45 protein-coding genes and 1 riboswitch (1 of these 46 only partly in view) are annotated in these 57,671 nt (G+C 52.5%); of the genes, 16 read left to right on the top strand and 29 right to left on the bottom strand.

The window, feature by feature from the left end; translation table 11 throughout:
- The 10 genes from MWU62_RS14250 to MWU62_RS14295 all read right to left on the bottom strand — a co-directional run.
- Positions 1–154, bottom strand: the start of a protein-coding gene (locus MWU62_RS14250) for an FAD-dependent oxidoreductase (protein WP_247115534.1). It extends 1,265 nt beyond the left edge of the window; the window shows 154 of its 1,419 coding nt (coding positions 1–154); the start codon lies at positions 152–154; its stop codon lies off the left edge, out of view.
- 90 nt (positions 155–244) lie between these two features.
- Positions 245–4,693, bottom strand: coding sequence for a glutamate synthase large subunit (gltB, locus tag MWU62_RS14255; protein ID WP_247115535.1), 4,449 nt, complete (start codon positions 4,691–4,693; stop codon positions 245–247).
- Between the two features lie 210 nt (positions 4,694–4,903).
- Complete coding sequence (locus MWU62_RS14260) at positions 4,904–6,394, bottom strand: SPOR domain-containing protein (protein WP_247115536.1); 1,491 nt, start codon at positions 6,392–6,394, stop codon at positions 4,904–4,906.
- A gap of 35 nt (positions 6,395–6,429) precedes the next feature.
- A complete protein-coding gene (gene aroB, locus MWU62_RS14265; RefSeq protein WP_247115537.1) occupies positions 6,430–7,527 on the bottom strand; it encodes a 3-dehydroquinate synthase in 1,098 nt (365 codons plus the stop codon).
- Positions 7,520–8,086: a shikimate kinase AroK gene (aroK, locus tag MWU62_RS14270; RefSeq protein ID WP_247115538.1), complete on the bottom strand. Its 567-nt coding sequence runs from the start codon at positions 8,084–8,086 to the stop codon at positions 7,520–7,522. Before aroK ends, aroB begins: the two co-directional genes overlap by 8 nt.
- A gap of 138 nt (positions 8,087–8,224) precedes the next feature.
- Positions 8,225–10,288 carry a type IV pilus secretin PilQ family protein gene (locus tag MWU62_RS14275; RefSeq protein ID WP_247115605.1) on the bottom strand — a complete coding sequence of 688 codons (2,064 nt, stop codon included), beginning with the start codon at positions 10,286–10,288 and terminating at the stop codon, positions 8,225–8,227.
- 65 nt (positions 10,289–10,353) lie between these two features.
- Positions 10,354–10,902 carry a pilus assembly protein PilP gene (locus MWU62_RS14280; RefSeq protein WP_247115539.1) on the bottom strand — a complete coding sequence of 183 codons (549 nt, stop codon included), beginning with the start codon at positions 10,900–10,902 and terminating at the stop codon, positions 10,354–10,356.
- Positions 10,903–10,904: 2 nt separating this feature from the next.
- Positions 10,905–11,516, bottom strand: a complete 612-nt coding sequence (gene pilO / locus MWU62_RS14285) for a type 4a pilus biogenesis protein PilO (RefSeq protein WP_247115540.1) — start codon at positions 11,514–11,516, stop codon at positions 10,905–10,907.
- On the bottom strand, positions 11,513–12,079 hold the full coding sequence (locus tag MWU62_RS14290) for a PilN domain-containing protein (RefSeq protein WP_247115541.1): 567 nt from the start codon (positions 12,077–12,079) through the stop codon (positions 11,513–11,515). Before MWU62_RS14290 ends, pilO begins: the two co-directional genes overlap by 4 nt.
- Entirely contained in the window at positions 12,079–13,143 is a 1,065-nt protein-coding gene (locus tag MWU62_RS14295) for a pilus assembly protein PilM (protein ID WP_247115542.1), read from the bottom strand. Before MWU62_RS14295 ends, MWU62_RS14290 begins: the two co-directional genes overlap by 1 nt.
- A 194-nt stretch (positions 13,144–13,337) precedes the next feature.
- On the opposite strand from MWU62_RS14295, the gene MWU62_RS14300 reads away from it, so the two are divergent.
- Positions 13,338–15,866, top strand: a complete 2,529-nt coding sequence (locus MWU62_RS14300) for a penicillin-binding protein 1A (RefSeq protein WP_348645651.1) — start codon at positions 13,338–13,340, stop codon at positions 15,864–15,866.
- A gap of 81 nt (positions 15,867–15,947) precedes the next feature.
- Here the strand turns inward: MWU62_RS14300 and MWU62_RS14305 are convergent, their stop codons facing one another.
- Positions 15,948–17,213 (bottom strand): malic enzyme-like NAD(P)-binding protein, encoded by a 1,266-nt coding sequence (locus MWU62_RS14305; protein ID WP_247115544.1) that lies wholly within the window; start codon positions 17,211–17,213, stop codon positions 15,948–15,950.
- Between the two features lie 229 nt (positions 17,214–17,442).
- Positions 17,443–17,667, bottom strand: a complete 225-nt coding sequence (gene rpmE / locus MWU62_RS14310) for a 50S ribosomal protein L31 (protein ID WP_200366696.1) — start codon at positions 17,665–17,667, stop codon at positions 17,443–17,445.
- 216 nt (positions 17,668–17,883) lie between these two features.
- On the opposite strand from rpmE, the gene MWU62_RS14315 reads away from it, so the two are divergent.
- The 6 genes from MWU62_RS14315 to hslU all read left to right on the top strand — a co-directional run bounded on the left by MWU62_RS14315 (position 17,884) and on the right by hslU (position 26,760).
- On the top strand, positions 17,884–20,058 hold the full coding sequence (locus tag MWU62_RS14315) for a primosomal protein N' (protein ID WP_247115545.1): 2,175 nt from the start codon (positions 17,884–17,886) through the stop codon (positions 20,056–20,058).
- 216 nt (positions 20,059–20,274) lie between these two features.
- Complete coding sequence (locus MWU62_RS14320) at positions 20,275–22,173, top strand: Ig-like domain-containing protein (protein WP_247115546.1); 1,899 nt, start codon at positions 20,275–20,277, stop codon at positions 22,171–22,173.
- 161 nt (positions 22,174–22,334) lie between these two features.
- Positions 22,335–24,020 (top strand): arginine--tRNA ligase, encoded by a 1,686-nt coding sequence (gene argS, locus MWU62_RS14325; RefSeq protein ID WP_247115547.1) that lies wholly within the window; start codon positions 22,335–22,337, stop codon positions 24,018–24,020.
- 9 nt (positions 24,021–24,029) lie between these two features.
- Positions 24,030–24,662: an SPOR domain-containing protein gene (locus MWU62_RS14330; RefSeq protein WP_247115548.1), complete on the top strand. Its 633-nt coding sequence runs from the start codon at positions 24,030–24,032 to the stop codon at positions 24,660–24,662.
- A 209-nt stretch (positions 24,663–24,871) separates the two neighbouring features.
- A complete protein-coding gene (gene hslV, locus MWU62_RS14335) occupies positions 24,872–25,426 on the top strand; it encodes an ATP-dependent protease subunit HslV (protein WP_247115549.1) in 555 nt (184 codons plus the stop codon).
- A 2-nt stretch (positions 25,427–25,428) separates the two neighbouring features.
- Entirely contained in the window at positions 25,429–26,760 is a 1,332-nt protein-coding gene (gene hslU, locus MWU62_RS14340) for an ATP-dependent protease ATPase subunit HslU (protein ID WP_247115550.1), read from the top strand.
- Positions 26,761–26,821: 61 nt separating this feature from the next.
- Here hslU and MWU62_RS14345 read toward each other — a convergent pair whose 3' ends face one another.
- The 3 genes from MWU62_RS14345 to MWU62_RS14355 form a co-directional block, all read right to left on the bottom strand.
- On the bottom strand, positions 26,822–28,066 hold the full coding sequence (locus tag MWU62_RS14345; RefSeq protein WP_247115551.1) for a patatin-like phospholipase family protein: 1,245 nt from the start codon (positions 28,064–28,066) through the stop codon (positions 26,822–26,824).
- 142 nt (positions 28,067–28,208) lie between these two features.
- A complete protein-coding gene (gene ptsP / locus MWU62_RS14350; RefSeq protein WP_247115552.1) occupies positions 28,209–30,503 on the bottom strand; it encodes a phosphoenolpyruvate--protein phosphotransferase in 2,295 nt (764 codons plus the stop codon).
- A gap of 15 nt (positions 30,504–30,518) precedes the next feature.
- On the bottom strand, positions 30,519–31,049 hold the full coding sequence (locus MWU62_RS14355) for an RNA pyrophosphohydrolase (RefSeq protein ID WP_247115553.1): 531 nt from the start codon (positions 31,047–31,049) through the stop codon (positions 30,519–30,521).
- Between the two features lie 171 nt (positions 31,050–31,220).
- On the opposite strand from MWU62_RS14355, the gene MWU62_RS14360 reads away from it, so the two are divergent.
- Positions 31,221–31,877 carry an HAD family hydrolase gene (locus MWU62_RS14360; RefSeq protein ID WP_247115554.1) on the top strand — a complete coding sequence of 219 codons (657 nt, stop codon included), beginning with the start codon at positions 31,221–31,223 and terminating at the stop codon, positions 31,875–31,877.
- A 58-nt stretch (positions 31,878–31,935) separates the two neighbouring features.
- Here MWU62_RS14360 and MWU62_RS14365 read toward each other — a convergent pair whose 3' ends face one another.
- The 3 genes from MWU62_RS14365 to MWU62_RS14375 form a co-directional block, all read right to left on the bottom strand.
- Positions 31,936–33,132 carry a class I SAM-dependent rRNA methyltransferase gene (locus MWU62_RS14365; protein ID WP_247115555.1) on the bottom strand — a complete coding sequence of 399 codons (1,197 nt, stop codon included), beginning with the start codon at positions 33,130–33,132 and terminating at the stop codon, positions 31,936–31,938.
- Positions 33,133–33,441: 309 nt separating this feature from the next.
- Entirely contained in the window at positions 33,442–33,834 is a 393-nt protein-coding gene (gene gcvH, locus MWU62_RS14370; protein WP_247115556.1) for a glycine cleavage system protein GcvH, read from the bottom strand.
- Between the two features lie 44 nt (positions 33,835–33,878).
- The gene (locus MWU62_RS14375) at positions 33,879–34,769 is read right to left on the bottom strand and encodes a LysR family transcriptional regulator (RefSeq protein ID WP_247115557.1); all 891 of its coding nucleotides are present in this window, start codon (positions 34,767–34,769) and stop codon (positions 33,879–33,881) included.
- Between the two features lie 122 nt (positions 34,770–34,891).
- Between MWU62_RS14375 and metE the strand changes: the two genes are divergently transcribed.
- Complete coding sequence (gene metE / locus MWU62_RS14380; RefSeq protein WP_247115558.1) at positions 34,892–37,213, top strand: 5-methyltetrahydropteroyltriglutamate--homocysteine S-methyltransferase; 2,322 nt, start codon at positions 34,892–34,894, stop codon at positions 37,211–37,213.
- On the opposite strand, the gene cpdA is transcribed toward metE, so the two are convergent.
- From cpdA to thiC, 4 genes are all read right to left on the bottom strand, one after another.
- Positions 37,207–38,013 (bottom strand): 3',5'-cyclic-AMP phosphodiesterase, encoded by an 807-nt coding sequence (cpdA, locus tag MWU62_RS14385; RefSeq protein ID WP_247115559.1) that lies wholly within the window; start codon positions 38,011–38,013, stop codon positions 37,207–37,209. The genes metE and cpdA overlap by 7 nt on opposite strands.
- 233 nt (positions 38,014–38,246) lie before the next feature.
- The gene (locus MWU62_RS14390; RefSeq protein ID WP_247115560.1) at positions 38,247–38,780 is read right to left on the bottom strand and encodes a DUF1249 domain-containing protein; all 534 of its coding nucleotides are present in this window, start codon (positions 38,778–38,780) and stop codon (positions 38,247–38,249) included.
- A 2-nt stretch (positions 38,781–38,782) separates the two neighbouring features.
- Positions 38,783–39,397 carry an NUDIX domain-containing protein gene (locus MWU62_RS14395; protein ID WP_247115561.1) on the bottom strand — a complete coding sequence of 205 codons (615 nt, stop codon included), beginning with the start codon at positions 39,395–39,397 and terminating at the stop codon, positions 38,783–38,785.
- Positions 39,398–39,735: 338 nt separating this feature from the next.
- Positions 39,736–41,613, bottom strand: a complete 1,878-nt coding sequence (gene thiC, locus MWU62_RS14400) for a phosphomethylpyrimidine synthase ThiC (protein WP_247115606.1) — start codon at positions 41,611–41,613, stop codon at positions 39,736–39,738.
- A 90-nt stretch (positions 41,614–41,703) separates the two neighbouring features.
- Positions 41,704–41,820, bottom strand: a riboswitch (TPP riboswitch).
- A 205-nt stretch (positions 41,821–42,025) separates the two neighbouring features.
- Between thiC and MWU62_RS14405 the strand changes: the two genes are divergently transcribed.
- On the top strand, positions 42,026–43,402 hold the full coding sequence (locus tag MWU62_RS14405) for a TolC family outer membrane protein (protein WP_247115562.1): 1,377 nt from the start codon (positions 42,026–42,028) through the stop codon (positions 43,400–43,402).
- Positions 43,403–43,471: 69 nt separating this feature from the next.
- Here the strand turns inward: MWU62_RS14405 and waaA are convergent, their stop codons facing one another.
- Positions 43,472–44,725 (bottom strand): lipid IV(A) 3-deoxy-D-manno-octulosonic acid transferase, encoded by a 1,254-nt coding sequence (gene waaA / locus MWU62_RS14410; RefSeq protein ID WP_247115563.1) that lies wholly within the window; start codon positions 44,723–44,725, stop codon positions 43,472–43,474.
- Positions 44,726–44,848: 123 nt separating this feature from the next.
- Here waaA and lpxL point away from each other — a divergent pair, with 123 nt between their 5' ends.
- Genes lpxL through MWU62_RS14425 form a run of 3 tightly spaced genes read left to right on the top strand, consistent with a single transcriptional unit; the run spans position 44,849 to position 47,857 of the window.
- Entirely contained in the window at positions 44,849–45,796 is a 948-nt protein-coding gene (gene lpxL / locus MWU62_RS14415) for an LpxL/LpxP family Kdo(2)-lipid IV(A) lauroyl/palmitoleoyl acyltransferase (RefSeq protein ID WP_247115564.1), read from the top strand.
- Complete coding sequence (locus MWU62_RS14420) at positions 45,783–46,760, top strand: ELM1/GtrOC1 family putative glycosyltransferase (RefSeq protein ID WP_247115565.1); 978 nt, start codon at positions 45,783–45,785, stop codon at positions 46,758–46,760. Before lpxL ends, MWU62_RS14420 begins: the two co-directional genes overlap by 14 nt.
- Positions 46,757–47,857, top strand: a complete 1,101-nt coding sequence (locus tag MWU62_RS14425; protein ID WP_247115566.1) for a glycosyltransferase family 4 protein — start codon at positions 46,757–46,759, stop codon at positions 47,855–47,857. Before MWU62_RS14420 ends, MWU62_RS14425 begins: the two co-directional genes overlap by 4 nt.
- Before the next feature lie 23 nt (positions 47,858–47,880).
- Here the strand turns inward: MWU62_RS14425 and MWU62_RS14430 are convergent, their stop codons facing one another.
- Both MWU62_RS14430 and MWU62_RS14435 read right to left on the bottom strand, forming a co-directional pair.
- Positions 47,881–48,906 (bottom strand): ELM1/GtrOC1 family putative glycosyltransferase, encoded by a 1,026-nt coding sequence (locus tag MWU62_RS14430; protein WP_247115567.1) that lies wholly within the window; start codon positions 48,904–48,906, stop codon positions 47,881–47,883.
- Positions 48,903–49,925 (bottom strand): glycosyltransferase, encoded by a 1,023-nt coding sequence (locus MWU62_RS14435; RefSeq protein ID WP_247115568.1) that lies wholly within the window; start codon positions 49,923–49,925, stop codon positions 48,903–48,905. The genes MWU62_RS14430 and MWU62_RS14435 overlap by 4 nt, the downstream gene beginning before the upstream one ends.
- Positions 49,926–50,052: 127 nt before the next feature.
- On the opposite strand from MWU62_RS14435, the gene MWU62_RS14440 reads away from it, so the two are divergent.
- The 3 genes from MWU62_RS14440 to MWU62_RS14450 all read left to right on the top strand — a co-directional run bounded on the left by MWU62_RS14440 (position 50,053) and on the right by MWU62_RS14450 (position 53,343).
- Positions 50,053–51,468, top strand: a complete 1,416-nt coding sequence (locus tag MWU62_RS14440; protein WP_247115569.1) for a mannose-1-phosphate guanylyltransferase/mannose-6-phosphate isomerase — start codon at positions 50,053–50,055, stop codon at positions 51,466–51,468.
- A 48-nt stretch (positions 51,469–51,516) separates the two neighbouring features.
- Entirely contained in the window at positions 51,517–52,416 is a 900-nt protein-coding gene (locus MWU62_RS14445) for a glycosyltransferase family A protein (protein WP_247115570.1), read from the top strand.
- Positions 52,417–52,512: 96 nt separating this feature from the next.
- Positions 52,513–53,343, top strand: a complete 831-nt coding sequence (locus MWU62_RS14450) for a glycosyltransferase family 2 protein (protein WP_247115571.1) — start codon at positions 52,513–52,515, stop codon at positions 53,341–53,343.
- Here MWU62_RS14450 and MWU62_RS14455 read toward each other — a convergent pair.
- The 4 genes from MWU62_RS14455 to MWU62_RS14470 form a co-directional block, all read right to left on the bottom strand.
- A complete protein-coding gene (locus tag MWU62_RS14455; protein ID WP_247115572.1) occupies positions 53,340–54,326 on the bottom strand; it encodes a hypothetical protein in 987 nt (328 codons plus the stop codon). The two genes, MWU62_RS14450 and MWU62_RS14455, sit on opposite strands and share 4 nt — an antisense overlap.
- A 285-nt stretch (positions 54,327–54,611) precedes the next feature.
- A complete protein-coding gene (locus MWU62_RS14460; protein ID WP_247115573.1) occupies positions 54,612–55,523 on the bottom strand; it encodes a hypothetical protein in 912 nt (303 codons plus the stop codon).
- Between the two features lie 7 nt (positions 55,524–55,530).
- Complete coding sequence (locus tag MWU62_RS14465; RefSeq protein WP_247115574.1) at positions 55,531–56,703, bottom strand: O-antigen ligase family protein; 1,173 nt, start codon at positions 56,701–56,703, stop codon at positions 55,531–55,533.
- Positions 56,704–56,805: 102 nt separating this feature from the next.
- Positions 56,806–57,495 (bottom strand): glycosyltransferase, encoded by a 690-nt coding sequence (locus MWU62_RS14470; RefSeq protein ID WP_247115575.1) that lies wholly within the window; start codon positions 57,493–57,495, stop codon positions 56,806–56,808.
- Positions 57,496–57,671 lie beyond the last annotated feature (176 nt).

Below are 57,671 nucleotides of genomic sequence, written 5' to 3' on the forward strand. Positions count from 1 at the left end.
CCAGACAGCGATGGGACTGGGATGCCGCATGATCTGCCGCAAGCGGGTGGTAGATTTCACCGAATTCTTTTTTGCGCTTCTTCGCAGGCACCTTCTTTGGGTCTACCCGCCCTACTTCCACAAATTGGAAATCGTTGTTAAGTCGTTCTTTCATGTTGGCGCTCTCATCAGCTCAATATCGACAAGGGCTGCTGATCTGAGCAGCCCTAAACCCTTACAAGGAAACAGACTCAATGCACTGACCTTACTCAGGACGCGCACGGGTACTTGCCAGAAGGCTGCGCAAATTCGCAGCTTTGGGTTTCACCAGCCAAAAGCGGCCGATGTAGTCGTCGAAATCTTCAAGAATGTGCTCAGCCCAGGCGCTGCCGGTTTCCGAGATATGCTCGCGAATCACGCTGCGCAGATGGTTGCGGTAAGCCTCCATGTCCTCGCGGGAAATACGCTGTATCTCCACCAGTTCGTGGTTGTATTTATCGACAAACGTGTTGTCCATGTCGAGTACATACGCGAACCCGCCAGTCATACCTGCACCAAAATTGGCACCAGTAGAGCCTAGTACCGTCACCAGCCCGCCAGTCATATATTCACAGCAGTGATCGCCTGCGCCTTCAACCACGGCATGGGCGCCAGAGTTACGAACAGCGAAACGCTCTCCGGCTGTGCCACCGGCAAACAGCTTACCGCCCGTAGCTCCGTACAAGCAGGTGTTACCAACAATGGCTGTGTTCTGGGATTCGAAAGCACTACCACGGGGCGGTTTAACCACCAGCTTGCCGCCGGTCATGCCTTTGCCAACATAGTCGTTGGCGTCACCTTCAAGAATGAGGTTAAGCCCGCCAACGTTCCAGACACCAAAGCTCTGACCAGCAGTACCCACGAGATCCAGCGTTATGGGTGCATCGGCCATGCCTTGGTTTCCATGCTTCGCTGCAATTTCACCTGAAATACGGGCACCAATTGAGCGATCACAGTTGGTGACGCGGTAACTCCACGCGCCTCCGGTTTTGTCTTCAATCGCAGGCGCTATGGCCTTAAGCATTTCTTCCGCCAGTAAGCCTTGGTCGAAAGGCAGGTTGCGCTCAACTTGACACGTTTGGGGTTTTTCCTCGGGAATATGGTCGTTGGACACTAGCCGTGTTAGATCCAACTTTTTCTGCCGCTCGGTGTCGCCCGGCAGACGCACAAGAAGGTCAACACGCCCGACCAATTCTTCTAACGTGCGCACTCCCAACTTGGCCATCCACTCGCGGGTTTCTTCCGCCACAAAACGGAAGAAGTTCATAGCCATTTCTACCGTGCCTTTGAAGTGTTCCTCACGGAGATGCTCATTCTGAGTTGCAACGCCGGTTGCGCAATTGTTCAGGTGGCAGATACGAAGATACTTGCAACCCAGCGCCACCATGGGGGTGGTTCCGAACCCGAAACTTTCAGCACCAAGAATGGCCGCTTTCACGACATCCAAACCAGTTTTAATACCACCATCCGTTTGCAAACGGATTTTCCCACGCAAGTCGTTCGCTCTCAGCGCTTGCTGGGTTTCTGTTAATCCCAGTTCCCAAGGCGAGCCAGCGTAGCGTATCGAGGCTAGGGGGCTTGCCGCCGTACCTCCGTCGTAGCCGGAGACAGTAATCAGATCGGCATAAGCCTTGGCTACACCTGCCGCAATGGTGCCGACGCCGGGTTCGGAGACCAGTTTGACCGAAACCAGCGCCTGCGGATTCACCTGCTTGAGATCAAAGATCAGCTGCGCCAAATCTTCTATCGAGTAGATATCGTGGTGCGGTGGCGGCGATATCAAGGTAACGCCCGGCACCGAGTAGCGCAGACGCGCGATCAGCTGATTCACCTTGCCACCGGGCAACTGCCCGCCTTCACCAGGCTTGGCTCCTTGTGCCACCTTAATCTGCATAACATCGGCGCTACGCAGGTACTCTGCGGTTACACCAAAGCGGCCGGAAGCGACCTGTTTAATTTTGGATCGTTTTTCCGTGCCATAGCGAACGGGGTCCTCACCACCCTCACCAGAATTGGAGCGCCCGCCAAGAGTATTCATGGCCACCGCCAGCGCCTCGTGGGCTTCCGGCGATAGAGCGCCTAGAGACATAGCCGCAGAGTCAAACCGAGGAAAGATACTCTCAACCGGTTCAACGTCGGAAAGCCCAATAGCTTCAATATCCTCACGGAACCCAAGCAAATCCCGGATAGTCGCAACAGGCCGTTCATTAACCAGCGCCGCGTATTCTTTGTAGTGCCCGTAATCCCCAGTGCTGACTGCATCCTGCAGTTTACCGACCACGTCCGGGTTAAACGCGTGATATTCCTGACCATGGATGTACTTCAGGAGGCCACCCGGGGTAATGGGCTTACGCGGCTTCCACGCCGTAGCCGCAAGTTGTTCTTGATCCTGCTGAAAATCAATAAAGCCCGCGCCTTGAACTCGATTTGGCACGCCTTTAAAGCAGAGGTCGACAACTTCATCAGCCATACCTATGGCTTCGAAAAGCTGGGCTCCTCGATATGAAGCGATGGTAGAAATGCCCATCTTGGACATGATCTTTAACAGGCCTTTGTTTATGCCCTTACGATAGTTGTTCTTCGCTTCGATTGGATCCATCAGCAGTTCGCCGGTTCGGATCAGATCGTTCATCACCTGATACGCCAGATACGGATAAACCGCCGTTGCGCCAAAGCCAAACAGCACAGCAAAGTGGTGAGGGTCACGGGCCCAACCGGTTTCCACAATAATGTTGGAGTCGCAACGCAAACCCTGAGTCACCAGATGATGATGAACCGCCCCAGTTGCCATTAGCGAGCTAACAGGCAGCTCACCCTGCTGTAGGTTCTTGTCCGAAAGAATCAGTAAAACCTTGCCGTCACGGACGGCTTGGGCTGCCTCCTCACACACTCGCCGAATAGCTTGTTCAAGCCCGAACTCTGGCGAATAGCCTAAGGAGATGATCACCTCGGCAAATCCCGGTCGCTTGGTGCCCTCTAACCGGAGAAACTTTGCGGGCGACAGTACGGGCGTTGTCAGAATAATCCGATCAGCATGCTCGGCGGTTTCATCAAATACATTCCGCTCCGCACCCAAGCAGGTTTCCAGCGACATCACTATGGCTTCGCGCAGCGGGTCAATTGGCGGGTTGGTTACCTGAGCAAACTTTTGCCGGAAATAATCAGCCACATGGCGAACCTTGCTCGATAAGACGGCCATTGGCGTGTCGTCGCCCATGGACCCAACCGCTTCCTGAGCATTTTCAGCAAGAGGGCGCAGGATCTGGTCGCGCTCCTCATAGGACACCATAAACATCTTCTGGTGTACCAGCAGTTCATCGGCATCCATCAGCCGGAATTCAGGCGTCTCTTGATTGAAGGTGGTTTCCACTCTCAGCGCATTTTCACGCAGCCACTGCCGATAAGGCTTTGCAGTCTTGAGACGTTGATCAATATCACGGGTGTGCAACACCTCACCCGTTTCTGTATCAATAGCGAGCATTTGCCCGGGACCCACGCGGCCTTTAGCGACCACATCCGCTGGCTGGTAACCGTAGGTACCAATCTCCGACGCCAAGGTGATGAAATCATCCTTGGTAATCACCCAACGCGCTGGCCGCAAGCCGTTGCGATCAAGCATGCAGACAGCGTAACGGCCATCCGACATAACGAGGCCAGCTGGACCATCCCAGGGTTCCATATGCATGGAGTTGTATTCGTAAAACGCCCGGAGCTCAGAATCCATTGTGTCGACGTTTTGCCAAGCTGGCGGAATCATCATGCGCGTCGCACGGAATAGATCCACGCCACCTGCCAGAAGGATTTCAAGCATATTGTCCATGCTTGATGAGTCAGATCCGGCCAGATTCACGAGCGGCTGCAGAGTTTGCAAATCCGGCAAGTTTGGGGAGCTAAATTTTGCGGCTCGAGCAATGGCCCAATTGCGATTGCCATCAATGGTATTGATTTCGCCGTTATGAGCCAGATAGCGAAATGGTTGAGCAAGAGGCCAGCGAGGCATGGTGTTGGTGGAGAATCGCTGATGAAACACGCAAATCGCGGTAGCAAAATCAGGATCGCCCAAATCCTGATAAAAGTTAGCCAGATCCGCTGGCATCATGAGGCCTTTGTACGCGAGTGTGCGATGGGAAAGGCTGCAGATATAGAACTCTGAATCGTCCGCCATATCCCGCTCGGCATGGCGACGCCCAATAAATAGGCTGATAGCAAACTCTTGCTCAGACTTACCGGCCGGCGTTAAAAACACCTGCTCGATACGAGGCATGCAATCCAAAGCCATTGGTCCAAGGCAACTATCGTCAACTGGCACTTCACGCCAGCCCATAACTTCAAGCCCCTGTTCTACCAACCGCTTTTCAACTGCCGCCCGGCCTTTGGCAGCTTTAGCCGAATCCGGGTTCAGGAACACCTGACCCACGGCAAACAAGCTCTCTGGCTCCTTACCGAACGCGGATTTGGCCGCTTTTTTTAGGAACGCAATAGGGCTTTGGATAAGTAGACCGCAACCATCACCGGTCTTGCCATCTGCCGCGATGCCACCTCGGTGGGTCATGCAGGTGAGTGATTCTATAGCTGTTTGCAACAGCTTGTGGCTAACCTCGCCTTTCATGTGGGCAATCAACCCAAAACCGCAGTTATCCTTGAATTCGTCGGGGTGATACAGACCTTCTCTCATAAGCGCCCTCTTGCATAGAAATGCATCTTAATCAGCGACTTGCGCACCAAAACAGTGCAAGAAATCAACCGACGTTAAAAAAATTGGGCGGTTACACTACACACGTAAAAGTACGTACGCAACAAAAATCGACATCACTTATTTGAACGGCGCCGTAGCAACAGATCATTTCCCTCAAGGAAACAGGAAGTTGGAGTAGATTTTACTGAGCTAAAAACCTTCGGTCGAACGCACCCAGGGAGTGCGCGAAATCAGTGCATCGGGCAATTGCGACACAGCCTTCTGAGCTTCTTCCTTGGTGGCATAGTTACCATAAAGCACCACAAACCAGGGCTCCTTCTTGCGTTCGGTCTTGATATATACCATTTCATCGAGAGACGCATAGCGGGAGATAACATTAAGCGCCGTTTGCTCCAAGTTTCCAGCAACAAGCTGAATAGTCCAGCCTTTGCTACGGCTGCGCAGCTGCTCAACCGCCACATACCGGGTAGCATTTTTTGGAACAAAGTCAGGCTCAGGCTCAGGCTCAGGCTCAGGCTCAGGCTCAGGCTCAGGCTCAGGCTCAGGCTCAGGCTCAGGCTCAGGCTCAGGCTCAGGCTCAGGCTCAGGCTCAGGCTCAGGCTCAGGCTCAGGCTCAGGCTCAGGCTCAGGCTCAGGCTCAGGCTCAGGAATAGGGTCCGCCGGAGTTGCTTGCTCTGTCAATGGCGGAAGCGTCTCAGCGGGCACTTCATCTTCTGGTGTTTCAGGGCCAATGGTAATGCTCTTGCGCACTCTATCCGGCTCCGGAATCGTTTCACTTTCCAGCGCAACCGATTCATCGTATTGCTGGGAAACGAACCACCAAGAACCACCCAAAAGCAGCAGTGCCAGTGCTGGCAAGCGGAGCTGTTTTAAGTCGACACGCCGGGATGGACGTTGTTTTGAGGCTTCAGAAACAATATCCAGCCAGATACCGGGCGTCACCCTTTTCAGACGGGAAAAGCTGCCCTGACTGAGGTCGTATATTGTCGAAAGGCGAGCGGCACTCAGAAGTTCGTTCACCTTGCCCCCCGCCTTATGAACACGAGGCTCAAGGTAAGAAAAAACCTCTTCCTTGGTTAGCGGTCGTAAGTGAATCTGATGAACGGAAACAGTAGACTCATCAAGCCCAAGAAGTGTTACGAGGCGGTCCTCCCCGACAAACACCGGAACTGCCGCCTTGGCACGGTCAGCGGCTAAAAAGCCTTGAAGGATCAGCCGAAGAAGCTCAGGAGGCACCCGGTCAGCATCATCAATCAGCAGCACCATGCGCTGACCTTTAGCAACCCGGCTTTCAGACCAACGGAAAAATCGATACACAGCGTCGCGCGGATTGCCATCAGAGTTGGAGCCGGAACGGGTAACTTGCCGAAGGTCCCTTGCCAGCGCATTGGAGCTGGTCATGGCCGCAGCCGAAAGCCGATGGAAGCCCAGCCGCGATGACTCGCTACGCATCAACTCTGTTAGCAATCGACTCTTGCCAGACCCCGCCCCACCTGTGAGCAACAGCGCCATATCGCCAAACCCACATAGATGACGAAGCGCCTCTAACGCGTGATGGCGCATACCATCCGGAAAGAATGGCGTCTCCATTTCCAGCGGGTTATCTCTCAGACCGTATCGCTGCTGTAACCGCGGGAACAATCCTCCCCCGTCCAGGCTGTTGAAGCTATCGTCAGTCACAAAAGATCCTTGCCGTTCAATGTTGCACGCCCTGCTCAGATTTTCTGGTGGCAAAATGCACTGAGCGTTGCCGAGAGATTTTCCGCAGAGGCCCGGGATGTTACTTCTGCCTCACCCACGGCCCGAAGTAACACAAGCCTCAGCATGCCGTCCACATTCTTCTTGTCGACAGCCATCAGACTCATAAAATCCGCAGGTGTCATGTTCGCCGGAGGCCTCTCAGGCAGGTTCGCCTTACGAATAATGTGCAGGATACGGTCGTAATCGGCCGAACTTATCCAGCCTTCCCGGGCGGACAAATCGGCTGCCATTATCATCCCTGTGCCAACCGCTTCTCCATGCAGCCAGTTGCCATAACCGGCAAAGGTTTCAATAGCGTGGCCAAAGGTATGGCCTAGATTCAGCGTAGCCCTAAGCCCGTTTTCCTTTTCATCTTGAGCTACAACATCGGCCTTGCAGGCGCACGAACGGAATATAGCTTCAGCCAACGCATTGCTATCAAAATCCACAAGTTGATGCATCGCCTGTTCCAGCCAATCAAGAAAAGCTGTATCGCGAATCAAGCCGTACTTGATGACCTCTGCTAGCCCTGCAGATACCTCTCTCGGTGGCAAGCTGTTTAGCGTATTCGTATCGATCAAAACGGCTTCTGGCTGATGGAAAGCGCCAACCATGTTTTTGCCGAGCGGGTGGTTAATGCCGGTTTTTCCACCCACAGACGAGTCAACCTGTGACAACAGCGTCGTCGGAATTTGTATGAACGGCACGCCACGCTGGTAAGACGCCGCGGCAAACCCCGTCATATCGCCAACAACACCCCCGCCCAAAGCAACGAGAGTGGTTTTTCGGGTATGTTGTTTCTCCAGCAAAGCATCGAAAATCAGATTCAGTGTTTGCCAATCCTTGTGCTTTTCGCCGTCGGGGAGTACGACTACATCAACAGTCTTGGCTGGAAAACAGGCTTTTGTTTGCTCCAGATATAATGGCGCAACCACATCGTTGGTCACAATCATTACCTGTGAGCCGCGAACGTAGTTTGAGAGTTCATATTCACCGAGCACACCCTCGCCGATCACAATGGGGTAACTGCGCTCGCCCAACTCAACCTGGAGTGTGTGAAGCAGTTTATACATGGTTGCGCCCTTCCTTTCGTACTTGTCTTTGTTGTCTCGGTGTTTTGGGGTTTATGCGATTAACCAGCTGGCGCACTACAAGTCGTGGGCTCTTGCGGTCTGTATGCATGATAATATCCGCAAGCTCGGTATACAGCGGGTCTCGTACCGCAAACAATCGCCGTAAAACGCCCTCAGGGTCATCGTTCTGGAGCAAAGGGCGATTCCGGTCTTTCCGGGTACGCTCTACCTGCTGCTCTATGGATGTTCGCAGGTAAACGACCACTGAGTGTTTTTTTAAAAGTGCGTGGTTTTCAGTACGCATGACCGCGCCGCCGCCCGTTGCTAAAACAGTCTCAGGCTCAGTAGACAGCTCATCCAACATTGCTGTTTCGCGCTGCCGAAAGCCTTTTTCGCCCTCTACATCGAATATCCAGGGAATGTTTGCCCCACAACGCTCTTCAATGATTCGATCAGAATCCAGAAACCTATACCCCAACTCCCGGGCAAGCATCCGACCAATCGTACTTTTACCTGCGCCCATGGGGCCAACCAGCACTACGCGTTTGGGCAAAGACATAACTTCCGCTCAATAGTGTTCAGGCGGGTGAGAATATCACAGGGCCGAAGATTGCATAAGCTTCGGCGTTAACACAACAAACGGTACAGACACAAAAAAGCCGCCGGTTTATCGCGGCGGCTTTTTTCCTGACCCCTGTTACTGGATCAAGTCGTTCTTGATGATCTTCGGTGTGATGAAGATTAGCAGCTCACTGCGAAGTTCCGTTGTCTGAGTACGCTTGAACAAGCGCCCAAGATAAGGAATATCGCCAAGGAACGGGGTCTTAGTAGTCTGCGTTGTATTGGTAGACTCAAAAATGCCGCCCAACACAACCGTTTCGCCATTCGCCACCAGTACCTGTGTCGTTACAGAGTTAGTATTGATTGCTGGCCCAGCATTCGTTTCTTCACCTCGAGAGTCCTGATTGACCACCAGATCCATAATAATCTTGTCATCGGGCGTTATCTGCGGCGTCACTTCAAGAGATAGCACAGCTTCCTTAAAAGATGTACTCGTTGCGCCGCTGCTGGAGGCTTCCTGATACGGAATTTCCTGACCCGATTTGATTGAAGCAGTCTGACGATCAGCTGTCACCACACGGGGCTGAGACACAATCTCGGCCTTGCCATCACTCTCAAGCGCAGATAGCTCAAGATCTACCAAGAAGTCATCGCTACCAAAACCAATGGCAAATGAGGACGCGCCTTCACCACTAACACCAAGATCCACTGCGAGTGCTCCCGGGAAAGAAATGCCCGCAGATCCGCCAGCAGCAGCCTCTCTCGCTTCCCCTACAGTTCCAAGGGAGCCACCTACGGAAACAATGTTATTTCCACTCACGTTGTATGCCGCACCACCCCAACGAACACCAAGGCTTTCAGATACGTTGTTCTGAGCACGCACGATACGAGCTTCGATTGAAACCTGCCGTACAGGAACATCCCAGGTGGATACGAGGCGGCGAATTTCTTCCAGTTTGCCCGTTGTCTCGCGCACACTGATCGTGTTGGTACGCAAATCGGAGGAAACAAAACCACGATCGGAAATCAGCTCTTTGTCGGCCTCAATCAGCGCCACGATATCAGCAGCCTTGGCATAGTTAACTTGCACTATGTCTAGGCGAACCGGAGCCAACTCAGCGATTTGCTTAGTGGTTTCAAGCTCAAGTTTCTCGCGCGCTGCGATTTCATCTGCTGGGGCGACCAACAACACGTTACCAATCTGGCGCTTGTCCAAACCTTTTGTTTTTAGGATAAGCTCAAGTGCTTGATCCCAAGGAACGTTCTGCAGGCGCAAAGTGATGCTTCCACCTACCGTATCACTGGCAACCAGGTTCAAGCCCGTAAAATCCGCAATCAACTGTAGTACAGAGCGTACTTCAATATCCTGAAAGTTGAGGGAAAGCTTTTCTCCGGAGTATGGGAACTTCTCCTCGCGGCGGGATTCTGCCTCCTCTTCACTGAGCTTTTCTACGCTAACAGTGAACTGGCTACCAGACTGGTACGCAATGTAGTCGTAATTCCCTTCAGGCCGAATCTCAACCACAGCATTGCCATCTTGCACGAACGTATCAATGCGGCTGACAGGTGTTGCAAAATCGGTCACATCCAAACGACGACGCAGGTCTGCCGGCACTGCAATACCATTCATTGTAAGACGAATTTTGCCGCCCAATTCTGACAAGTCTACCGGTGTCCGCGGGCTTCCAAGATCTACAATGACTCGACCTTCTCCCTTATTGCCCCGGCGGAAGTCTACGCCAGCCAGCGTGTCTGGTGCAGAAGCTGGCTTCGAAACAGTCGTAGTTCCGGAAGAACTAGCAGCAACCGAGCCGGAGCCTGTTCCGCCGCCGATTGTCATCACTAAGGAGTTGTTGTTTCGAACGGTCTTGTAAGGAGCGAGCTCAACCAGATTGAAAATCAAGCGAGTCCGATCCTTGGTTTCAACTACCGTCATGCTCTGTGCATTGCCTGAGCCAAGCGGAACGCTCCGGGTGTTCAACCCGCTGGTGGTATCAGCCAAATCCACCGCTATCCGCGCTGGACGTTCAATGGTGTAACCCGACGGTTCAGGCGGCTGACCATCAAATTTAAGTGTCACTTCCAGACGCTCTCCCGGTAGCGACGAAAACGACACGTCTTCCAGCGTGACCGCACTGGCCAGGCCGGATAACAACCCAAAAGCAATTACGCTGACGTATAGATTGAGTTTTCTGAACATCGCTAGCCTCGACCCCGAACTTTTTTGTACATGCATTTTTCTTTCAAGTTTCATCCAACCGCTCCTTAACCTGCATCTTCGTCCAGTGTTAGAGAGCGAGGACGCTCTACCCAGCCACCCCGGCCATTGGGAACGATTTCGATAAGTTCTATACGGGTTTCACTAACGCCTATAACACGGCCGTAGTTCTGCCCAATGAAATTCCCGGTACGGACCCTGTGTATGCCACCCGCGTTATCTCGAATCAGTGCAAACAGGTTTCCTTTTTCACCTTGAAGCGTGCCTACCATGCTCAGGTCCTTGAGATCAAAGTTTTCGAGCACTTCTTTAGGCCGGTCCAGGTTGGGCTCAACGTCGCTGATTGGTTTTTCGTCAATCATCGTAAGCTGAACATCCATCGGCGGTTCAAACGGAGCCCGCCTATCAGCTGCAGAGTAACTAAACGCCTCGTACGCGTTGAATTCCGGCAATGGCTCTACGTGCCCCCGAGGTTTGGCTCGGGTGTCTGCCATAAACTTGTCCAGATCGGAAAAACCGCTGCCCTGGGAGCAGGCTGTCAACAGTGTTACCAGACACACACCCAGCCAGGCTTTTCCCGCATGCTTTGCTGCCATGCTCATTCTCCAGCCCGGTAGCGGTAGGTACGAGCGACAACCTGCATATCAAGTCGCTCGTTGTCTCCGCCAGTTGGTTTAATAGTTAAGTCATGCAGGGTCACAATCCTCGGCAAGCTCGCTACGCTGCTAACAAACGATGCAAGCTCATGGTATGAGCCTGTAACCCGGATATTGATTGGCAACTCGGAATAGAAGTCGCGCTTCTGCTCTGGCTGAAGCTTTACTTCCTGAAGAGCAAGACCGCTACCTAAAGCGGTGTTGGTAATATCCTCCAGAAGGCCGGGCACTTCGGTTTCACTTGGCAACTGTCGCACAAGCGCTCCAAAGGTTTCTTCCATTTCAATCATCTGAGCCTTGAAAACCTCCAGATTGGCCACCTGATACGCTTTCTCTTCATACTTTTTGCGTAAATCCTGCTCCGTTTTTTCAACCCTATCGAGCTGCACGTATTGATCCTTTATAAAGAACCAGTACCCGCCACCCATTATCAGGCCAAAAACAATCAGAACAACAATCGCCTTGATAGGTGCAGGCCAAATGCCAGCGTTATTGATATCAAGATCATTGATATCAAACTCATTAAGGCTTTTTAGGGAGTCCGAAAGGCTCATTGTTTATCCTCCCCTTCAGGCTCAGGTGTTTGCTGCTTCACGGTCATAGTGAACTCGCTGTAGCCCGCACGCTGGCCATCCGCCGAAGACACGTTGGACAGGTTCGGGCTCGTGAACCAGTCGGATTCATCAAACTGACGCATCAGAGTTGAAACGCGACTGTTGGATTCTGCCATACCCACAATGCTTACCTGATCTCCCGATCTCTTCAGGTCCGTGTAGTAGAGGCCATCAGGTAAGGTGCGAACCAACTCATCAAAGGCACGGACGATAACCGGACGCTTACCCTGCAAATCCTGAATAACTTTCATGCGGGCCAGCAACTCATCACGCTTGCGCTTGAGGCTTTCAATTTCGCGAATCTGCTCATCTAGCTTCTTGGTGGCGGATTCGATATAGGCATTCCGAGACTGCTGGTACGCAATACTGCTATCAAGATCCGAACTCCACAAGAATGTGAGACCGGCAGCGATAATAGCGGCCCCCAATACCATTACAACAAACTGCTTTTGTTTCTCTGCCCGGAGCTCTTCGCGCCAAGGCCTGAGGTTAATTCTTGCCATTAGTCGAAGCTCCTCATTGCCAGGCCACAGGCAATCATCAGCGAAGGAGCGTCATTGCTCAGCGCCGATGCATTAACCCGCGAGCCAACCGCCATTTCTGCAAAGGGATTCGCGACCAGTGTTGGCGTGCCTGTTTTCTCTTCCACCATCTCTGTCAGCCCTTGGATCGAAGCCGTGCCGCCGGCAAGCACCACATAATCCACCGCATTGTACTGGCTAGCTCCGAAGAAGAACTGAAGGGCGCGCGCTACCTGCTGAACGACCGCCTCCCTGAAGGGTGTAAGCACTTCGGAATCGTAGTCGTCCGGAAGGCCGCCCTGCTTCTTGGCAAGCCCGGCTTCTTCAACCGAAAGCCCGTAGCGGCGCTGAATTTCTTCGGTAAGCTGTTTGCCGCCGAAAATCTGCTCACGCGTATAAACGGTCTTGCCGTCAGCCAAAACGCTCAACGTGGTCATGGTGGCACCAATGTCCACAATGGCAACGACCAAGTCTTCGCCCTGATGCTCAAGCTGGGATTCAATCAAGGCGTAGGCACGCTCAAGCGCGTAAGCCTCGACATCCACAATCTTCGTGTTGAGCGAAGCTATCTCAAGCGCATCTTCACGGATGTCCACATTTTCTTTACGGCAAGCCGCCAAAAGAACATCCACTTGATCCGGATTCGTTTCCGAGGGACCTTGTACCTCGAAATCAATCGCCACTTCGTCGAGCGGATATGGAATGTACTGATCTGCCTCCAGAGCGATCTGGTCTTCCATCTCGAATTCGTTAAGACCCCCATCCATCTGGATGAGCTTCGTTATAACCGCTGAGCCCGAGACCGCCACCGCCACTTGCTTAACGCTGGTCCGGGATTTGGAAGCGACGCGCTTGAGAACCTCACCGACAGCCTCGACATCCGTGATATTTTTTTCCACGACTGCGTTAGCCGGCAATGGCTCAACAGCATAGCTCTCGACCTTGTAACGGTCGCCCTGCTTCGACAGCTCAAGGAGTTTGACGGAGCTGGAGCTCACGTCGACACCTAATACTGCACTGGATTTCTTTCCGAACAATCCGAACACGCGCTCACCCTATACCTGGTTAGATGCACCCGGTTACATGTGTTATGTGTTTTTTATTTAAGAGAATTTCTTCATTATTCCGTTTACAATACTCGCTCTCATTCAACTGGGAACAATTGCAACGGTGAAGCGACTCATCCTTCCTAAAGCAATTTCTCAAATGATAGACCTATATCCAACAGTTGTCAGAAAAAATGTCCCATTTGTTGCGTACATCTCGCCTTTTTGCCTGGTTATTTCTCACCGGAATGAGTATCGCCGTTATCCTAGGCTCAGGCTTCTATCTTTACCTTCGCCCCGGCCTCCCCCCAGTCGAGCAACTTTTGGAGATAAAACTCCAGACGCCGCTGCGGGTGTACAGCAAAGACAACAGATTAATAGCAGAATTCGGTGAAAAGAGAAGGGCACCGATCACAATCGAACAGATCCCAACAGTTCAGTTACAAGCCTTTTTAGCGGCGGAAGACTCGCGATTTTACGAGCACTTCGGGGTCGACATCAAAGGCCTGGTGCGGGCTGCAATCGAACTGGTCTCAACCGGTTCGATCCAATCTGGCGGCAGCACCATCACTATGCAGGTTGCAAAAAATTACTTTTTGTCACGTGATCGGACCTTTATTCGCAAGTTCAACGAGATACTTCTTGCAGTTCAGATAGAGCGTGAGCTGGAGAAAAACCGAATTCTTGAGCTGTACCTAAACAAGATCTATTTGGGCAATCGAGCTTACGGCATTGCTGCTGCAGCTCGGGTTTATTACAACAAACCGGTTAGCGAACTCTCCCTCGCTCAAATGGCCATGCTGGCAGGCCTACCCAAAGCTCCGTCTGCCTACAACCCACTCGCCAACCCTCAGCGCGCAATGCAACGCAGGGACTGGATTCTGGGCCGAATGAAGGAGCTCCAATACATTACTCCGGACGCCTACGAACTTGCCATTAAGGCACCACTTACCGCCACGTACAATGCGACGGAAGCGGAGGTAGATGCCGACTACGTTGCGGAGATGGCTAGAGCGGAAATGGTCAGACGCTTCGGAGAAGAAGCTTATACCGATGGCTACACTGTTACCCTGACGGTAGACAGCAAAGAACAGCAAACAGCAACTGACGCACTCAGGGACGGCTTGGAAGCTTACGATCGCAGACATGGGTTCAGGGGGGCTATAGGCAAAATTGACGATGAAATTCTGGCTGATAGTGATCTGTCCGAGGTAATGCTGAACTATCCACGAATAGAGTCCTTGATGCCTGCGGTTATTACGGCAGTTAATGATAAAGATAATGAAGCGCGCGCCTATGTCCGCCGCTTTGGGGCGGCCGTAATGCCATTTGAGTCAATGCAATGGGCAAGGCGTTATAAAACGGAAAATTTGACAGGCTCGAAGCCTGAAAAACCTTCAGACGTTGTCAACGTTGGCGATGTCGTTTACGTTCGGGTCGAGCAACTACCAAAAGCCCCTGCTCTACCCGAGGACGACGAACCTTCAGAGACCCTAGCCACCGACATTGACCAGCCGGTAAAAGTGTCACTCATGCAAGCCCCCAAAGCCGAGGGCGCCCTGATTTCTCTAGAGGCAAAGACCGGCGCCATTCAAGCTCTTGCAGGCGGTTACAGCTTTGGGCAGAGCAAATACAACCGAGCCATACAAGCAAAACGGCAACCGGGCTCTACCTTTAAGCCGTTTCTGTATTTAACTGCACTGGAAAGCGGCATGACACCGGCAACCATATACAACGACGCCCCGATCGTTTTTGACGATTCAGAGCTCGAAACCGCCTGGCGCCCACAAAACTCCTCAGGCCAATTTTACGGCCCCACGCCGCTTCGCGAGGCACTGTATCGCTCGCGCAACCTTGTCTCCATCCGGCTCTTAAGGGATCTCGGCATCCCCAACACTCTGAACTACCTTAAACAACTCAAGGTTCCGACAGAGAATATGCCCAAAGATCTCTCCCTGTCTCTGGGCAGCGGACAACTCTCACCCATGGAACTGGCTAGAGGGCTAGCTGTCATTGCAAACGGCGGATACGACGTAGAACCCTATCTGATCGAAAGCATTACAGATGTAAATGACGAGGAAGTATATCGGGCCCCAACTATTATTCTTTGTGATCGCGACTGCGATACCAACGGAACCGAAACCGAGACTAAAACCGTCAACGAAGATGCGATTGCAGACAATGACACACCCGCACTAACGGCAGAGAACGCCCCCGAAACGCGGGTTATGCGGCGACTGGCGGACGAGCGTTCGGTTTATATCCTGCACTCGATGCTTCGGGACGTTGTGAAACGGGGCACCGGCCGCCGCGCTCTGGCACTGGGGCGGGATGATATCGCAGGCAAGACAGGCACAACGAACGAGCAGAGAGACACTTGGTTTGCCGGTTTCAACCACAACATTGCTACTACGGTATGGGTAGGCTTTGATCAACCTGCCCCACTGGGCCGTAGAGAGTTCGGCGCAAGCACAGCACTACCTATCTGGATAGACTATATGAAATTAGCTTTAGAGGGTGCGCCATCGGCTTTCATGCCACGCCCGAACGGTATCGTTAATATTCGAATCAACCCGGAAACCGGAAGGCGCGCAAGACCGGGTGAGGACGGCAGCTTCGAGATATTCAAAGAGGAAGATGCACCCGCACCTTTGGCAGAAGAGGATGAGAGATCAAACGGCACTCACGGTAACGGAGATGACCTCTCACGCCAAATATTCTGAACACCAAACACGAAAACAAGCACCCACAAAAAAACCGGCAGGATCACCGCCGGTTTTTTTGTGAGCTCATAACGCCATCAATTAGATGATGTCATCCATGCTCTTCAGCGGGTAGTGCTCCGGGTAGCCTTTACCGGCAACACCGGAATCCACCGCAGCACGGGCCACTGCCGCTGGAACAACTTCCAGCAAGCGAACATCCATGGGCTTGGGAATGATGTACTCTTTACCAAATTCAAAGCTGTCGGCACCGTAAGCTTCGCAGATTTCCTGCGGCACAGGCTCTTTAGCCAACTCGCGAATTGCATTTACTGCAGCCACCTTCATCTCTTCGTTAATGCAGGTCGCGCGAACGTCGAGCGCACCACGGAAGATGAATGGGAAGCCAAGAACGTTGTTAACCTGATTCGGGTAATCTGAGCGGCCAGTAGCCATGATCAAATCATCACGAACCGAGCTCGCAACAGCCGGGTCAATTTCCGGATCCGGGTTGGAGCATGCAAACACAACCGGGTTTGGTGCCATCTTCTTTAGCTGATCAGCGCTCAGCAGATCCGGACCAGACAGACCGAGGAATACATCAGCACCATCAATTGCTTCATCCAAAGTACGCTTGTCAGTATCGTTGGCAAACATCGCTTTGTACTGGTTAAGATCATCGCGACCGGAGTGGATCACACCCTTACGGTCAAGCATGAAGATGTTTTCAGAGCTGATACCGCAACTGATCAACAGCTTCATACATGCGATTGCAGCGGCGCCCGCTCCCAGGCAAACCACTTTTGCGTCTTCAATCTTTTTGCCCTGAAGTTCAAGAGCATTGATCATACCAGCGGCTGTAACAATCGCTGTGCCGTGCTGGTCATCATGGAAGATGGGCACATTACACTTCTCGATCAGTGCGCGTTCGATTTCGAAACACTCTGGCGCCTTGATATCTTCAAGGTTGATGCCGCCAAAGGTGTCAGCAATACGCTCAACAGTTTCAATGAACGCCTGCGGGCTTTCGGAATTGACCTCGATATCAAACACGTCAATTCCAGCAAAGCGCTTGAACAGTACGCCCTTGCCTTCCATTACCGGCTTGCTTGCCAGCGGACCTAGATTACCCAGACCAAGGATCGCAGTACCGTCGGAGATAACCGCCACAAGGTTGCCCTTGGCAGTGTACTTGTATGCGTTCTCCGGGTCCTTCGCGATCTCACGAACCGGCTCGGCAACACCCGGGCTATATGCCAAAGCGAGGTCGCGGGCGGTCGCTGTCGGCTTGGAGATTTCTACACTAATCTTTCCAGGCCGCGGCTTGGCGTGATATTCAAGGGCTGCTTCTTTCAGATCTTGAGACATTGCCACTGTTCCGTTTGTCACGTTTAAAGGTAATAAGCCTTCAGGCGGCGAATGCCTGCCTGAAGGAGCGCGACATTATGGCGCGCTCGACCTCAAACGACAAGGGCAAGCCGAACAAATTATGACCAGTCAATACGGCGAATTGCGTATAATCAAATTTAAGGGCTTATTTTCGTCAGCACAAACGAAAAAAGCGCCCTCAGGCGCTTTTTTCAACTTTCCAGCAAGATCAGTCTTTCTTGCCACCAGCAATACGACCGCCAAACCGCTTCTGGAACTTATCGATACGGCCGCCGGTATCCATAACTTTCTGCTTGCCAGTGTAAAACGGGTGGCACTGGGAGCAAACATCTAGCTGCAGATCGTGACCGATAGTAGAACGGGTTTTGATCACATTACCGCAGGAGCAGGTTGCAGTGATATCTTCGTACTTAGGGTGAATACCTTCTTTCATGGCGAACCTCTGTGGGTCATGCCGCTACCTGATCGCGGAGCTCTTATTTGAGCTTTGGCGTCGGGCACCGCATGTTTGAATCAATGGAGAAGACGGGGCACAATCCATGCCCTGCCGCAAACAGACCGCGAATCTTACTTGCAATTATCTTGGCAGGCAAGCTTTGCAGGTGCATGAATCCTGACCCATACGCATAAACCATTAAAGGATCACCCGGTGCCATCAACCGCCCGCATTGCGCTGAACCGGCCACTAAGAAGGCTCTTTGACTATATTGTGCCAGAAGGCATCACTCTGACACCCGGCCAGCGCGTAAAGATTCCTTTTGGGCGCCAACAAGCAGTGGGTTTGGTGGTGGAAACAGATGCTACACCACCAGAAGGAATTACTCTCAAACCCGTGCAAAGCGTTTTAGAGGAATGGCCAGCTCTGCCGAGCGAAACCTTCCAACTCTTGAGCTGGGCGAGTGACTATTACCAACACCCGCTCGGAGAGTGTTTGTTCACAGCACTGCCACCGGCGTTACGTCGGGGCAGGCCAGCTCTCGAGAAAAGCGAGGATCGATGGCAAGCCTGCGGCAACGGCGCGATACTGCCCGCAACCGCTTATAAGCAAAAAAGCCTGTGGGACTGGGTTAGCCAACATGATCAGGGAGTAAAGGGCAGCGAGATCGTCAAAGCTGGCTTTACCCGCACACAATTAAAGGCTTTGAACGATAAAGACCTGCTTAAACCTGTAACAACCTCAGGTATAAGTTCCCAAAGCCAGCTCTATAAAGAAGAGGTAACGGCACCAACCTTATCTCCGGCGCAAACGGAAGCGGCCTGCCAACTTCCATCGCCAGATGACGGCTTCAACGCATCCCTCTTATATGGAATAACCGGTAGCGGAAAAACAGAGATTTACCTGCACTATCTAAAACAGAACCTAACCGCAGATGGACAAGCGCTGGTGTTGGTTCCCGAAATCAATCTAACTCCGCAAACCGTTGCCCGCTTCAAACGCTATTTTGGCGAACGCATTCTGGTGTGGCACTCCGCCCTCAACGACAGCGAGCGTCTGAGCGTATGGCTTAAAATTCGCAACGGCGAACCCATTATACTCATCGGCACCCGATCAGCCGTCCTGCTTCCGTTTAAGGCACTAAAAACACTGATTGTCGACGAAGAACACGATAGCTCATACAAACAAGGCGAAGGTTTTCGATACTCGGGTAGGGATGTTGCAGTTTATCGCGCCCGCTTAAACCAGTGCCCGATTATTCTTGGCTCCGCCACACCCTCGCTGGAGTCCTACCATAACGCCTTGAATGGCAAGTACCGGCTTATCCGTCTCGAAGAACGCGCAGGCGCAGCACTACCTCCATCAATCAGCTTGCTGGATATACGTAGCCGCCCCTTGGAGGGCGGACTCTCCCGCCCTGCCCTGCAGGCACTCCAACAAACTTTAGACAAAGGCAATCAAGCACTGGTGTTCGTCAATCGCCGCGGCTTCGCTCCGGTTATGATGTGTTTCGACTGCGGCCACATGGTTGAGTGCCCTCGCTGCGACACACGACTCACCTATCACCGGCGCGACCGGGCAATGCGCTGCCACCACTGCGACTATCAAACAGCAGCAACGGAGACTTGCCCGAAGTGCAAAAGCGAGACCTTCAAGCCCGTCGGCCAAGGTACAGAGCAGACTGAAGATATCCTCGCTGCCAACTTCCCCACTACTCCTATCGTTCGAGTAGATCGTGACAGCACACAGCGAAAGGGCAGCATTCAAACTATTCTTCAACAAGTTAACACCGGAGAGCCCTGCATCCTCGTCGGAACCCAGATGCTCGCTAAAGGGCACGACTTTCCGAATGTAACTCTAGTGATTGCAATTAATGCGGATGGTGGGCTTTTTAGCGTAGATTTTCGGGCGCCAGAGCAGCTGATACAAACACTGCTACAAGTAAGTGGTAGAGCTGGGCGCGGAACGAAAGCTGGAAACGTGGTTGTACAAACCTGCCATAGCGACCACCCTCTCCTCAGGGCACTCTGCAATGGCCACTACCTGAGTATGGCTGACCAGCTTCTGGCTGAACGCGAATCGGGACTGCTTCCACCCTTTCGTGCCATGGCAATCTTCCGGGCGGAGGCAGATACCATGGAGCAAAGCCTACAGATACTGGATAGCATAAAGCGCCTCGTAAATGCGCCCGGCATCGAAGTGTGGGGGCCTCTGCCTGCGCTCATCGCACGACGAGCAGACAGGCACCGAGCGCAACTTGTACTGAATACAGATAACCGGAAGCGTCTAAACAGTTTATTGAGTAGAATTTGCCAAACTCTCGAACAGCAAAGACCTCCCAAGGGCGCAAAATGGATGATTGATGTGGACCCTCAGGAAACAGGCTAAATAGTGTGACCCAGTCCTCGGCGTTCAAACTGTTACATTCCTTTGCATAAAACTGTACTGCAAAGGATTGCCGTTGCGGATACTGTGCTATTATTTTTACGATACGCTTAAAATGCCAGCAACAATCTGAGGTTGCGGTTCTCTCTTCATTTGTTCGTTCAGAGAGAAACGAACTGCCAAAGGAACGTGCTGTAAACGAGAACTGGAGATTATAAAATGTCAGGGAAATTCCTTGCGCGTGTGCTCGCTTTGTCGCTTGCACTTTTTTTAGTGGCCTGTGGCGGTGGCGACGATAGCTCTACGCCTCTAGCTGGAGGTGATGGTTCAGGAAATGGCGGGGGCACACCTGAAGAGGTAGTCAACGTAGGATCAGTCCAACTTCTGGCAAGCCCGGTTCAGATCGGCACGTCCTCGGGAGCCACATCAACCCTGACAGCTCTGGTTAAAGACCCCAATGGAATTTTGCTTCCAGATGTACCTGTTCAGTTTTCGGTCAATAACAATGGCACGCTGCGCGTAGACAACCCCAACACGGACGAGTCTGGCACGGCGACAGCGATTCTGAGCACGTCGGACGACGCTAGGAACAGAACGAACACTGTTAGCGTTAGTGCGGGCGGTAAAAGTGACTCCGTAGTGGTCACTATTGTAGGATCATCCATATCAATCGCAGGCCCTGACTCTGTCTCACTTGGAGACACCGTGCCCTATCGGATTACACTCAGCGATGGCAACGGGGATGGTATTAGCAATCAGGAAATCACTGTCACCACTAATAACAGCACAATTACATCTTCGAGCCTGACAACAACAGATGGTGTGGTGGACATTCAGCTGGCCACCCAGTTAAGCGGTGAAGACGTAATAACCGTTTCGGCGTTTTCGGGAGAAAGCTTAGTAGAGGCCACCAAGACCATTAGCATTTCACCTGAAACCTTTGTATTCGGATCTCCGACTGCAAACACAGAAATCAACTTGAACACACCTCAAGTGGTCACACTGGAATGGGAATCTGACAACGCTCCAGTGGACGGGCGTATCGTTCGCTTTAGCAGCACTCGCGGAACTTTACAGCCCGCAGACGGGCTGGTGACTACTTCAAATGGTCGCGCTTCTGTGCGGATAAGCTCAAACATCTCGGGACCGACGACCATAACTGCTAGAACTCTTGACTCAGGCCTTTCTACAGAGCGCACCTTTGAATTTGTAGCAACCACTGCTGACTCAGTCAATGTTCAAGCAACAAAGACCCAACTTGATTTCGGAGAAACTACTGAAGTACTGGCGGTGGTTCGCGATCAAAACAACAACCTAGCCAAAAACCAGCTAGTTACCTTCCAAATCGTTGCTGATGGCAGCAGCGGCAACCTGTCGTCTAGCTCCGGAATCACCGACAGTCTCGGCCGGGTATCCACAACCTACACAGCTGGGCAGTCGATCAGTGCTCGGGATGGAGTTGAAATTCAGGCAACCGCGGCTGACAGCAATGTCACCGGCTCACTTTACATGACGGTAGCACGGAGAGCCTTGAGGGTGGTTATCGGTACCGGCAACACTATTGTTGAACCTGATGAAGCTAGCTACCTGAAAGATTTCGTAGCTATTGTAACCGATGCAAACGGAGCTCCCGTAGAAGGAGCCTCTGTAGAGCTTAGCGTACTGCCGGTGAGCTACGCTAAAGGACGCTATGAACCCGCACCTTTCGATGACATCTGGATTCCAGTAATCTCCAGTGTGCCACCAGAGAATAACGTTGGAGTTACCGGCTATTGCACAGCCGAAGACACCAACAAAAACGGCATATTGGATGACGGCGAAGACATTAACGGCAACAACAGGCTGACGCCGTCCAATCCGGCTACAACCACGGTGTCATCGTTGATCACGAAGACAGACGGCTCGGGCAATTTTTCAATCAAGTATCCTCAGAGTGTTTGTAGCTGGGTTAAAACCCGTATAACTGCAACGGTGAGAGTCGGTGGCACCGAAAGTGTTGAAGACTATGACTTTGCTTTAAGCTGCGCGGCCAGTGACTTGAATGACTTGGAGATAACCCCGCCAGGCGGCAGAAATAGCATGTTTGGCACAGGTACAAGCTGCTTCGACACCAAGTAGCACCGGCTTAACAATGCGAGCCAAATAGGCTCGCATTGTTTTTTCCAGCTTTCCGACTCCATTGAGAATCCCCCCTCTTTCCCCGATAATACTTCACCCAAAACCCCAGTCGGGACGCCCGTCGTCTCCAAACACTCCGAATCATCGAGTTACCTGAAAGTATGAAAGAGACAGTTTCCGATCTGCTCCAGTCCGCACTGGCCGCGCTTCAATCCGAGGGCGCGTTGCCAGCCGACCAGACCTATTCGCCGCAAGTAGGCAACACCAAAGATAAATCCCACGGTGACTACGCCTGCAACATTGCTCTGGTTGCTGCCAAAACGGCGGGGTGCGCGCCCCGTAAACTGGCTGAGATGCTAATTGAGAAACTGCCCGAAAGCAGTGCCGTAGCGAAGGTAGAAATTGCGGGCCCCGGTTTTATCAATTTTTTCATGAGTACCGCCAGCGCCTTCGAGATAGTGAACACAATTTTGGATGAGGCTGGCGAATTTGGCCGCAACAACAACGGCAAGGGTGAAAAAGTTCAGGTGGAGTTTGTGTCCGCCAACCCCACCGGGCCGCTACATGTGGGCCACGGTCGAGGCGCTGCCATTGGCGATTGCCTAAGCCGTCTATTGGAGGCCAACGGCTACGAGGTTACCCGTGAGTTTTACTACAACGACGCGGGTGCCCAAATCAATAATCTGGCGCTCTCTGTGCAAGCTCGCGTAAAAGGGTTAACACCCGAGGACGAGAACTGGCCGGAAGATGGCTATCGTGGCGACTACATCACTGATGTCGCCAAGGCATATCTGGCAGGCGATACCGTTACCGCTGACGACAGAGAAGTAACGGCCAGCGCCAACCCAGACGATCAGACTGCCATTCAGGAATTTGCGGTGGCGTATCTGCGCCGGGAGCAGGATTTAGACCTAAAGGCGTTTGGGGTCGAATTTGATGTGTATTTTCTGGAGTCGTCCCTATATCAGGACGGCAAGGTAGAGGCTACGGTCAAACGCCTTCAGGACAACGACTATACCTATGAAGACGGTGGCGCCCTGTGGCTGAAAACCACAGAATTCGGTGATGACAAAGATCGGGTCATGCGCAAGAAAGACGGCGGCTACACCTATTTTTTGCCAGACGTAGCCTACCATCTGGACAAGTGGCAGCGCGGTTTCACCACCGTCATCAATGAACAGGGAGCGGATCACCACTCAACGGTTACACGGGTTCGCGCCGGGTTGCAGGCCCTTAACGCTGGCATTCCGAAGGGCTGGCCGGATTATGTTCTGCATCAGATGGTTATGGTGACCCGCTCTGGACAAGAGGTGAAAATTTCCAAGCGCGCTGGCAGCTATGTCACAATTCGCGACTTAATCGATGAAGTTGGCCGGGATGCAACCCGCTTTTTCCTCGCGGCTCGGCGCGTTGATTCCCAGCTGACTTTCGATATCGACCTAGCCCGCTCACAGACGAATGAAAACCCGGTCTACTACATTCAGTATGCCCATGCCCGTATATGCAGCGTGTTACGGAAGCTGGCTGCGGAAGGCGTTGAGCGCGGACTCAATGAATGTCTAGGCGACCTGTCTTTATTGACGCTCGATGAAGAAAAAGAGTTAGCAAACCAGTTGGCGAAGTACCCTGAACTGATTGCAAACTCTGCCATCCAGCGTGAGCCCCATCACCTCACGCACTACCTGAGGGATCTGGCAGGCCAATTCCATACCTATTACAACGCCCATAAGGTGCTGATTGAAGACACAGCACTGCGCGATGCCCGCATCAGCCTGTACCTCGCCGTGCGCCAAGTTATAGCAAATGGCCTAGACCTGCTGGGCGTAAGCGCACCGGAAGAGATGTAAGTAATAACCATGTCCCGAGACTATGCTCGTAAAAACCGGTCAGGCGCGTCCTCAGCCGCCACCAAGAAAAAGCCTGCTAAGTCTGCTCGCGCCCCTAAAAAGAACACGAAGCCAGCAGCTCCGGCGCGCTCTCAGCGGGGAGGCTTGTCCTTGAAGTGGATTTTTTCACTGGCAACGGTTGGTGGCTTTATTGGGTTTATTGTCTACCTGAACTCGGTGCCCCCGAGCGACGGGCCAAGGCAGCCAGCAACTGCCGAAAAGTCAGTAAAAGCTCCGGCAAACAAAACTGTGAAACAGGAAGAAAAAAAACCTGGCTTCCGATTCTATGAAATGCTTCCGGAGTCGGAGGTTATCCCACAAAAAGTCGAGGAATACACACCTGGTCCGGCCAAGCAGGACTTTGACTACTTGGTGCAGTCCGGTTCTTTCCGCAGCAAAGAAGACGCAGAGCGCCAACGCGCACAAATTGCGTTTCAAGGTCTAAGAGCTGGGGTGCAGCGAATAGAGCTTGATAGTGGTTCAGTCTGGTACCGGGTAAATGTGGGCCCGTTCACATCCCGCAGCCAAATGAGCTCAGCTATCGATAAGCTTGTTTCGATTAACATTCAGCCGCTGATTCGAAAAGTACCCAAGCAGGGCTGACGGCTCCCATATAGTTGCGAGAGTCTGTCGGGTGCGGCTTTTCAAAACCGTGCGGAGCCATGGATGGCGGAGCCGAGCGTACAGGGAGGTATTCACAGCGTGTTTTGAAAAGCCGCACCCGGCAGACTCCTACTCCAAACTACTTGAATTCCTCCAACCTGCCTCCATAACTGCCCAATACCGATTTCTATCAGGCAATTGGAGCCCTAATGACTACCATACTTTCCGTCAGACGCGATGACGAAGTTGCCATGGGTGGCGACGGCCAGGTTTCTCTGGGGAACACAATGATGAAAGGCAACGCCCGCAAGGTCCGCCGCCTCTATAACGGGCAAGTTATCGCGGGTTTTGCAGGTGGTACTGCGGATGCATTTACTCTGTTTGAACGGTTTGAGGCCCAGCTTGAGAAGCACAACGGCAACCTCACAAGAGCAGCCGTAGAGCTCGCCAAAGATTGGCGTACAGACAGAGCACTGCGCAAGCTGGAAGCGCTTTTGGCTGTAGCAGACAAAACCGCGTCTCTGATCATCACAGGGAATGGCGATGTGATAGAACCCGAACAAGGGCTGATCGCTATTGGATCAGGCGGCCCGTTTGCACAGGCCTCCGCTCGTGCGTTGCTCGAAAATACCGAACTTTCTGCCCACGACATTGTGGAGAAAGGGCTGGAGATAGCCGCGGACATTTGTATTTACACAAATCACAACCGCACTATTGAGCTGCTCTCTAAAGTAGAACCCTCCAAAACGTCTGATCCGGAGTAACCATGTCTGCAATGACTCCCCGTGAAATTGTTCACGAACTCAACAAACACATCGTGGGTCAGCAAGAGGCCAAGAGAGCTGTGGCGATTGCTCTGAGAAACCGCTGGCGCCGGATGCAGTTGGATAGCACTCTTCGTGATGAGGTCACACCCAAGAATATTCTAATGATTGGCCCCACTGGCGTGGGCAAAACTGAAATTGCCCGCCGTTTGGCCAAACTGGCCGATGCGCCTTTCCTAAAGGTGGAAGCCACCAAATTTACCGAAGTGGGCTACGTTGGGCGTGACGTTGAATCAATTATCCGCGATCTAGCGGATATGGCCGTCAAAATGCTTCGCGTCAAAGAAATGAAGCTTCATGAAGACCGTGCGTTAGATGCTGCAGAAGAGCGCATTCTAGATGCCCTACTCCCGCCCCCCAGAAGCTTCAATGAGGACAGCCAAGCTCCCTCCGAGGACTCATCTACCCGGCAAATGTTCCGGAAGAAGCTGCGGGAAGGTGAGCTGGATGACAAGGAAATCGAGATCAACCTCCGCAATCAGAGCGCTGGTGTTGAGATAATGGCTCCCCCGGGCATGGAGGAGATGACCAATCAACTGCAGAGCATGTTCTCTAACATGGCCTCTGATAAGTCGAAGCCCCGCAAGATGAAAGTTTCAGACGCGCTGAAGCGGGTAAAGGAAGAAGAAGCAGCCAAGCTGGTCAATGAAGAATCGATCAAGCAAAAAGCTATTGTTGCCGTAGAGCAGAATGGCATTGTATTCCTTGACGAAATTGACAAAGTGGCCAAGCGTTCGGAAAACACCTCATCCGATGTGTCCCGGGAGGGTGTTCAGAGAGACCTACTTCCCCTGATTGAGGGCAGCACGGTGAGCACAAAATACGGCTCTGTTCGCACTGACCACATCTTGTTTATTGCCTCTGGAGCCTTCCACCTGTCCAAACCATCGGATCTGATTCCCGAGCTGCAGGGCCGCTTACCCATCCGTGTCGAGCTGCAGGCGCTGAGCCCGGATGATTTCAAGCGCATTCTCACCGAGCCGGATGCATCGCTGGTTCAACAGTATGAGGCGCTGATGAATACGGAAGGGGTTAAACTAACCTTCAGTGAAGAAGCCATTGCTCGTATCGCAGAGATCGCCTGGAAGGTTAACGAGACCACAGAGAATATCGGTGCTCGGCGCCTCCATACGGTATTGGAGCGGCTGCTGGAAAGCCTGTCATTTGATGCGGGAGACGGCGTAACCGAGGGGTTTGAAGTCACTGCCGAATACGTGAATGAAAAACTTGGAGACCTATCGGAAGACGAGGATCTGAGCCGCTATATTCTTTGACCCGGCAATGTAGTTTGAAAGCCCTTGGCTCAGGCAGGCTTTGTGCGCCTGAGCCAAGTATTTATTCAGCTTTCGAAAACAAGTGGGTGACGTTTTCCAACCCAGTCGCCAGCTTGCCTTTCCCAGTTGCTTTTTTCTTTCTGCTCTTTGCCACATACAGTGGAAGCATTTCACCATAAAGGCTGGTGCTGATGGTTCGTTGCTCATCCTCCAAACGATCCCGCCGTAGCTTTATTCCATACTTCGCCAGCTTTGGCTCTAGTTCATCAGCTCGGCTACGCAAATCACTGCGGGTCATTTGATAAGCGTGTTCGCACACCATTCTGCGCGACTGAAAACTGAACACGTTGGAGAAAAACAGCTTGGCGTCGTCTCGGGTCGGCTCGAAAAGGACAATATCCTTATTCGGATAATCTGTGGCGTAATGAGCAATGCCCGACTGCATACGGGAGTAAACCATGGTGCGGAACATCTGCGACAGCAGGTTTGGCATACCCGAACGGGTTAGATCCCCGGGTGCCATGGTGCCCGCTCGCACGGCCGCGCTGGCATCGATGGGCACCTGAGGGTTGACGGCAAAAACCAAGTCAGCGCCATCTTCAAACGCAACCGACGCATGCAAACCTTTGCGCAGAGTTCCATCGACATAATACCGGCCATCTATGTCCACCGGCACATACAAGCCCGGAGACGCCGTGCTTGCTTGAATGGCTTTGGATATGGGCACATGATCAAACCCGGGAGCACCAAAGCACACCGCCTCGCTGCTCTCAACATCGGCTGCCACGATATACAGGCTACGCTTCAGCTGCCGGAAGTCGTTTGAGCGCCCCAGCATAGAAAAAGCCCGCTTGAGGTAATCGTGTAGGCCTTGGTTATCAAATAGCCCTGCAGGAGCCGCTTGAGTCAGTATGGTAAAGGCTTCCAGCAGGCTCTGATCATAGGGGTTGGTAATAAAGCGACGAACGGCTGTTGTGAGCAAGCCGGGAACCGCCAGCAGCCGCCCTGCCATTTCCTTAAGTGCCGGACGATAGAATACATCCGGGTGGAAAGGGTGAACCTCCGCTTCATTGCGGACAAAGATCCGGCACAACTGCGCCGTAGTCATCTGATTTGCAAGATTTGCTGCGACAAACGAGCCGGAGTTAACACCTACGTACACATCAAGGTTATTGAAATCCAGCCCATCCAAGGCTTCATCAAGCGCCCGGAGCGCGCCAATTTCATAAATACCGCCTAATGGGCCGCCACCGCCGAGCGCTAGCCCGATACGTGACGTAGGTTTCATTTCGGTTGGCTTTCTCATAGCCTTTCCTTTTCCGGATAAATAGCCAGATCAGATATTCTGGACTGTCTTACTCACAAAGTAGCAATCCGGTTTAGAATACGCACCCTATATTTAAAGGGCGGCACAATATGACACCATCTCTCTACCCCTAGGAGGCTGCCTACCCAGCTAGAGCTGCTGTTGTGGACATACTGGGCCGAAGGTAACGGCCAAAGCCCGCATTGCGCAACGCAAGATCCACACAACTCTTGATAACGTGAGGGGAGTCCAGCAATAGCACGTCTTTCAATAGCTTCACCGCCCACTCCCGGCTGACACTGCGAATAACGGATTTCACTTTTGGCAGGCTGGCCGCGTTCATGGATAGTGAGTCGTAGCCCATGGCCATCAGCAACAATGCGCCACCGGGATCCCCCGCCAGCTCACCACAAATGCCCACCGGTTTGCCCACCGCATGAGCATCCTGAGCTATTCGCACAAGCGCCTGCAAAACGGCGGGGTGATACGAGTGGTAAAGCTGAGCCACCCGGGGGTTGTTGCGATCTACTGCCAGCAGGTATTGGGTTAGGTCGTTAGATCCGACTGAAAGAAAATCAACACGATCGGCGATCTCGCGCACCTGATATACGGCAGCCGGTATCTCCACCATTACACCCACTTTGGGCATATGGATATCAAAACCTTCTTCCCGTACCTCGTGGTAAACCCGGTAAATCAGGTGCAGGGATTCCTCAACCTCGGAGATGTTGCTGACCATGGGCAACATAACTTGAAGATTGTTCAGGCCTTCACTGGCCTTGAGCATAGCCCGTACCTGAACAAGAAAAATTTCCGGGTGATCGAGCGTTACCCGGATGCCGCGCCACCCAAGAAACGGGTTCTCTTCCTCGATAGGGAAATAAGTCAGCGCTTTGTCGCCACCAATATCGAGGGTGCGCATGGTCACAGGGTTAGGCGCAAAGGCTTCCAGTTGCTCGCGGTAATACTGCCGCTGCTCCTGCTCCGACGGAAAGCGATCTTTAATCATAAAGGGCACTTCAGTACGGTAAAGGCCTATACCTTCTGCACCGTGAGACAAGGAGCGAACCACATCGGTCATCAAACCGGTGTTCACCAGCAAGGGAACACGGTGGCCGTCCGTTGTAATGCATGGTTTGTCTCGAAGCGCTTCCAGACCGCGATCCAGCTCGTCCTCTTCTTCACAAATAGCCTGAAAAAACGCCCTGAGATCTGAAGAGGGCGAAGCGAAAATCTGCCCCTCGAAGCCATCTACGATAAGCTCTTTGCCATCGAGCTGGTTAACCGGAATATCCACCAGCCCCATAACCGTTGGCACGCCCATGGCGCGGGCCAGTATGGCGACATGGGAATTACTGGAGCCTTTAACCGAGACCAAGCCGACTAACTGCCCCCGGGGCACTTCTCCAAGCATGGCCGGTGTAAGTTCTTCACTAACCAATACCGTGCGTTCAGGGTAGGTCAAATCCTCCTGCTCACCTTCCTGCAAATACGCAAGCAGGCGGCGACCAAGATCACGGATATCAACAGCCCTTTCCCGGAGATAGTGGTCGTCCATCATTTCAAAGTGGCGAACGTAATGCTGAACCACCTGTTTGAGAGCACCTTGAGCCCAGATACCTTCACGGATTCGGCTATTGACCTCACCAGGCAAGGCCTCATCACTTAGCATGCGCAGGTATACGTCAAACAGCGCCAACTCTTCCGGGCGCAAGGTTGATGTCAGCCGCCGAGCAACCTGTTCAATGTCTGCACAAACCGCTTGTACCGCTGACCGAAATAACTCCAACTCCTGATCAACGTCCTCCGCTGGCCTGTCAGGAACCACGTCTAGATCAGCCGCTGGATAAACCACAACACCATGGCCTATCGCCACACCAGGCGCGCCGGGAACACCATTGAAGCTTACGTCGCGGGCCTCCTCGCCGGTCAGGGAGAGGCCGCTGATAGCACCCGTCGCTTCACTGTGGGCAATAACGCCCGCCAGTTGGGCCGAGACCGTCACCAGAAATGCCTCTTCACCTTCATCGAAGCACCGGGAACTCTCCCTCTGCTGCACAACCAAAACGCCAAGCACACGGCGATGGTGAATGATGGGAACCCCGAGAAACGAGCGGAAACGTTCTTCGCCGGTTTCGGGAAAATAACGGTAGCGTGGGTGAGACGGGGCGTCTTCCAGGTTGATCGGCTCTTCTCTGGAACCCACTAGACCCACAAGCCCCTCTGAGTGGGCGAGGCTTACCTTACCCACGGCTTTTGGATACAGGCCTTCGGTTGCCATCAAAATATAGCGATTGGACGCTGGATCTAGCAAGTAAACAGAGCAGACCTCGGTGTTCATGGCCTTTTGCACCCGCGACACGATAATACCCAGCGCTTCCGAAAGATCTCGGGCACTGTTTACCTCTTGTACAAGACTTCGCAGAATGCTCAGCATGGGCGTGTTAGTCCGTCATTTCGCTTGATCCTTTAAACGCCGGTTATGCTCGCTCCTGTGCCACTGCTCCATATTATAGAACAGCCTTGGTGCGAGCTCTCTCAGCGCACGTCGATATACTTCACGCTTAAAGGAAACCACCTGTCCCAGCGGATACCAGTAGCTTACCCACTGCCAGCCGTCGAACTCGGGTGAATCCGTACCGTCAACGCGCACTCGCGCATCGGGTGATAACATCCTCAGCAGGAACCATTTCTGTTTTTGGCCCACGCAAACGGGGTGCGAGTTGTGCCGTACCATTCTTCGGGGAAGGCGATACCTGAGCCAGCCCCGGGTACAACTGATGATTTCGACATCATTGGCGCTTAAGCCAATTTCCTCTCCAAGCTCCCGATACAGTGCTTCTTCCGGCGTTTCTTCAAAATGGATGCCGCCTTGGGGAAACTGCCAGGAGTCTTGCCCTATTCGCCTTGCCCAGAGAACTTCTCCCTGATGGTTGGCCAGAATGATTCCGACGTTGGGTCTGAAACCGTCTGAATCGATCACGGCACAGTCCTCTTAGTAAAGTCGGCAGACCGGTCAAATATTTGCCGGTCGGATTTTTCCAAGTTGCGCTCATTCTTACAGAATCCCAACACTTCGGCAAACGCAGCTGAACTATAGCGGCCGTGGTAAGATACCGGTTTTGGCTAGCCCTGTTTCCTTGGAGGTAATCGCTTGACGCTCGCAATTTTTGATCTCGACAACACCCTGTTGGCTGGTGACAGTGATCATGCTTGGGGTGAGTTTTTGGTAGAGGAAGGTATTGTTGATGCCGAAGCCTATCGCAAAGCTAATGATCGCTTTTATGAAGAATACTTGAATGGCGAGCTCGATATACTGAACTACCTAAGATTTGCTCTTCAGCCCCTTTCGATTCACAACATGGATGAGCTTCTGGACTGGCGAGGCAAGTTTATGGAAAAAAAAGTGCGCCCCATGCTGCAGCAGAAGGCTGGCAAACTTTTAGACAGCCACCGCGAGCGCGGCCACACCCTGATGATTATCACGGCCACCAACCGCTTTGTGACCGAACCTATTGCCGAAGTGTTGGGCATTGACCATCTTATCGCCACTGAACCAGAAATGGTCAACGGCCGCTACACAGGCGAAATCGCTGGCACCCCAAGCTTTCAAGAAGGCAAAGTTGTTCGTTTAAACGACTGGCTGGCTGTTACAGGTCAAAGCCTGAACGGCGCCTGGTTCTACAGCGACTCGCACAACGACTTGCCGTTGCTTAAGAAGGTGGAGAATCCGGTGGCGGTTGACCCGGATTCGAAACTGGAGGCGTTCGCCAAAAGCAAAGGTTGGCGTGTTATGACTCTCCGCGATTGAATTCCCGCTGAAGAGACACTGGCCCGCCCTCTCTTCGAGAGCGGGCTCAAAGTTGATGTTACATAAAACTGGTCAGGGAGCGTACAAAGCAGGATTTGATGTAGTCAGTTTCGGGAATCCCAGGAATGATCGGATGATCTGGCGCCTGATGCCCCTGCTCCAGAAGCTGCACAAAGCGATCAATTTTGCGCCCGCTGCCCCGAATGATATCCACCAGCTTCTCCTGAGAGAGATGCATGGAGCAAGAGGCAGACACAAGAATTCCGTCCCTATCCAGCAGCCGCAAGCCAAGCTGGTTTAAGCGCGCATAGGCCTGCTCTCCGGCTTTCTGGTCGCGACGACGGGGAATAAAGGCGGGCGGATCCAGCACGACGATATCGTACTTTTCCTTTTCTTCCGCTAACGCTTTCAAGGCATCAAACGCATCGCCCTCAATGGTTTCCACATTTTCGAGACCATTGAGCTTCGCGTTATGGTGGACCGAATCAATGGCAGTGGAAGAACTGTCCACGCAGGTAACCTGAGTTGCGCCGGCGCTGGCTGCCTGAATGCCCCAACCACCCACGTAGCTGAATACGTCCAGCACCCGCTTGCCCGGTGCGTAAGCTTGAAGACGCTGGCGATTCATGCGGTGATCGTAAAACCAGCCTGTCTTCTGGCCGCCTTCAAGCGGCACCTCAAATCGAACGCCGTTTTCTTCTACTTCAAGCAGCGCCGCTTCCGGGCCATGGGCCTGCTCAACATAAGCGTCCAACCCCTCAACGCTACGCATCTTGCCGTCGTTTTTGAGAATGATGGCCTTCGGATGCGCCAGACGTTGAACCGCCCGAACGATGGACTCCTTCATCTGCTCCATGCCAGCTGTGGAGATCTGCACCACCACCGTATCGCCAAAGCGATCCACCACCAGCCCTGACAAGCCGTCGCTATCGCCAAATACCCAACGATAGAAGGGTTTATCGAATAATCTGTCGCGCAACGCCAGCGCCGTTTCCATCCGCTGGGTTAATCGGTTTGGCGTCATGCCTTGTGCCGCATCACGGCTAATCAGACGGCCACAAATGAGAGCGTGGGGGTTTACGAAAACGACCCCGAGTGGTTTGTCATTGGAAGCCCGCAGCTCGGCCTGTGTGCCTGCTTCAAACTGCGTTAGAGGTGAGCGCTGAATATCCACTTCGTTGCTGTAAACCCAAAGGTGGCCGGCCCGAAGCCTGCGCTCGGCGCCTTTGCGTAGATATAAAACAGGGAAATTCATTGCTGCCACCTAGGGTAGAGAAAAATAGGGCGGGAATTATACATTAACTGACGATACCCACACACGGGTCGGGAACGCAGTCGGGGCGCAGCTCCCAAAACACGCTGTGAATACGTCCGTGTACGCTTGGCTCCGCCCTTTAGCGCTTACTGCTCCTGCGTCGCGCTAAAGGTCCGGGGCAAGCCGTCCATGGCTTGCCCGTGAAGTGCTTCGCACTCCACCCATGGCTCCGCACAGTTTTGGGAGCTGCACCCCGACTGCTTCGACACTGGAGTGTGCCTATAACTGCTCTCGAACCAGAGCCAACAATTACTCAGAGACAGCTACATGCTCAGCGTAGGCATCGGCATCCATCAGTCCATCAAGCTCACCCTTGTCAGCAAGCTTTACTTTAAACATCCAGCCATCACCGTAAGGGTCTTCGTTAACCTTCTCCGGCTCATCCTCAAGAGACTCGTTAATCTCGATAACCTCACCGGTTACCGGGCTGAACACGTCAGATGCAGATTTCACAGATTCGGCAACGCCGGCTTCTTCGCCACCGGTAACGGTATCGCCAACGTCCGGAACGCCAATGTACACCACATCGCCCAACTGCTCCTGAGCAAAGTCGGTAATGCCTACTGTGGCAGTGCCGTCGGCGTCTACGCGCACCCACTGATGGGTTTCAATGTACTTCAGATCGGGAGGTGTTTCGCTCATAAGGGTAATTCCTGACAAATTTTTTGGGCAGTGTAACCGAAACCTTAGCGCCAGCGAACCTCTCTCGCCAGCTTCATGAAGGAATCCATGTATTGCACCCCCACATCGCGCTCACGGCGGCCCAGAAATATTTGTTTGGCGATGCCGTCCTTACCTAGTTTTACCGGAACTATGCCCAGTCGGTCGCTGTATTCGGTTACCAGCCAGCGGGGCAAAGCTGCCACCCCACGCCCTGCAGCAACCATTTGCAGCATAATATCGGTGGTCTCGATGGTTTTGTGGCGCGCCGGGCGCATGTTTGCGGGCACCAGCAGATAATTGAACACGTCCAACCGCTCAATGGCTACAGGATAGGTAATTAGTGTTTCTGGTTCGAGATCGGCAGCCTCTGCCCAAGGCTTGCCAGCCAGAACGTGATTGGCCGCCACCACCAGCACCTGTTCGTAATCAAAAACCGGCTCAAACACTAAGCCCGGCCTGTGTAATGGATCCGGGGTTACCAGCATATCGATATCGTGGCCAAACAGTGCACCGATTCCGCCGAACTGAAACTTCTGTTTTACGTCCACATCCACTGATGGCCACTGCTTAAGGTAGGGACCTACAACCTTCAACAGCCATTGATAACAGGGGTGACACTCCATGCCGATACGAAGTGTACCCGACTGCCCTTTGGCAAACTGGCCGATCAACATTTCCGCATGCTCAAACTGTGGCAACAGGCGGTTGGCCAGCGCCAACATGTGGTTGCCAGCCTGAGTCAGACGTAGCTGCCGCCCTTCCCGGAGCCAAATTGGGGTTCCCAGTTGTTGCTCCAATTTACGAACAGAGTGGCTCAGTGCGGACTGAGTGAGATGGAGGCGATTCGCTGCTGCTGTCAGGGAGCCCTCCGCCTCTACAGCTCGAAGAACTTCCAAGTGATGACGCTCAATCATTTCCCGATCCATGATTAGAATTAATGGCAGCTTGAAATAATACCATTATTTTTCATTAAACCTTAAAGCTAACCTAACCACTCCTATCAACAGCCTACTAAACACTGAATCAGGGGTTCGGAATGACCACAACACACAACCTCGGCTACCCGCGCATCGGCGCCCGCCGCGAACTTAAATTTGCTTTGGAAGCCCTCTGGCATGGCAATTCTAGCGAACAAACCCTGCAAGAAACGGCCGCAGGATTACGGGAACAGAACTGGCAAGAGCAGGAGAGCCTATCGCTGGCGCCTGTGGGCGATTTTTCGCTGTACGATCAGGTTCTGGATATAAGCGCCACGCTCGGCAACTTGCCTGAACGGGCCAGCGCTCAGAATGGCTCCGATCTGGACGCGTATTTTCGTGTTGCGCGGGGCCGCTCGCCAAACGATAGCGCCTGCTGCAGCGTACATGCGGGAGAAATGACCAAATGGTTCGACACCAACTATCACTACATAGTGCCGGAGTTCGATGCGGGTACAAGCTTTAGCCTGAACGCTGATCGCATTCTGGAGCAACTCGCCGAAGCCCGAGCACAAGGCATTAACGCCAAGCCGGTCATCATCGGACCGGTTACTTACCTTTGGCTGGGCAAGGCCAAGGATGACTCCGATCGCCTGAACCTGCTGAACAAGCTACTGCCAGTCTACACTGAACTGCTAACCAAGCTTGCTGAAGCCGGGGCCGAATGGGTTCAAATTGATGAACCAGCACTGGTTACAGAGCTGGACGCTGACTGGCGGCACGCCTTCATCCTCGCCTACCACGAGCTGAAAACAGCACCGGTAAAATTGTTACTGACAACCTATTTCGGGGAGCTCAGAGAAAACCTGCAACTGGCTTGCGAGCTGCCGGTAGCGGGCATTCATTTGGATGCTATCAGCGCACAAGGTGAAGTTGCACGGCTGGCGGACTGGCTGCCAGCCCACAAGGTACTGTCTCTCGGTGTTATCAACGGACGTAACATTTGGAAAACCGACCTAAGCGCAACACTTGATTTGCTGGAACCCTTAAAAGAAAAGCTGGGAGAGCGGCTATGGCTCGCGCCTTCATGTTCCCTGCTGCATGTTCCCGTTGATCTAGAGAGTGAAACCACGCTGGATTCGGAGGTCCGTAACTGGTTGGCCTTTGCACGGCAGAAGCTGCAGGAGTTGAATACGCTGGCCAAAGCACTGGATGACGGCCGTGAATCGGTCGCGCAAGAGCTGAACGCAAACCAAAAGGCCATCGCGAGCCGCCGCCAATCTTCGCGGGTTCACAACCCCGCGGTTTCAAAGGCATTGGCAGCCATTACGCCAGAGCATGGTCAGCGCAAGAGCCCATTCAGAGCTCGGACTAAGTTGCAGCAAGAGCGATTCCAGCTGCCAGCGTACCCAACCACAACCATTGGCTCATTCCCGCAGACCCCCGAGATACGGGAGGTTCGCAAAGAATTCCGCCAGGGAAACTTGAGCCAACAGAACTACACTGCGCGAATTCGCGAAGAAATTGTTTACTGCGTTGAGCAACAGGAAGCGCTTGGCCTGGATGTACTGGTGCATGGCGAAGCCGAGCGTAACGACATGGTGGAGTACTTTGGTGAGCAGCTGGAAGGCTATGTGTTCAGCCGCTTTGGTTGGGTACAGTCTTATGGCTCTAGATGCGTAAAACCACCGATTCTTTTCGGTGACATAAGCCGCCCCAAAGCCATGACTGTAGATTGGACCACCTACGCCCAATCTCTGACGAGCAAGCCTATGAAGGGCATGCTAACCGGTCCGGTGACGATCCTGAACTGGTCCTTTGTGCGTGACGACCAGCCGCGTAAAGACACCTGTCTACAGTTGGCTTTAGCCGTACGTGAAGAAGTGCAGGATTTGGAAAAAGCAGGAGTAGGGATTATTCAGATTGACGAAGCGGCCCTGCGTGAAGGCCTGCCTTTGCGACAATCAGATTGGAATAGCTATCTGGAATGGGCCATAGAATCCTTCCGCATCAGCGCCAACGGCGTGCAGGATAACACTCAGATTCACACACATATGTGCTATTCCGAGTTCAACGACATTATTGACGCCATTGCTCGCATGGATGCGGACGTCATTACCATTGAAACATCACGGTCGGCCATGGAGCTTCTGGACGCGTTCAAAGGCTTCGAATATCCCAACGATATTGGCCCGGGCGTTTACGACATCCACTCACCGAACATTCCGCAAGTTGAGCAAGTGACAGACTTGATGAAAAAGGCTGCCGAGCGGATTCCAGCGGAGCGGTTGTGGGTCAACCCGGATTGCGGTTTGAAAACGAGGCGTTGGGAAGAAGTTATACCCGCGCTCAAGGCTATGGTCGCTGCAGCACAGCAACTGCGGGCGCAAAGCCAAGAGAGTAATTCTGTGAAACAGGAGACTGTAGAAGCCGTTCAGTAACCCGAGCTGCTCTGATCAAGCTCGAACTCGAAGTCCAGAGCCCGGCACACTTCAGTTGAGAAGTTGCCGGAGCTATGGAGCTCAAACCAGCGATATCCGGGCGCCAAGTCTTCTACGGAAAACTTGCGCGAGCCGGAAGTAAATTGAATACAGGTGGAAGGGCTAGCCAGTAGCTTCACACCGTTCCTCTGCTGCTCGTGGGTCTGATGGATGTGCCCCCACAGCACAATCTTTACTTGCGGGAAGCGGTCAACTAACTGCCAGAAGTCTTCACGATTTTTAAGACCAATATTGGCCATCCAATCGGTGCCAATATCAACAGGGTGGTGGTGTAGCGTGATAAGCGCTGGCATCTCCGGATGCTGTTCAAGCATCTCAGCCAAAAAATCCAGCTCGGACTCCGCCAGCTCTCCATGCACTTTACCTGGAACCGATGAGTCCAGAAGAATAAACTGCCAACCACCTTGAATAATGTGACGACGATCTGCACCGCAGCGCGCTGCAACGGCCCTCAGGCTCGCAACCTGATCATGATTTCCAGCAATCCATGCAGATTCGCAACTAAAAGCGCCAAGTCGATCAGCCAAAACCCGATAAGCTTCTTCCGAACCATCCTGAGCGAGGTCGCCCGTGGCTAGGATGAGATCCGGCTGCCCGTGGGATCTGAGTACCTCGGTTATAACGGCGTCCAGACTGTCGCGAGTGTTTACACCCAGCAATGCACCATCAGCGTTCGCCATCAGGTGTGGATCGGTTAACTGCAGTACCCGAAGCGGTCGGGCGGTTTCCTTGGAAGTCATGATTCTTATCGGTCTGCTTGCGGTCATCCATTGAGGAACAGATTCATGGGCTACCACCTAACTCAGGCTCCCATGGCTCACATACAAGTGTACGTTGTCAGCTTCCGAATTTATCACTTGCGACTGGAACCGGCGTCACATTCTGGCTCAACGCCAGTAATTTATTGCCGTTTTTGCCAACTCAATGCGCCTTTACAAGTGTACGGTTTTACCTCAGTAGCGGGCAAGCCAGATTAATCAGCGCTTTTTCCCGCACTCTTCTCAGCATTCTCTCCGGCGCTATCTACGGCATTTTCAGCGCCGGTCCAGGCCGCATGTTCAAGAGGCAAGTGGCCGAACCGAAGGCAGTATTCCAACCAATCGGCAAGAAACCCGTTCACCTGAGTTTTTTCATCCGGGTGATGCATAAAGCGATTGGGATAATCGTTGACTGGTGCGATTTGTGTATCACGATAGCAGCTAATAACCTCGGCCATCACCGCATCGTGGTATACCCGAACCGTCATCTGTGGATTGTTAAGCCAGCGACCCTTGTTGTGGATCTGTTCAAGCAGGAGGGTTTCGGTGTAGCGGGCGGTTTGCAGCACTTGAATTCGAACGCGTCCTAGGTATTCGTTTTCTCGGTGCAGCTCGATTTCACATACGGGCTCATCGTCTACCCTCAGCTGGCGCAGTCGGCTAAGCCGATGGTAATTGCCCTCACACAAAGCGCCCAGTTGACGCAGGTCTGGCACGTAGCGCTTGGGTTTCATTGCCCATTCGTTCATAACTACCATCCTGCCCGCAACCTTGTACGATTTAACTCCAGCCATTGAAGGGCAATGATTGCAGCTGCGTTGTTGATGCGACCATCGGTAATCATGGCGATGGCGTCGTCTGCAGATACGACATGAGCTCGTATATCTTCGCTTTCCTCTTCCAGACCAAACAAGCCCCCCGCAGATTCGGTACTTACTTTCCCGCAATACAAATAGACCATTTCGGTAGTGCCGCCCGGAGAGACCAAGTAATCGCAAATTTTTTCCAATTTGCTAAAGCTTAGGCCCGCCTCTTCCTCTGCCTCTCTTTGTGCTACCTCTTCGCTTGATTCGCCGTCTTCGTTCATTCCGGCGACCAGTTCCAGCAACCAAGGAGATTGCTCGCGCCCGAGTGCGCCGAGGCGAAACTGCTCAAGCAGCACAACTTCGTCTCTTTCAGGGTCGTAGGGGAGTACGCAGGTGGCGTCGCCGCGAATGAAGAGTTCGCGGGTAAACTGTGGCATGCTTCGGCCATCAAAGCGCGGGTGTGTCAGCCATAGCTTGTCCATGCGGAAGAAGCCTTGAAAGACGGTTTCGCGCTTTTCGATTTTGACGTCGCTGGCTTTAAACTGGAACGGCTTTGTCATGCTTTGCTCTGTTTGACTTGGGTTTTGCACGATAGCCGGTTGGTGTTGTTTATTGCAAGCCTGCTTTGGGTGCAAGACAGCTGTGGGCGAGCGCTTCCCAAAACACGCTGTGGATACATCCCTGTACGCTTGGCTACACCTCTCACTACTTAGTGCTCCTGCGTCGCAGTGAGAGTCCTGGGCTGGCCATCCTTGGCCAACCCGTGAAGAGCTCTTCGCTCTTCACCCATGGCTTCGCACAGTTTTGGGAAGCCTTTCCCCACACCTGCCCCATAGTTATGAGCAATACGCTGGCAAGCGCAAATCCTTAGTGCGCTGCGCCGCCAGCTTATTGAAAGTTAAACCTTATCGTAAAGCTTACTTCCAGACTCCACGAATTCCCGGGACTTTTCTTTCATGCCTGCATCCACCGCAGAAATCTCATCAATACCATGCTCTGCCGCGTAGTCGCGAACTTCTTGGGAGATTTTCATGGAGCAGAATTTCGGGCCGCACATGGAGCAGAAGTGTGCCACTTTGGCGGAGTCCTTCGGTAGGGTTTCATCGTGGAAAGCTCGTGCGGTGTCTGGGTCGAGGCCAAGGTTGAATTGGTCTTCCCAACGGAATTCGAACCGGGCTTTGGAAAGAGCATTATCGCGTATTTGGGCGCCGGGGTGCCCTTTGGCCAAGTCAGCGGCGTGAGCGGCGATTTTGTAGGTGATGATGCCGGTTTTTACGTCGTCTTTGTTGGGCAGGCCCAAATGTTCTTTTGGAGTCACGTAGCAAAGCATGGCACAACCGAACCAGCCAATCATGGCAGCGCCAATGCCGGATGTGATGTGGTCGTAGCCCGGAGCTATGTCGGTAACCAAGGGGCCAAGTGTGTAGAAGGGTGCTTCGTCACAACATTCCAGCTGTTTATCCATGTTCTCTTTTACTAGGTGCATGGGTACGTGGCCGGGGCCTTCGATCATGCACTGAACATCGTGCCTCCAGGCGATTTTGGTGAGTTCACCTAGGGTTTCCAGTTCGCCAAACTGGGCAGCGTCGTTGGCGTCGGCTATGGAGCCGGGGCGCAGACCGTCGCCGAGGCTGAAGGAAACGTCGTAAGCCTTCATGATTTCGCAGATGTCTTCGAAGTGCTCGTACAAGAAGCTTTCTTTGTGATGGGCCAAACACCACTTCGCCATGATGGAGCCGCCACGAGAGACAATACCCGTGGTGCGCTTGGCGGTCATGGGTACGTGGTGCAAGCGCACGCCAGCGTGGATGGTGAAGTAGTCTACGCCCTGCTCTGCTTGCTCGATTAAGGTGTCCCTAAAGATTTCCCAAGTAAGGTCTTCGGCAACACCGCCGACCTTTTCCAGAGCCTGATAGATGGGCACTGTGCCAATAGGCACCGGTGAGTTTCGAATCAGCCATTCGCGGGTTTCGTGAATATTCTTGCCGGTGGAGAGGTCCATGATGGTGTCGGAGCCCCAACGTATGCCCCATGTGAGTTTTTCCACTTCTTCCTCGATTGACGAGGTGACCGCTGAGTTGCCGATGTTGCCGTTGATTTTCACCAGAAAATTGCGGCCGATGATCATGGGCTCGGATTCGGGATGGTTGATGTTGGCCGGGATAATCGCCCTACCTCGAGCAACCTCACTGCGCACAAACTCGGGGGTAATTTCCTTTGGAATGCTGGCGCCGAAGGATTGGCCGGGATGTTGATCATCTGCCAAGCCCTGCTCCCGAGCTTCCTGTAGTTTCATGTTTTCGCGAATGGCGATGTATTCCATCTCTGGTGTAATAATGCCGTTGCGGGCGTAATGCATCTGGGTAACGTTCCTACCTTCAAGCGCCCGCAGTGGTTTGCGCTCATCCATGAAACGAAGCGGATCAAGCTGTGGGTCTTTCATGCGACGGCGGGTATATTCAGAGGTGTAACCTGACAAGGGTGCGGTGTCTTCACGCTCGGCTATCCATGCGGCACGGATGGCGGGAAGCCCTTTGCGTAGATCAATGGTCGCGTTGGGGTCACTGTAGATGCCCGAGGTGTCGTACACCATCACCGGCGCATTTTTCTCACCACCTAATTCTGTGGGTGTGTCCTGTACGGTAATTTCACGCATAGGCACCCGTAGGTCGGAACGGCTACCCTGTACGTATATTTTGCGCGATCCTGGCAACGGCTGTATCGCGGCGGAATCTACGCGGGCGGAATCACTGAGGTAAGTTGGTAGATCTGTCATCATTCGCTCCCGGAACATTGTTTTGGTATTCGGGTCGCGCATGACGGAGAGAGCAGTTCTGCCTTTATTTAATCGGCAGCATTGGCTCTTCGATGGTCTGGTCTCAATCCCTACGCCGGTATTATCCGGATCAGGTCGCGGGTTCTGCGTTGCAATCTCAGCCGGTGGCCCAAATACGTTAGGCCGCCAGCACCCCGTCAAGACGCGAGTCTGTAATGCATAGCACCCAAAGTGAGTGCTGTTTGCAAGTGTAGAGCTGAGCGCAATTATTGTCCATAATGACCGGTCTGTTTAGGCCGGTACGACTTTCCATGCCATTACCGATGCCAGATCCATAATATCTGTAGATATCCGGCATCCCTGTTGAGCGCCTCGAAAAGGCGCAGACGCGCACATGTACTCAGGAGTAACAATGAAAAAACGATTGCTTTCCGGACTTGTTGGCCTCTTGGCGGCACAGCCCGCCCTTTCCCTGGATCTGGTAGAGACCTACGAGAAAGCACTCTCCTACGACTCTGGTATTGCAACAGCGCAGGCCAGATTCGAATCGCAGCAGGCATCGAGTGATATCAGCCAGAGCGCTTTGCTGCCCCAAATTGGCGCCTATGGCGATGCCCAACATATTGATATTGATGGCCCCAACCAAGACAACAGCTATCGCGAGCTAAAATACGGCCTTCAACTGACACAGCCTCTGTTTCGCGCCGACGCATGGTTTCGCTATGACGCCAGCCAGTTTCAAACAGATTCAGCGCGTGCTCAGTACAATCTGGCCCAACAGCAACTGATTCTTGACGTCGCAACTGCTTACTTTAACGTTTTGCGTGCGCAAGATACGGTCATGACCTCTCAGGCCACCGAGGCAGCAATCCAGCGCCAATACGAGCAAGCTCAAGAGCGTTTTGATGTGGGCCTTATCGCCATTACAGAAGTGTACGAAGCTCGCGCCAGCTACGACGACAGCAGGAGCTTGCGCATTGCGGCAGAAAACCAAGCCAACATTGCCAAGGAGCAGTTGGCCCGATTGACTGGCGAATACACGAACGAGCTGGAGAACCTGCGCCAGAATTTCCCTCTTGGCAGTCCGGAGCCCATGGACCCGGCTGCGTGGGAAATGACCGCGCTGGAGCAAAACTGGTCTATTCAGTCTGCCATGTATGATCTGAACGCCAGCGAATCCGGGCTAAAGCAAGCCAAGGCGGGCCACTACCCCACATTGGATCTCAGTGCGTCTTATGGCAAGTCAGATGTGCATGGGGTTGAACAGAATACTCCGCAGTCTCCGCGGGATGGCGAAACAACTCAGGGTATTATCGCGCTGAACCTTAAGGTTCCTTTGTACACGGGCGGCGGTACTCAAGCCGGGGTACGCCAGCAGCGGTCCTTGGTGACCGTAGCGGAACAGTCGCTGAATACCGTTCGCCGCGATGTGCGTGTTAATACCCGCAGCCTGTTCCTGACGATCAACAACAATATTGAAACAGCTTCAGCTCTGGAGCGCACCATCATCTCCCGTCGTAGCGCACTCGATGCCACTCGTGCGGGTTATGACGTAGGCACCCGGAATATTGTTGAAGTACTGGATGCGGAACGAGCTTACTACGTGGCTCTGAGAGATTACGCCAACGCACGCTACGACTACGTCATCAACATGCTTCAGCTAAAACAGGCTGCAGGCACCCTCAGCCCGAGGGATTTGATTGAATTGAACAATTGGCTTAGCGCCAACGCACCGGGCATTGAGGCTCTCGCCAATGATAAAGAAACCCTGAAGGACCCGACCCTCTAGGTTAATCTTCAGCACTCGGCAAATGAATGAAACAGGGTGTGGAACCCAGCTTCCGCACCCTGCCTCCCATCACACCCTCGCAATGATTCCATCAACAACCCTATCCAGCGCACCCTTGTTCTTGTTGACCACCGAGAGCGCCCGCTGACCACTCGCCTGTCGCTCATCAGCATTGCTGAACAAAGCTGACAAGTGATGAAAGAGTTCATCGCTGTTGCCGACCATGGTCACACCGCCATCGTCAAGGAGCCTTTGATAGATCGTTTCAAAGTTGAACACGTGATGCCCGGAAACCACCGGAATGCCCCAGCCTGCGGGCTCTAAAGGGTTGTGACCGCCGCGCTGAATCAGCGAACCACCAACAAAAGCCACGTCACTGGCACCATAAAGCATCATCAACTCACCCATGGTATCGCCGAGATAGACTTGGGCACCTGAGAAATCATCGCCCAACGAGCGCCGCGCCAGAGAGAACTCATACTGAAGAACCAAATCCGCCACGGATTCAAACCGCTCGGGGTGGCGTGGCACGATAATCAAAAGTGCTTCAGGTTGATCGCGCAAAAGTTGTTTATGCGCTGCCAATAACTGGGCATCTTCGCCCTCATGGGTGCTGCCAGCAACCCATACAGGGCGGTTAGATAGGGACTGTTTTAACTGCAGTGATTCTTGGCGTACCGCCTCGGGTATATCCACATCAAATTTGACACTGCCAGTAACGGCAACTTTAGAGGCAGCCACCCCTATTCTGCGAAAGCGCTCTGCATCCTTTTCAGCCTGAGCAGCCACCCAACTGATACTGCGCATAATCGGCGCAACCAGGCGCTTAACACGCTCGTAACCCTGTGCAGAACGCTCGGAGAGCCGCGCATTGATAAGGAATACCGGCACGCCTCTGGAGCGGCTTTGGCGAATCATGTTTGGCCATATTTCCGTTTCCATAATGACCAGAATTCTGGGATTAACCCGGTTGAGAAAGCGGCGTATAGACCCAGGGGTATCGTAGGGTGCGTAGGCATACTGAACTTGGCTGCCAAACATTTTCATCGCCTGCGTGAGGCCTGTGTCTGTCATGGCTGTCATCAAGACGGTAATATCGGGATTGCGGGCGAGCAGCCGCCGCACCATGGGCGCCGCGGCAATCGTCTCACCTACCGACACAGCATGTACCCAGACAACCGTGCCACTGGCCCGAGGCACAAAGCCCACACGCTGCTGCCAATTCACCCTTAGCTCCGGCGTCTCTCGGCCTTGCCACCACAGCCTCAGAAGAATAAACGGCAGCACCAAGCGTATAAGCTGTGAATAAATAAATTGAAGCACACAGGACCCCCAGAAAACTAAGTGCGATATCATATCGTAAAGCCTAATCATTTGCTTCCGACTCACTCTTCCGGGCAGCATAGGCTAAGCAATGATCCACTGAGCTTGCAGGGCAGATTTCAAGTGACCAAGACATACCGCCGCCAGGCGCGCAATACAGACTACTCAGCCTACCGCCACCCCCGCTGGTGGCCGACCTGGATTGGGGTTTTTGTCATGTGGTGCTCAGCACAACTCCCTATCCGCGTTCAGTGGTGGTTAGGCAAGTGCATAGGGCTTCTTGCGTTGCGGCTAACCAAAAAACGACGTCACATCGCTGAGATTAATATACGCCTGTGCTTCCCCGAGCTTCCAAAAGCACAGCAAGATGCATTAGTTCGCAACACCTTTATCGCAAACGGCATTGGTGTAATGGAATTAGGAATAGCCTGGTTCCGAAACCCTGCAAAGTTAACAGACATAACGGAAGTTCATGGCAAAGAGCATCTTGATAATGCCTTGGCCGAAGGCAAAGGTGTGTTGCTACTCGGGGGCCATTACAGCACTCTGGATTTAGGGGGCAGTTTGGTTACCGAGTACATAGAAGCTGACGTGATGCAGCGGGATCACAACAATCCCCTGATGAACGCCGTTATGACCCGGGCAAGGGAGCGCCGCTATGAGACGGTTCTTGGCGCACGAGATCTGCGTGGTTTGTTCCGCAGCCTTCGTAACAACCGCACGGTGTGGTATGCCGCAGACCAAGACTACGGCCGCAAAGATATTGTTTTCGCGCCTTTTTTTGGAGTGCCAACGGGCACCATTACGGCCACCTCCCGTATTGCTGCACGCAGCCACTGTAAAGTAGTCCCGTTCAGCCACTTCCGGCGGCAGGATAAACCGGGCTATGACATATACTTCCACCCTCCTCTGGACCCATTTCCCAGCGGCGACGACATGCAGGACGCAACCGAAATCAACCAGATTCTTGAGCGAGAAATCCGCCGCGCACCAGACCAATATCTCTGGATGCACCGCCGTTTCAAAACGCGGCCAGACATAAACGATCCGGGCTTTTATGGGGACAAATAACACCTCTGCGGCACCTGTAATATGGTTGCTTACAGACAACAAGCCCGGGCACCGGAATCAGCTAAAAGGTCTGGGTAACCGATTGCAGGTTAAAGCTGGCGCCAGCTTGTTCTGGATTTCAACCCAAAATACTAAGGTTCCGCTTTGGCGGGCGTTACTCGCAATTCCCCCTTCGCTGGACCCGTCGCTCCCCGAGCCCAATCTGGTTATTGCTGCGGGCTCCGGCACACATAGGCTTTTGCTCTCACTAAGAAGGCGCAGAAACGCTAAGACGCTGGTGATCATGAAACCCGGCTTCCCGCGCCAGTGGGTCGATGGTGCCATAATTCCTGCCCATGATGGCGTAGCACAAGACCAGAAAACGCTGATCACCGAAGGCGCCATAAACACCGTAACGCCACTTGCCAGAATTACTGACAAACCGGAGGCTCTGTTATTACTTGGGGGGCCATCTGCACATTTTGACTGGGACGGCGACGTTGTACTCGGGCAAGTGGCTCACCTGATCGGCGAGTACCCTCAGTGGCGCTGGACGATCACAACTTCAAGGCGAACACCAGAAGCGCTCAAAACAAAAATTGGTGAGTTTTCAAGCGCCAAAATTACAGTGGTTACCCCTGAGCAGACACATGAAAATTGGCTCAACCATCAAATCGCTGCATCCCGAGCCATTTGGGTAACACCAGACAGCATGTCCATGGTGTGCGAGGCAGCAACATCGGGGGTACCAACCGGGCTGTTCCAGCTGCCAGAACTTTCCGGAAGCCGTGTTGCAAACGGCATATTGGAGTTAGTAAAAGCGGGTTATGTGGCACGTTGGAGTGATCATGCTGCGGTAATGGCAGGCAAAACCGGTCAGGAAAAAGCTCTTTGGGAAGCGGATCGGGCTGCCGAGTGGGTGATACAACGCTGGCTTGCCCCTGATACCCGAAAGCGATCAAAACCAAAGAGGGAGAACTCTTGAAAATCCTTCAGGCACTGCCGGCCCTTAACAGTGGCGGAGTAGAAAGAGGCACCGTCGAGTTTGCTGCGGACCTTGTACGGCACGGCCACGAGTCCTTTGTCGTTTCCAATGGCGGCCCTCTAGCGAAACGCCTTGAGGAACAAGGCTCAACTCACATTGGAATGCCCATCCATCGCAAGTCACCGGCGTCGTTCGGGCAAATCCGCCCCATGCGAACCCTGATTCAAGAGCTGCAGCCAGACATTATTCACGTGCGCTCACGCATGCCGGCTTGGATTGTGCGCCTTGCATGGAAGGGGTTACCCACGCATCAACGGCCAGGGATTGTTTCAACCTTTCACGGCATGTACTCCGTTAATCCGTACAGCGCCATCATGGCAAAATCCGATCAGGTGATTGCAGTATCCAATTGCGTGCGGAACTACATCATCCAAAACTATCAGGTTCCAGAGCAAAAACTGACGGTAATTCAGCGCGGTGTGGATGTGGATTATTTCCAGCGCAGAGAATTGAACGAGGCATGGCGTCAGGCTTTGGTAACGAAGTTTCCCGAACTTGAAGACAAACGCATTCTGATGATGCCCGGGCGCATTTCGCGCTGGAAAGGCCAGTTGCAGTTTCTTGAAGCCATGCAGGAGATCACCCGCAAAAATCCAGATTGCCACGGTATTATTGTGGGCGGAGCAGAACCGGGCAAAGAGCGTTTTATGCAGGAGCTTGAGCGATATAGGGAGAAGCTTGGGCTTGCCAACAAGGTGACGTTTCTGGGGCAGAGAGACGACATGGCAGAGCTATACCTCTTTGCCGATCTGGTGTGCCACATGTCCACCAAGCCGGAACCTTTCGGCCGCACAGTGACAGAAGCCCTGTCCTCCGGAACACCGGTGGTTGCCTTTAATCGAGGCGGCGCCGCAGAAACATTACAAGCCTGTTTTCGCGACGGGCTGGTAACACCGGATGATACCCGTGAGTTCGCGCAGGTAGCCCTCAAACTGTTACAGGGCAGAACTCCAGCAATTAACATTCCATACCGTTTTCGGCTTCAGGCGCAAACCGAGTCTACGCTCGATATATACCAGAGATTGGTGCAACAATAACCCGATAAAGAGCGGGCCCGCAATTACCGAAAGCGTTGCAGAGAGGGGATCAGTTTTTCTAATTGAGAAAGCACCAAATCACCGGCGCGATTGTCTTTATTGGCGTTACTTGGCAGACTAGGCACACCTGATCCCAACTGGTGCAGATTACAGTATCCCGCCTCCTGAAAGCGCAGAAGGGCTTTACGGTGGCGTTCACTTGGCCTTGCATTGCCTGGTTCCAAAACAACGGTTGGCTTTTGGCTCGCAATTGCTTCATTAACCATCATCATGCTGTCCCCCGTGACAAAAACGGCATCCGCCGCGCCAAGATAGCTGCTCATTACTTTTTTCGGTTCATTGCCCCACCAAACGGAGTCTGCCAACACTGACTGCGGCAACGCCTTTCTCAGCAACTGCTCACCTGTATTGCCCGTGCGCCGCGAGGTCGTAACAAGCCACCGGCAACCGTCTCGATCAGATAAATCCGCGACCAGCTCACCAAGTTGCCGCCATGTAGCTTCTTCATAAACAAAGCCTGACCCCGCACCACCAACAATAAGGCTGTAGAGCGGTTGTTGTGCCTGCTGCTGCACACTGTCTTGTAGCAAACGGCCCTTGCGGCTTTGCTCGCTCAGATTGGTTCCCGTTGGAACCAGATCCATAACGATATTGTGCGGCTCTCCGGTCGGCTCAAGGGTTAGGTGTGCTGCAAAGTCATTTGAATGTAGCCTACGGCTTGAACCCAAAAACACATTCGGCACAGACCACTTTCGTGCCAAGGCAATATTCAAAAACGAAGTATTCCCGCCCGCAGAGATGATCAGATCCGGCGGTGTGCCATCAAGACCATTTGTACGATAAAAAGCCTTGCCAACATTGGCACCTATGCCACGCACTTTGAACGCATAAGGCAAAAAAACACGAGCCGCTGGCCTCGCACGTAAACTGACCGTTTGCTCAGAGCAAACTAACTCGTATCGCTTCGACAACCAGTGCACCAAGCCCCGCGCTTGATTAACATGGCCGGGGACGCCATCTGATAAAATCAGCACCTTCAATTTGGTCACTTACGGCCCATTACCTCCTGATAAATATTGAACGTTTCGGCAACCATATTATCGACCGTTAACGCCTGACGAGCCCAATCAAACAGTGCAGCCTGATCCTGCTTAGCCCTTTCAAGGTTTTGTGTCAGCCAGCTCAATCTATCGCTGAGCGCGCCAACATTATCGCACTCAACTAAATACTCAGGTGGCAGCACCTCCTCAGCACCAGGCACTCTTGTAGATAGCACGGGCAGACGGCTCAACAACGCCTCTGCCAACGCATAACTAAACCCTTCGCGATGAGAGGCGAACACAAGCAAGTCCGCAACCTGCATCATTGCCCGGACATCAGAGCAAAAGCCCGCCAGCTTTACGCACTGCTCCAAGCCTCTGTTGCGAATCATGCTTTCCAACTTTGGCCGCTCAGCTCCCTCTCCAACAATAATTAATTGCCCATGGCGGGGCTGCCACGCTGAAATCAGATTATCAAAGGCCTTGGTAGGTACCAACCGACCGACTGACAGGGTTATTGGAAGATGTGGGTTCAAGTCGAAAGTTTGCGCAAAAGCGGATCGGTCAACCGCCTGCTCGGAATAAGGTTTCATACCGTTATAAACAACCCGCACATCAGGGTGTGTAAGATTGGAAACCACACCCTTACTGACACCTATCACTGTTTGCATCCTGGCAAACATTCCAGTCGAACGCTTACTATTATGAATAGTCCCCATTCGATACCCGGGAACTACGGCCCTAATCTGTGCCAGCATTTCAACCGCTTTGTTAGCTTGGGCATGAACGATATCCGGAGCTTCTTGTCGTAAAATCCAAGCAAGATGCGCTAACAATAGCGGATTACGGCGCCCTCCACTCAGGTCGAGCGGGATATGCTTCACAGACGACTCGAAGCGGCTACGGTATTTTTTATGACCTATGGCGACCAGTTGACAGCCAGCGCCCGCCAAGCCGTTACTAAGCTCAACGAAATGGCTCTCAAGACCACCGTCTCCATCTCCGGCCATGACCTGACATACTTTCATCAACAACCTCTTTGTATTAGTCAGGAGAATTGGCGCAACCCCTAACTGCCAGACAGAGCAGCCTGTGTTAATATTCCGCCTTTCGAAGATGCCAATGCTGACTGAAAGCTACACTTGGAGCAATTGCATGATCTATCCCGTCATTATGGCTGGCGGCACCGGCTCGCGACTTTGGCCGCTGTCACGGCAACTTAACCCAAAACAGTTTCTCAAGCTGGCCGACGGCCCGCTTTCGATGCTGCAGAGCACAGTGGCCAGACTTGACGGAATAGACGCTCGCAAGCCACTGCTGATCTGCAATGAGGAACATCGCTTTTTGGCGGCAGAGCAAATGCGACAGTCCGGACTTGAAGACAGCTGCATTATTCTTGAGCCTTGCGGTCGGAACACCGCCCCTGCCATCGCGCTGGCAGCACTGCGCCTTTGCGAAAGCAGCGATAGCGATGACCCGCTGATGCTGGTACTTGCCGCTGACCATCTCATCAAGGATGTAGAGGCTTTTCAACAAGGCGTCACAAAAGCGATACCTTTAGCCAAAAAAGGCAAGCTTGTGACCTTTGGAATTGTTCCCCATCAACCGGAAACCGGTTACGGATACATACACCGTGGCAACGAAATTTCTGCCGATTGCTACTCCGTTGATGGCTTTGTGGAAAAGCCAGATAGTCAAACAGCGAAGGCCTATCTTGAATCGGGAGAGTATCTCTGGAACAGCGGCATGTTTATGTTTGGTGCCCAGCAATACCTGAACGAGCTTGAGTTGCACCGCCCGGATATTCTCAAAGCCTGCCGCGCTGCCATGGCAGACACCGATGAAGACCTCCACTTTATACGGATAAACTCTGAGCTGTTCGCCAGTTGCCCCTCCGAATCCGTCGACTACGCCGTTATGGAAAAAACCGATCACGCTGCGGTTGTCTCTCTCGACGCTGGGTGGAGCGATATAGGCTCCTGGTCCGCTCTTTGGGAAGTTAGCGATAAAGACGCTGACGGCAATAGCCTGAGCGGTGACGTGATAGCTCTCCAAGCCAGCAACACCCTTGTGCGTGCAGACAGTAGGCTCGTCGCAACTATTGGTGTCGATGATCTCGTTATTATCGAAACCAAAGACGCGGTTCTTGTTGCTCGCAAAGACAAGGTTCAGGAAGTAAAAGCAGTGGTCGAGCAAATCCGCAATGATGGCCGGCACGAGCATATGAACCACCGCGAGGTCTATCGCCCCTGGGGCGTTTATGACTCCATAGACAGTGGCCACCGTTATCAGGTCAAGCGAATCACTGTGAAGCCTGGCGCCAAGCTTTCCGTGCAGATGCATCATCACCGCGCGGAACACTGGATTGTCGTCAGCGGCACTGCAAAGGTAACAAACGGAGAAAAAACCTATCTGGTCACTGAAAATCAGTCCACTTATATCCCGATAGGACAGGTGCATTCTTTGGAAAACCCGGGCGTTATCGATTTAGAGCTAATTGAAGTGCAGTCAGGATCCTATCTCGGTGAGGATGATATTGTGCGGTATGAAGACCGATACGGTAGAAAGTGAGGCTTTAAGTCTGCCTAACAAAGAGACCAAACAATCTAAGGGGTCGCAATGATCTTCTGCATCTTTTCTTTCAATAGGGGCCAGTTCCTAGAAAACTGCATCCGCTCCATTGAGAGTTGCGCCCCAGGCCACCCCATCACGATTTTTGATGACAACAGCGACGACCCTGAAACAATACGAGTACTCGAAAACTATAGTAAGACGCACGACGTCATTCGACCCGATCAAAATGCAAAATCGCGTCATCACCTTGGTGGGCTCTATGGCAACATGCAGCTGGCCTTCGAAAAATTTCGCCATGCTGACTTAGTCTGTTACCTGCAAGATGACACTCAAATGGTGCGAAAATTGGGTGACGACGACTTTGCTAAAATTGAACACGCTTTTACCGCAGAGCCTTCGCTCGCCTTTATAAGCCCATGCTTTATTCGCGGAATTAATTTTACTAAGAACGCCCAATACTCCTATAACTCTGGGCTTGGGCTCTATTTCAAGGAATCCACACCGCGCAGTTCAGGCGCCTATTTTTCCGCACTGCTCATAATGAAGCCCCAACGCCTGGTATCCGCCAAATGGACATTTTCTCACTCAGAGCCGGAAAATAATAAAGTAGCGGCCAAAGCTTTTACACTAATGGGCTACCTTCATGCCCCATTTGCTATGTGGCTGCCTGAGGTTCCAGCATATCGCGGCAAGAAAAAGACGATCGGTTTAAAGCTTGCTGAAAAAAAGAGAAACTGCGGTTACTATCCGTTTGCACTGATGTCAGAACAGGAAAGCACGTCTCTTAAACATAGAGACAGTCACAAGCTACCTATTGCAGAAGACTTTTTGCGCTGTGATGGTTTTGAACCACCAAAACCATGGGCCTATAATCCGCTGGCGAATACTGGCTGGCTGAAACCCTTAAATCAGCTTGAGGTGAGCGTCCGTCGTTTATTAAAGTAACTCAGGCGTCCCACGAGCAATCCCGAAGTTGTATTACCCCTGACTCAAGGGCCGCCTCTGGCCTCGGAGTCAAAGATTACTTACAGGACTGACACCATGAAGCTTTCTGTCATTATGACCACTTACAATTCGCCAGAGTGGCTTGAAAAAGTTCTGTGGGGATACAGCGTCCAGTCCCATGAAGACTTCGAGATGATCATTGGAGACGACGGATCTACAAAAGAAACCCAAGAGGTTATCGACCGCATTCGTGACGAAACCGGCATGAAGATTAAACACGTATGGCAGGAAGACAATGGCTTTCGGAAGTGTCGAATCCTGAATAAATCTATCTTAGAGGTAGAGTCAGAGTATGTCGTTTTTACTGACGGCGACTGCATACCTCGCAAAGACTTCCTAGAAGTTCATGCCCGGGAAGCGGAGCCTAATAAATACCTTTCTGGCGGGTATCACAAGCTCCCTATGAGCACCAGCAAGGCCATTACTAAAGACGACATCATCAGTGGGCGCTGCTTTGATCTAAAATGGTTAAAAGCTAACGGTCTTAAATCCAGCCATAAAAACAGTAAGCTCACGGCAACCCCGCTCAAGGCGAAGATATTTAACGCCCTCACACCAACAGCCTGCAACTTCAAAGGCTCCAATGGCTCAGCTTGGCTTAAGGATATCTTGGCGGTGAACGGCTTTGACGAACGAATGCCTTGGGGCGGACTTGATCGTGAGTTTGGCGTAAGGCTCACTAATTTAGGCATCAAGCCCAAACACGTCCGTTACAACGCTATTGTTATCCATTTGGACCATAAGCGGGGGTATAAAGATCCAGAGCTTGTCGCAGCTAATAAGGCTTTGCGTGTGGATTCCGAAAAACAAGGAATTACACGCACCACTCACGGGATAGAACAACTCTCGCGCCCCGAACAGCGTTAAGAACGGGGGCGTGACGACATCAAGTCTTGGCAGAGTTGGTAAAAGTTATCGGCAATCTCGTCACGCTGATAGCCTTGAAGCGTGTCAAAATTACCTGCGAGTTGCTCATAGATCCCATCATTCACCCAGCGGACCAGCATTTGAGATAAAGACGCCTGAGTTGGCTCAAAATACTCGACAACGCCGTTGAGAGCGCCCTTCATTTGATAGCCAGAAACAACCAGCGACGGTTTTCTGTAGAGCAGCACATCAACATCAATCCCGGACGCCTTACTTTTTCCGTATACTTCGTGATACTTCCGAAAATGAGTGTCAACTTGGATAGGTGCTAGCAAAAAGTCGATACTCTTAACTTTTTCTTCAAACACCTCGGCTGGCACGTAGCTTTCGCTGTAGTCCAAAGAGAACATCTGGCCTTCCAGTGATTTGAACTTCGCAAGAATCGACTGCGCTTGTTTATCGGCAGCCTTTCCAAGCAAAACAAGCCGAACCGGTTTTTTGAGCTGGGTCAAACACGCTTTGAGAGCGCTGAACACTAAATCAAAGTCCTTCTTTGCATTCGTCACCTTTCCTGTGATCGCGATTCGGACCTCTTCATCACTTTTCGTTAGGGTCTGATGTTTTGTTCCAAGAAATCCAAATGGCAACACCGGAGGTAACACCCGGGAAGCGGGTAGCCATTTGTTTTTCAGCACATAATCGGTAATGGCTTGATTGGGAAACATAAAGTAATCAATTTTTCGGAATAGCCTATTTTTTGCGCGCCACTCCCCGCCAAGCAACACTTTTCGAATCAGGTGAGAGAGGATGCCAAAGATGTTCACAAATGGCTTGTGGAAATGTCCCCAAGGGGCAAAATCGCAATGTGCATTATGCACCCTGACCATTGAGGGCGCTGCGGACTCGATTTGAGCCAGCTCATTCCAGTAGTGGCGAATCGTGTTGAAATATAGGATATCCGCAGACTCAAAGACGGCTTTCATTCGCCGAACAAACACCTCAACTGACTCATCAGGCTTTTTCAGGTGTGCAGTGAAAACGGAACCGCTGTTGGCATCTAACCCTGCATCTTCAAAAATTTTCGGCAGTGTCACAATCGAAATCTTGAAAAGGCCGTTTCCCAGAACCTCAACAATATTCCGAATCAGCTCACTGTGGTGGTGCAGCTCGACCACGACAAGATGAATGACCGGCTTCACTTTGTCATCCAATGCAACTTGATTCATAACGTTCTAACCAGTCCAATTCGGCAGAGAGCCGCCAGCATTTTATAGCTTGAATAAACGCCTAAGGGCCAACTCTAAGCTATTCAGTTTTTTGAGCCAGCGGCTCCCTTGCATGGGATAGTATCCCCAAGGCGTTGGCAGGTTGCTGTTCGTACACTCCAGAAAATCTTCTGCAATAGGCAGCACATCAGGCGACCGGGTATTTAAGTTGCGGACCTCCTGCTCGCTCATTATCTTATAGGGGTACAGCCCGCAGCCTCTTGCCCTTTCTGCCAACTTCAACGCTAGGGTTTTACGCTTTCCGCGGTATGCGGGCACCTCTGGTAGCCACATTGCGAACGGCGAAAATAGGTGGCCTATCCGTTCGAAATGCTGTCTCGCCTGCTGGTCGTTCTCGGGTTCATTTCTACGAAACAACCAGCCTTTATCCAACAACCTAGAAGGGCGAACAATCAGAATAGCTGAGAAGTACTGGCCTGCGCTCTGCCCTGTATCGCTTCGGCGATAGGCCGCTAAATCGGGATTGAAATCCAATGTTGAGACATCCCGCTCTCGGTTTATCCCTTTTAAAAAACATGGATGAAGAAATGCAAGGTTTGGATTTTCATCAAACGTGCGATCAAACCCTGCTATTTCATCGCTAGCAAGAGGCCGGACAACTTGCATGTCATCTTGCAAAAAACAAACAAGACTGCGGTCGGCCGCATACTCCAGCGCCGACTGCATATTGCCATACAACCCCCCCAGCTTGTGGGTAGACTGGTTTCCAGGCTGCAGCACTTCATGCTTCTCAGCGAGTCGGGCGAGCACATCGCGGGTGTACTCGTCGTAGCTTTCGTCGTCAAATATTGCAATGTCCGCATCCGGTACACACTGTTCAATTGTGCTTATACAGTGTTCCAAAAACCGACCGCGATTGAATGAAAAAATACAAAATAGAAGCCGAGTATTCATATAAAACCTATCGATCAGTGCGCTCGGGAGAAACTTTGCTCCAGAACCAAACGAAGGCCACTGGAAACCAAAAAAACAACCACAGCATTTTTATAGACGAAATAACGCCCTGTGAAACAGTCAACGTGAGAATAAATACCAACCCAAGTATGCCTACTAAGCGAACCTTTTCCTGACTCGCCAGCGCTGAACTGTATACAGCCTTAAATAGCAGCCCGGCCATTAGAATGAGGAATAGCACACCAATGATCCCCGTTTCTACTAGCGTGCCCACATACACACTGTGAGGGTGAAAAACGGGGATGCCATTGGGTTTCCAAAACGCCTCGACTGCAGGGACATACTGACTTTCTGTTCCCAGCCCGAATCCAAATAACCAAGAGTCCGGCGGATAGTCTATATACCCCCTCCAAATTTCTAGCCGATAGGAGGTTCCTCTAGCCATTAACTGATCCATTAACGACTCGGGGCCATAGGTGACTACTACCGCACCAACCACCATGGCGATAGCGGTCACTGAAATAAGGAAGCTCCTGAGCCTAACGCCAGAGTGCAGCTCAACGATGGCTATAAATGGCAAATAAGCTAGCATCGCAACGATGGGGCCACGGCTCTCGGAGAGCAGAACAGCCAATGCAACGAGAGCCAGGGTAAGCAACAGCAGAAGGCGGTCTCTTATTGCTGTTGGCGCGACTTGCTTGGCCAGAACAAAGTGCGCAATCGCCAGAAACACGATAAACACGGCGCCAGCATGGATAGGATTATGCAAGCCGCCAAAGCCCGTCAGTCGACCTTGCATGTCATCCAAAAGTACAAACTTTAAAATTCCGGCTAATGCAGCGCAACATGTAATAACCAAAAGATATTTGGCCCACCACACGGGGCGGCGCATTACATCAGGCAGCCATGCCCAAAGAGCCAGAAGACCAAACGCAGCTTCGATAGACCATCGCAGAGCGCGGAAATGTCCATCAATAGGACCGAGCCCAACAAAAAATGTCGTAATCCCTGCGTAAACGAAAAAACACAACGCCACTTTTAAGAGGGAATCAACTCCCGCAAAGCTAAGCCTTTTCGAAAACAGTAGCACCAACACAGCTGGCACAATTATGCCGTGAAAAAAGACCTTGTAGAGTTCTTGATGCGGCCCCAACACAGCGAGAAAGAGCCAAACAGCCATCAAAACGGGAAACTTAGAGGCCACCCGGGCAGAGAAAGAAGCTGGCGCCACCCCTGCCCCGCCTGTTGATCCCGAAGCGTTCAATTTGCTACTCCTTCAAAGCTAATCATTCGCCGACCCGCTTCCCTGCTTTCTATCTCGTCTTTGCGACTGCCAAACCCGCAGCCATGTTCTAAGCTTGCTTCGGGTCTCGTTACCACTGTAACGCCCTTTCGCAACATGCCTAATCCGAAAAACACCGGGAACTGAAATAGGCTCACCCTGGCTGCGCAGCAGCCAACGAAATGCACGGTCTTCATGGCACTTTGCAAAGCTCTCTACAGGCTGCTGATAGAGGCCTATATTTCGGCAATACCCCACAGCCCTGCACACATCGCCATGGGCAATCTGAAGCGGCCCGGTAGCTTTGGATATTTGTCGCGAGGTAAAGGATGTGGTGTCGATATCCAGCACCTGCGGCTCCGTTGAGCCTGCCTGAAGCATCGGGTTGTTTTCAGCCAAAAGGTCCGTTGTGCGCTCAACTGCCGGGAATAGTAGTGCTTCTTTCTTGCCTTGTAGCACCTCAGCCAACACATCGAGGCAATCGTCGCGGAACATCAGATCACAGTCTGTAAACCACACCCAATCAGCCTTTGTAGCCAGAGCAGCCCGATTGCGGCCGATAGCCCGACGAAAAAGCTGTTGCTTGGGAACTGGCTGCCAGTTCCAAGTAACCCCAGATACGCTCTGCCGGCCAAAAAAATCCAACAATGCCTTGGTTTTTACATCTTCTGGGCTGTAAAAAACGGTCATTGTTATATCAAGCTTTTGGGGCGGAAAAAGCACAACGGAACTCAGTTGATACACCAGAAAATGTGAGTAGTTCCAGCAATGGCTAACCACCTCCAATTTCAGGTGACCTTTTCGAGCGACTCGTTCATTTTCGCAAGGCAGGTTTGGCTCAAACCACCTGGCAGGTACCCAACCAC

The organism is Marinobacter sp. S6332, assembly GCF_023016045.1.
In the GTDB taxonomy this organism is placed as follows: Bacteria; Pseudomonadota; Gammaproteobacteria; order Pseudomonadales; family Oleiphilaceae; genus Marinobacter.

Bases quoted from the DNA above. Each gene is read 5' to 3' on its own strand.
- MWU62_RS14320 (WP_247115546.1), top strand. From the start codon at position 20,275: ATGTCAGGGAAATTCCTTGCGCGTGTGCTCGCTTTGTCGCTTGCACTT.
- MWU62_RS14280 (WP_247115539.1), bottom strand. From the start codon at position 10,902: ATGGCAGCAAAGCATGCGGGAAAAGCCTGGCTGGGTGTGTGTCTGGTA.
- aroK (WP_247115538.1), bottom strand. From the start codon at position 8,086: ATGTCTTTGCCCAAACGCGTAGTGCTGGTTGGCCCCATGGGCGCAGGT.
- thiC (WP_247115606.1), bottom strand. From the start codon at position 41,613: ATGACAGATCTACCAACTTACCTCAGTGATTCCGCCCGCGTAGATTCC.
- MWU62_RS14375 (WP_247115557.1), bottom strand. From the start codon at position 34,769: ATGATTGAGCGTCATCACTTGGAAGTTCTTCGAGCTGTAGAGGCGGAG.
- MWU62_RS14290 (WP_247115541.1), bottom strand. From the start codon at position 12,079: ATGGCAAGAATTAACCTCAGGCCTTGGCGCGAAGAGCTCCGGGCAGAG.
- MWU62_RS14365 (WP_247115555.1), bottom strand. From the start codon at position 33,132: ATGAATTTCCCTGTTTTATATCTACGCAAAGGCGCCGAGCGCAGGCTT.
- MWU62_RS14470 (WP_247115575.1), bottom strand. From the start codon at position 57,495: ATGACCGTTTTTTACAGCCCAGAAGATGTAAAAACCAAGGCATTGTTG.
- MWU62_RS14330 (WP_247115548.1), top strand. From the start codon at position 24,030: ATGTCCCGAGACTATGCTCGTAAAAACCGGTCAGGCGCGTCCTCAGCC.
- hslV (WP_247115549.1), top strand. From the start codon at position 24,872: ATGACTACCATACTTTCCGTCAGACGCGATGACGAAGTTGCCATGGGT.
- gcvH (WP_247115556.1), bottom strand. From the start codon at position 33,834: ATGAGCGAAACACCTCCCGATCTGAAGTACATTGAAACCCATCAGTGG.
- hslU (WP_247115550.1), top strand. From the start codon at position 25,429: ATGTCTGCAATGACTCCCCGTGAAATTGTTCACGAACTCAACAAACAC.
- MWU62_RS14440 (WP_247115569.1), top strand. From the start codon at position 50,053: ATGATCTATCCCGTCATTATGGCTGGCGGCACCGGCTCGCGACTTTGG.
- MWU62_RS14445 (WP_247115570.1), top strand. From the start codon at position 51,517: ATGATCTTCTGCATCTTTTCTTTCAATAGGGGCCAGTTCCTAGAAAAC.
- aroB (WP_247115537.1), bottom strand. From the start codon at position 7,527: ATGTATAAACTGCTTCACACACTCCAGGTTGAGTTGGGCGAGCGCAGT.
- argS (WP_247115547.1), top strand. From the start codon at position 22,335: ATGAAAGAGACAGTTTCCGATCTGCTCCAGTCCGCACTGGCCGCGCTT.
- pilO (WP_247115540.1), bottom strand. From the start codon at position 11,516: ATGAGCCTTTCGGACTCCCTAAAAAGCCTTAATGAGTTTGATATCAAT.
- MWU62_RS14420 (WP_247115565.1), top strand. From the start codon at position 45,783: ATGGGGACAAATAACACCTCTGCGGCACCTGTAATATGGTTGCTTACA.
- MWU62_RS14465 (WP_247115574.1), bottom strand. From the start codon at position 56,703: ATGGCTGTTTGGCTCTTTCTCGCTGTGTTGGGGCCGCATCAAGAACTC.
- MWU62_RS14405 (WP_247115562.1), top strand. From the start codon at position 42,026: ATGAAAAAACGATTGCTTTCCGGACTTGTTGGCCTCTTGGCGGCACAG.
- ptsP (WP_247115552.1), bottom strand. From the start codon at position 30,503: ATGCTGAGCATTCTGCGAAGTCTTGTACAAGAGGTAAACAGTGCCCGA.
- MWU62_RS14450 (WP_247115571.1), top strand. From the start codon at position 52,513: ATGAAGCTTTCTGTCATTATGACCACTTACAATTCGCCAGAGTGGCTT.
- MWU62_RS14395 (WP_247115561.1), bottom strand. From the start codon at position 39,397: ATGACAAAGCCGTTCCAGTTTAAAGCCAGCGACGTCAAAATCGAAAAG.
- rpmE (WP_200366696.1), bottom strand. From the start codon at position 17,667: ATGAAAGAAGGTATTCACCCTAAGTACGAAGATATCACTGCAACCTGC.
- MWU62_RS14435 (WP_247115568.1), bottom strand. From the start codon at position 49,925: ATGAAAGTATGTCAGGTCATGGCCGGAGATGGAGACGGTGGTCTTGAG.
- MWU62_RS14390 (WP_247115560.1), bottom strand. From the start codon at position 38,780: ATGAACGAATGGGCAATGAAACCCAAGCGCTACGTGCCAGACCTGCGT.
- gltB (WP_247115535.1), bottom strand. From the start codon at position 4,693: ATGAGAGAAGGTCTGTATCACCCCGACGAATTCAAGGATAACTGCGGT.
- MWU62_RS14345 (WP_247115551.1), bottom strand. From the start codon at position 28,066: ATGAGAAAGCCAACCGAAATGAAACCTACGTCACGTATCGGGCTAGCG.
- MWU62_RS14275 (WP_247115605.1), bottom strand. From the start codon at position 10,288: ATGTTCAGAAAACTCAATCTATACGTCAGCGTAATTGCTTTTGGGTTG.
- cpdA (WP_247115559.1), bottom strand. From the start codon at position 38,013: ATGACTTCCAAGGAAACCGCCCGACCGCTTCGGGTACTGCAGTTAACC.
- MWU62_RS14455 (WP_247115572.1), bottom strand. From the start codon at position 54,326: ATGAAAGCCGTCTTTGAGTCTGCGGATATCCTATATTTCAACACGATT.
- MWU62_RS14300 (WP_348645651.1), top strand. From the start codon at position 13,338: ATGTCCCATTTGTTGCGTACATCTCGCCTTTTTGCCTGGTTATTTCTC.
- metE (WP_247115558.1), top strand. From the start codon at position 34,892: ATGACCACAACACACAACCTCGGCTACCCGCGCATCGGCGCCCGCCGC.
- MWU62_RS14460 (WP_247115573.1), bottom strand. From the start codon at position 55,523: ATGAATACTCGGCTTCTATTTTGTATTTTTTCATTCAATCGCGGTCGG.
- MWU62_RS14305 (WP_247115544.1), bottom strand. From the start codon at position 17,213: ATGTCTCAAGATCTGAAAGAAGCAGCCCTTGAATATCACGCCAAGCCG.